Consider the following 55,561-nt stretch of genomic DNA (forward strand, 5'->3'; position numbering starts at 1 on the left):
GGTCCCGCGACCTGTTGCGCGACGGCGTTGTCGACGCGATCATTCCAGAACTGCCCGACGCCGCGGAGGAACCGATCGGCTTCTCCAAGCGCGTCGGCGAGGCCATCGCGCGCGAACTCGCCTCCCTCGCCGCCGTCCCCGCCGAGCGGCGGGCCGCCGACCGCACCGCCCGCTACCGCAACCTCGGACTGCAGCGATGAGAGCCGACACCCGGGACCACGACTCGGCGGCGCTGGCCCGATTCGAACTGTTCCTGGTCGCGGCGGTGGCCACGGTCCTGGTCACCCGCGCCTACCTCGCCGCGACGGGCTACCCGCAGATCGGGGGCGGCGCACTGCACGTCGCGCACGTGCTGTGGGGTGGACTGCTGATGGCGGTGGCCCTCGTCGCGCTCGGGATCGGCGAGGGCAGCCGGGTCCGACTGCTGTCGGCCCTCGTCGGCGGAATCGGCTTCGGCCTGTTCGTCGACGAGATCGGCAAGTTCGTCACCGCCGACGTCAACTACTTCTTCCAGCCCGCGATCGCGATGATCTATGTCGTGTTCGTGCTGTTCTATCTGATTGCCCGCGAGGCGATCACCCGGGCCGGACTGCCCGACGAGCGGCGGGTGGCGATCGGTGCGGGCGCGATCACCGATCTCGCTCTCAGGCAACTCGACGACGTCCGCCGCCGCGCCGTGATCGGGGTGCTCGACGGGGTCCGCGATCCGCGATTCGCCGATCTGGCGGCCACCCTCCGCGCGGCGCTGATCTCGGAGGCGGTCGCCGACAACAGCGCGGGTACGCGGATCGCCCGCGTGCGCGACACCATCACCCGGCGCACCGACCGGGTGCTCGGGCACCGCGTCGTGCGCCGGCTGGTGCTGGCGCTGTTCGTGATCCAGGCCGTGTTCGCCGTAGCATCGGTGGCCGCCGCACTGTTCGCCGACAACGAGACCGCGGTCGACGATCTCTCCGACACCATGGTCCAACTGTCGAGCACGGTGTCCGGAGCCCTGGCCGTGCTCGGTGTGTGGTTCCTGTGGCGCGGCCCGTACCTGCGTGCGCTGCGGCTGCTGTACGCCTCGATCGTCGTCAATCTCCTGGTGACGCAGGTCTTCCTGTTCGCCCAGGAACAGCTCGGTGCGCTCACCGGATTCGTGCTGTCCCTCGCGATGCTCGGCTGCCTCCGGCTCGCGATCCGCGCGGAGGAGGACGGGGCGGTGAAACAGCCGGCCTGAGAAGGTGTGCGTTTCCTCCCGCATTCCGGGCGGAATCCCACATCTTCCGTGTCGAACGGAACCCGCGGCCGTTCGGTGCGTCCAAACCGGGCATGACCCCGAATCGTGTGCACTCGACGATGGCCAGGCAGGACGGCGTGATCACACTGCGCCAAGCACTGCACGCCGGGATGAGCGACTCCGCCGTCAGCAGACGGGTCGCGTCGGGTGAATGGCGACGCCTGGATACCGGCATCTACCTTCGCGCCGATCGACCCCATAGCGCCGCGGTCCGACTCCGGGCGGCCGTGTACGGCGCCGGGTCGGACTCCGTCGCATGCGGCCCGAGCGCAGCCTGGTGGCACGGACTGATCGAGAGACCGCCGGCTCGGTGCGACGTGACCGTTCCTCGATGTCGCACAGTCCGCTCCCGCAAGAACGTACGGATCCGCAGGCGTGACCTGGAGTGGGTCGACATCGGGCACCTGAAATCGTTGCGCTGCACCGAATTGTCCCTAACCGTCCTCGAAGCGGCGGTCGAATTGAGGTCGGGTTCAGTGATGATGGACCGCGCGCTGCAAAGGCACACGACCCTGCCGATCCTGCAGGCCGTGCACGAGCGGAACTCCGGTCGGCGCGGCACGGTGGCCGCCGCGAAACTACTCCACTCGGCGGGCGAGGGCGGTGCGTCGGAAGCCGAGCGGATGATCCACCGACTGCTGCGGCGGGCGGGGATCACCGGATGGAAACCGCACTTGACCAGTTGCGGCTACGAGATCGACGTCGCCTTCGTCCGCCCCCGGGTCGCAATAGAGGTGGACGGCTGGGCCTGGCACCGTGACGTCGAACGGTTCAACCACGATCTCGAGAGGCAGAACGTCCTGGTGAACGCAGGCTGGCACCTATTGCGGTTCAGCTGGCACCAGCTGCACCACGACCCGGACCGGGTCCTCGGGCAGATCGTCGCCGCGCTCGGATGAAAATGCGGGATTCCTGCCGCATTCCGGGAGGAATCCCACACAACTCACCCGGAACCCGGCTAGCTGCCACCCGCCGCGACGGACGGCACGATCACCGCGGCGATGACGGCCGCGTTCACGGCCTCGACGGCCCGGTGGACGGCGACGGCGGCCCAGTCACCGTTCGCGATCTCCTTGGCGCGCTTCCGGATCGCCTTCTTTCCGGCGTCGGGGAACACCTTCGGCGCCGCGTCGACGGCGGACAGCAGCGAGACCAGCGCGGAGGTGCGTGGGTCGGGCGCGGCACCGTCGACGAGGACCGTCCACAGCCTGTCGCGAACCACCCGCTCGTGGGTGGCGTCCACGGACGGCCACGTCTTCGTCGGGAAGATGCCGAGCAGCCTGCCCTTGGACTCGTGCACCCAGCCGCGCTCGACGATCCGGCCGAGCACAGCCTCCTTCAGGCCGGTGCCGAGCTTCTCGATGGCCCGCTCCGGCTTCATCGGCTTCGATCCGCGCAGCTGCGCGACGGCGTGCGCGAGGATCGGGTCCAGCGGCGCCGTCCGATTGGTCAGTACCAGCCGCCCCTTCTTCACGTCCCCGTCCCCCGTCGCCGGTTCGACGATCCCGTCGATGGCGAGATCGAGCAGGACCGCTCCCGCGAGGACCCGGGGCAGCGTGGCCCCGTCCACGACGGGCTTGCCGGTGTCGTCGTCGAGCAGGAGCAGCAGCAGGTCCTCGGCGAGCAGCGTCATGGTTCCCACCGTACGGGCAGGAACCGGCGCAGACGCGCAACGCCCGACGGCGCCGTTCACCGACAATTCACCGCCGCCCGCCGCACCGTGTCGGCCCGACCCGCCGACCAGGCATGTGGGGGCGGGCAAATCCCCTAGGGTGTAGTGCGCATCACAGATGCTGTGCAGTGCGCATCGCAGATGCGGGCACACGGGCAAGGAGAGGACACGAGTCGATGAGTGCAGTCGAGCACGCGAACGGCGCCTACGCCGAGGCATTCCGCGAGAGCGTCGAGCAACCGGAGAGCTTCTGGCTCAAGGCTGCCGAGGCCATCGACTGGGTGACCGCTCCGACCAAGGCGCTCGACGACTCCGCGGCGCCGATGTACCGGTGGTTCCCCGACGCCCGCCTCAACACCTGCTTCAACGCGCTGGACCGGCACGTCGCCGCCGGGCGCGGCGACCAGGCCGCGCTGATCTACGACTCCGCGATGATCGGCACGACCCGCACCTACACCTACGCGGAACTGCTCGACCAGGTGTCTCGGTTCGCGGGAGTCCTCGCCGCCCAGGGCATCACCGCGGGCGACCGCGTCGTGGTCTACATGCCGATGATCCCGGAGGCCGCGATCGCGATGCTGGCGTGCGCCCGCATCGGTGCCGTGCACTCGGTGGTGTTCGGCGGGTTCGCCGCCGCCGAGCTCGCCGCCCGCATCGACGACGCCGAGCCGAAGGCCCTGATCACCGCGTCAGGCGGTCTCGAGCCGGGCCGGACGATCGAGTACCTGCCGATGGTGGAGCGGGCCCTCGGGCTGACCGGCAAGGCTCCCGCGACGATCATCGTCAAGGACCGCGAACAGATCCCCGGCAGCGCCGCCGACCACGACGGCTGGCTGGACTGGGACGCCGCGATCGCCGAGGGCGCCCCGGCCGACTGCGTCCCGGTCGCCGCCACCGACCCGCTGTACATCCTCTACACCTCGGGCACCACCGGAAAGCCCAAGGGCGTGGTCCGCGACAACGGCGGGCACGCGGTCGCGCTGGCCTGGTCGATGCGCAACATCTACGACATCGGCGCCGGTCAGGTGATGTGGACGGCCTCCGACGTCGGCTGGGTCGTCGGGCACTCCTACATCGTGTACGCACCGCTGCTGGTCGGCGCGACCACGATCGTCTACGAGGGCAAGCCGGTCGGCACCCCCGACGCGGGCGCGTTCTGGCGCGTCATCGAGCAGCACCGGGTCCGTGCGCTGTTCACCGCGCCGACCGCGATCCGCGCCATCCGCAAGGAGGACCCGGAGGCCGCCGAGCTCGCCAAGTACGACATCTCCTCGCTGACCACACTGTTCGCGGCAGGCGAGCGGCTCGACCCCGACACCTACGAGTGGGCCGGCGCCAAGCTTGGTGTCCCGGTGATCGACCACTGGTGGCAGACCGAGACCGGCTGGGCGATCTGCGCGAACCTGCGAGGGCTCGAGCCGATGCCGATCAAGGCGGGCTCGCCGACGGTGTCGGTGCCCGGCTACCGGGTGCAGATCGTCGACGGTGAGGGCACCGAGGTCGCGCCGGGCACCGAGGGCAACATCGTGATCAAGCTGCCGTTGCCGCCGGGCACGCTGGCCGGGTTGTGGCGCGACGAGGAGCGCTACGTCAAGTCGTACCTGTCGACGTTCCAGGGCTACTACCTGACCGGCGACTCCGGCTACATCGACGCCGACGGCTACGTCTTCGTCCTCGGCCGCAGCGACGACGTGATCAACGTCGCCGGACACCGGCTCTCCACCGGCGCGATGGAAGCGGTCGTCGCGCAGCACGTGGCGGTCGCCGAGTGCGCAGTGGTCGGCATCAAGGACGACCTCAAGGGTCAGCGGCCCAGCGGCTACGTGGTGCTCAAGGCAGGCGCCGACATCGACCACGAGGTGCTGCGCACCGAACTGGTGGCGATGGTCCGCGACCAGATCGGCGCGGTCGCCACGTTCCGCGACGTGACGGTTGTGCAGGCGCTGCCGAAGACCCGCTCCGGCAAGATCCTGCGCAAGACGATGCGGCAGATCGCCGACCACGAGGACTACGCGGTCCCGTCGACCATCGAGGACCCCGCCGTCCTCGACGCGCTCGCGCGGCTCCTCGGCCCGACCTCGTAGGTCGCCGGGCACGGCCACCGACCCGCACCCGGCGACCGGGACCGGGGCGGTGGCCGTGCCGCTCGGCCCGTACGCCACCGCCGGGGTCACGCGGACCGCGCGGACCCCCGCAACATGCACAATGGCGGGGTGACCGAGACCGCATCCGCCACCGTCCTGGTAGTCGACGACGACGAGGACGTGCTCTCCTCCCTTCGCCGTGGCCTGCGCCTGTCCGGGTTCACGATCCTGACGGCCGGCGACGGGGCGGAGGCGCTGTCCGTGGTCGCGGACCGCGCGCCCGACGCCGTGGTGCTGGACATGAACATGCCCGTCCTCGACGGGGCCAGCGTCGTCACGGCGCTGCGGGCGATGGGCAACGACATCCCCATCTGCGTGCTCAGTGCCCGCTCCTCGGTGGGCGACCGGGTGGCCGGACTCGAAGCGGGCGCGGACGACTACCTCGTCAAACCGTTCGTGCTCGCCGAACTCGTCGCCCGGATCAACGCGATGCTGCGCCGGCGCGCAGCACCGGTTCAGCCCGCCGGACCGACCGGGACGGCCCAGGGCAGCCTCACCGTCGGGTCGCTCGTCATGGACATGCCGGGGCGGCGCGCCGTCCTGGACGGCCACGAAATCGATCTCACCAAAAGGGAATTCGAGCTCCTGGCGGTCCTGGTCCGCAACCACGGCGTCGTCCTCACCCGCGAACGACTGCTGGAGCTGGTCTGGGGGTACGACTTCGTCGCCGACACCAACGTCGTCGACGTGTTCGTCGGATACCTGCGCCGCAAGCTGGAGGCACACGGGCACCCCCGCATCCTGCAGACCGTCCGCGGAGTCGGCTTCGTGCTCCGGGACCCCGCGTGAGGACGACGGCCGTGAGGGCGCCGCGGTGAGCCGGCGGCGGTCCTACTCACTGCGGGCCCGCGTCGCCGCCGCGGCCGCGCTCGGCGCCACCGTCATCGTCGCGCTGCTCGGCATCTTCGTCTCGATCGCGATCTCGCGGAACAACATCGCCCAACTGGACCGTCGACTCGACACCGCGTCCAGCGTGCTGATCGGCAACATCGCGACGGCCGCGTCGTTCCTGCCGTCCTTCGGCGACGGCGGCGCGTTCGCGATCACCATCCGCTCCACCGGCACCGGCGATGTCATCGCCAGTACCCCCACCCGGCTGCCCGCCGTCGACGTCGGCGCCGAGACCGTGCGGGTCGACGGCACGGACTATCGCGTGTCAACCAACGAGATTCCCGACACACCGATGCTGATGTCGCTCGCGGTGCCCGCCTCGGAGGCCCAGGACGTGACCACCGATCAGCGGAAGTGGGTCCTGATCGCCGGGGTGTTCGCGATCGCCGCGGCCCTCGGGCTCGGCTGGGTGTTCGGTGGTCGTGCGGTGCGCCCGATCGTGAAGCTGACCCAGCAGATCGGCAGTGACGCACCGCAACCCACGAAGGTCTCCGGCGTCCGCGAGGCCGAGGAACTGGCCCTCGCGATCGAGAAGATGCTCACCCGGATCGCCGAGGCGCAGGGCCAGACGGAGGCCGCCCTCGAGACCGCCCGAGACTTCGCGGCCGCGTCCGCGCACGAGCTGCGCACCCCGCTGACCGCGATGCGCACCGACATCGAGGTGCTGTCCACCCTCGAACTCGACGAGACGCAGCGCCGCGAGATCCTCGCCGACCTCGCGCGCACCCAGGGCCGGGTGGAGTCCACGCTGTCCGCGCTCGAACGCCTCGCGTCCGGCGAACTGTCCAGCGACCGGGACCACGTGCCCACCGACCTCGCCGAACTGTGCGATGCCGCCGCGCACGACGCGGAGCGTCTGCACCCGGACCTGACGGTCCGCGTCGAAGCCGACCCGTCACTGGTGATCCGCGGCCTGCCCGCCGGGATGCGCCTGGCGGTGGACAACGCGACCGCGAACGCGGTCCGGCACGGCGGCGCCACCGAGGTGGTGCTTGCGGTGCACCGGCGGTGGGACGGCACGGTCCGGCTCACCGTCGACGACAACGGCCGCGGCATCCCGGCGACCGAGCGCGAGATCGTCTTCGAACGGTTCCGCCGCGGCTCCGGCGCCGCGACGGGCGGCTCGGGGCTGGGCCTGGCCCTGGTCGCCCAGCAGGCCCAATTGCACGGCGGCCGAGCATGGTTCGAGGACAGCAAACTCGGCGGAGTGCGGCTGGTGTTCGAGTTCCCCAATCGCCCCTGAGCAGGCTGCGTGCTTCTCCTGTCGAGCCGCGCGTGGCAGGGCACAGGACGCGAAAGGCCCCGTACCGCTTGCGGTACGGGGCCTTTCGAGCGAGTGACCTAGTTGGTGCCGAGCAGGTCGATGATGAAGACCAGCGTCTTGCCACCGAGCGGGTGCCCGGAGCCGGCGGCGCCGTAGGCGAGCTCCGGCGGGACGGTCAGCTTGCGGCGACCGCCGACCTTCATGCCGGGGATGCCTTCCTGCCAGCCCGGGATCAGCCGGCCGAGCGGGAACTTCACCGAGTCGCCCCGCTGGAACGAGGAGTCGAACACGGCGTTCGTGTCGTACTCGACACCGTGGTAGTGCACGTCCACGACCCCGCCGCGCTGCGCCTCGGCGCCGTCACCGACGGTGATGTCCTCGATGACCAGCTCGGTCGGCGCCGGGCCGGTGGCCGGAGCCACCTCGGGCACCGGCGGCGGCACCACGACGTCGTGCAGGTCGATGACGAAGATCAGCGTCTTGCCGGACAGCTGGTGGCCGGAGCCGGCCGGGCCGTAGGCGAGCTCCGGCGGGATGACCAGCTTGCGGCGACCGCCGACCTTCATGCCGGGGATGCCCTCCTGCCAACCGGCGATCAGGCCGGCGAGCGGGAAGGTGATGGACTCGCCGCGCAGGAACGAGGAGTCGAACACCTCGCCACTGTCGAGCTCGACACCGTGGTAGTCGACCTCGACCTTGGCGCCGGGCGTGGCCTCGGCGCCGTCACCGACGGTGATGTCCTCGATGACCAGCTCGGTGGGCGCGGGGCCCTCCCAGGGCTCGATTTCGGGTGCGTTGCTCATCAGCGGTTCCCCAGATCGACGTAGTTGCGCTCGGTGTAGCCGGTGTAGATCTGCCGCGGGCGGCCGATCTTGGTGGCCGGATCCTCGTGCATCTCGCGCCAGTGCGCGATCCAGCCGGGCAGCCGGCCCATTGCGAACAGGACGGTGAACATGCGCGTCGGGAAGCCCATCGCGCGGTAGATCAGACCCGTGTAGAAGTCCACGTTCGGGTACAGCTTGCGCTCGATGAAGTACTCGTCGGTGAGCGCGGTCTCCTCGAGGGCCTTCGCGATGTCGAGGAGTTCGTCGTCGCCGCCGAGCTTGGACAGGATGGTGTCCGCGGCCTTCTTGACCAGCGCGGCACGCGGGTCGTAGTTGCGGTAGACGCGGTGCCCGAAGCCCATGAGCTTCACGCCGTCTTCCTTGTTCTTGACCTTGCGGACGAACTCCTTGGTGTCGCCGCCGCTGGCCTTGATCTCGTCGAGCATCTCGAGCACGGCCTGGTTGGCACCACCGTGCAGCGGGCCCCACAGCGCGTTGATGCCCGCGGACACCGAGGTGAACAGGTTCGCGTCCGACGAGCCGACCATGCGCACCGTCGACGTCGAGCAGTTCTGCTCGTGGTCGGCGTGCAGGATCAGCAGCATGTCGAGGGCCTTGGCGATCTCCGGGTCCACCGCGTACGGCTCGGCGGGGAACCCGAAGGTCATCCGCAGGAAGTTCTCCACCAGCGACAGCGAGTTGTCCGGGTACAGGAACGGCTGGCCCACGGACTTCTTGTACGCGTACGCCGCGATCGTCGGGAGCTTCGCCAGCAGGCGCGTGGTGGACAGCTCCACCTGCTCCGGATCGTCGGGGTCCAGAGAGTCCTGGTAGTACGCCGACAGCGCGTTCACCGCGGACGAGAGCACCGGCATCGGGTGCGCGTTGCGCGGGAAGCCGTCGAAGAACCGCTTGAGGTCCTCGTGCAGCAGGGTGTGCCGCTGGATACGGGTGGTGAACGCCGCCAGCTCGTCGGTGGTCGGCAGCTCGCCGTAGATGAGCAGGTAGCTGACCTCGATGAAGGTCGAGCTCTCCGCCAGCTGCTCGATCGGGTACCCGCGGTAACGCAGGATGCCCTGGTCCCCGTCGATGTAGGTGATCGCCGACTTGGTGGAGGCGGTGTTGACGAATCCGGGATCGAGGGTGGTGTACCCCGTCGCGGAAAGGAGCTTGCCCAGCTCGATGCCGTCATTGCCTTCGGTTGCCTTGGCAATGGACATCGAGTGTGCGCCACCCGGGTAGCTGAGCGTGGGCGTGGTGTCATCGACAGCGGGCACGGAGGATCCCTCTCAAACTCGAGGCTTTGCGAGTTGCAATAGTCAGTCGCTTAGAGAACCTAGTCGCAGTTACCCGTGCCCGCCCAGGGTGGGTCACCGTTTCGCCCGGGTCAGGACGTAACGAAATGCCCTGACCTGGCGATTGGGTCACGCCGCGGCGATGCCCCAGCTGCCCGACCAGCGTTCGCCCGGCGCGAGCACAACCTGGTCGATCCCGGTGTTGAACGCGTCCGGCGGGCACGTCATCGGTTCGACGGCCAACGCCCGGCCGCGGTCCGGGTAGCCCTGACCGTTCGCGGGGTCGGCGATGAACACCTGCACCCAACCGAATGCCCGGTCCGTCCACAGCATCGCTCCGGACCCGTCCGGGGCCCGCAGCTCGTGCCTGGCCCGGCCGTCGGGGTCGGGGACGATCGAGCTGAAGGGGGTGTCCAGCGAGACCCCCACGAGCGGGCGCGGCACGGTGAAGTCGTACTCGGTGTCGTACACCGACTGCGACGGTCCGCTCGGCAGCATCCGGTCGGGGTCGAGCGGAAGCCTGGTGCCCGCCGTCAGCCGCAGGGTGCACTCGTCGAGAGGGACGTCACCGGCCCGCAGGTACGCGTGCACCCCGAGGCCGAACGGTGCGGGGGTGGCGCCGACGTTGGTCGCGGTGTGCGAGACGGTGAGCCCGTCCGCGCCGAGTTCGTGTACGACGGTCAGCTGCAACGGGTACGGCCAACCCTTGTGCAGCCCGATCCGGATGCGCTGTTCGACCCGGTGCTCGGAGTGCTCGACGAGTTCCCAGTCGTCGCGGCGGACCAGGCCGTGGATCGCGTTGCCGCGGGACGGCTCGGTCAGCGCCAACTGGTGGTCGACGCCGTCGAACCAGAACTTGCCGTCGCGGATCCGGTTCGGCCACGGCGCGAGGACCAGCCCCGCGGACAGCGGTGGCCGTTCCTGCGCGGGCCAGGTCTCGGTCAGTGCCCGTCCCGCGTGGGTGAGCAGCCGCAGGCCCGCACCGCGGGCCACCACCTCCGCCTGGTAGTCGCCGAATCGGATCTCGTACACGGGCACACGCATGAGGCCAGTGTCCACGAATCGCACGACATCGCGACAACTTTCGGGCGGCCGGGTGTTTCACACGAGCTGGGCGCGCTCGACCCGGTACCGCAGGAAGGCCGGCAACAGCAGGCAGGCGACGACCACCCCGATCACGACCAGGACTCCACCGCCCGCGGCGGCGACCGCGGTCCCGAACGCGTACGCCGCCGCGCCGTGCAGCACGTCGCCGATCCGCGGACCGCCCGCGACGACGACGATGAACACGCCTTGCAGCCGGCCGCGCATGTCGTCGGGGGCGACCTGCTGGAGCATCGTCGAGCGGAACGCCGCCGAGATCATGTCGACGGCGCCGCCGAACGCGAGGAACGCCAGCGCGATCCACAGCAGCAGCGGACCGCTCTCCGGGTCCGCGAGACCGACCGCCACACCGAAACCGACCATCGCCAGGCCCCACGCCACGATGCAGGCGACGACCGCGCGGCCCTGGTACCGGACGCGGGGCAGCCAGCCGGAGAACACGCCGCCGACCACCGCACCCGCAGACATCGCCGCGAACAGCAGGCCGAGCGCCACACCCCCGGACGCCGGGTCGCCGAACGTCTCGTGCGCGATCTGCGGGAACAGGGCCCGCGGCATCCCGAACACCATCGCGATGATGTCGACGACGAACGACGCGAGCAGCACCTTCTGGGTGGACAGGTAGGAGAACCCGTCGAGGACCGACCGCAGGCCCGCCCGGGTGGTGGGACCGGTCGGTCGCAGCGCGGGCAGCCGCGACACCGCCCACAGCGTCGCCAGCAGGGCGATCGAATCGATCAGGTACAGGCTCGGCAGGCCGACGGTCGGGATCAGCACCCCCGCGAGCAGCGGGCCTGCGATCGCCCCGAACTGCACGACCGTCATGTTCAGCGAGTTCGCCGCAGGCAGCTGCTCCCCCGGTAGCAGCCGCGGAATGATCGCCGCCCGGGTCGGCTGATTCACCGCGAAGAACGCCTGCTGCAGCGAGAACAGCCCGAGCACCAGCCACACGTTGTTCATGCCCGCCGCGGCCTGGAGCCAGAACAGCACCGACGTCGCGATCAGCCCGATCGTGGTGATCGTGATCAGCCGGCGCCGGTCCATCACGTCGGCCAGCGCGCCGCCCCACAACCCGAACACGACGAGCGGGACCAGGCCGAACACCCCGGTCAGCCCCACGTACGCGGAGCTGCGAGTGATCTCGTACACCTGCTGCGGCACCGCGACGACGCTGAGCTGGGCGCCGATCACCGTGACGATGCCGGACACCCACAGGCGCCGGTAGTGCGGTTCGCGCAGCGGTGTGACGTCGGCGAGCAGCCGACGCCGGGGTCCCCCGGTCACGGTTGCAGGCGCTCCGCGGTCCAGCCAGAGCCGGTACGGGTGACGAGCACCCGGTTGTGCATGCGGTTGGCGCGGCCCTGCCAGAACTCGACCGTCCGCGGCCGGAGCAGGAAACCGCCCCAGTCCGGCAGTCGTGGTACCTCGTCCAGGTCGGCGAAACGTTCGGTGACCTCGACCAGGCGGGCGTCGAGCGCGGCGCGCGAGTCGATGGGGGTGGACTGTTCCGACGCCCACGCCCCGAGCTGGGAGCCGCGCGGGCGGGTCCGCCAGTACTCCGCGGTGACCTCGTCCGGTACCCGGCCCACCTCGCCGCGCACCGTGACCTGATGCGCGAATGCGGTCCAGGCGAACGTCGCCGACGCGTACGGGAACCGGTCCAGCTGCCGAGCCTTGTTCGAGCCGTAGTTGGTGTAGAAGACCAGCCCGTCCTCGGACAGGCCCTTGCAGAGCACCGTGCGCGACGCGGGCCTGCCGTCGGCGTCGACGGTCGCCAGCACCATCGCGTTCGGCTCGGCGATGCCCGCAGCCGTCGCCTGGTCGATCCACCGTTGCAGCAGCGGCAGCCAGCCGTCGGCGACCGTCACGACATCCAGGTTCAATTCGTGGGCAGGCGAATTCACTTCCTGCGCCTGGTACGCGACCCGCATCGCGGCGAGATCGACGGGTTCCGCGGCGGGAGGTTCGGCATCGGACGACACAGCCGAACACGTTACTCCCGGGTATGCCCTGCTCATCGGCGACGCCGAACGGGATAGAGTTCTTCGGTGACCGCGGCGACACGTGCTGCACACCATGCATGCACACCCGCAGGACGGTGATGGCTCAGTGCGGCCCGGACCGGCGGCACTCGGACGAGGAGAATCCACGAGAAATGGCATCCAGCGCGGCAGTACCCGAGGATTTCGTCGCAGGACTCGAGGGCGTCGTCGCCTTCACCAGTGACATCGCCGAACCCGACAAGGACGGTGGCGCGCTGCGCTACCGCGGCGTCGACATCGAGGACCTCGTCGGCCAGGGCGTGACCTTCGGCGACGTGTGGGCACTGCTCGTCGACGGCGAGTTCGGCCAGGGCCTGCCGCCCGCCGAGCCGTTCCCGCTGCCCATCCACACCGGCGACGTCCGCGTCGACGTGCAAGCCGGCCTGGCGATGCTCGCGCCGATCTGGGGCTTCCAGCCGCTCCTCGACATCGACGACGAGACCGCCCGGGAGAACCTGGCCCGCGCCGCCGTCATGGCACTGTCCTACGTCGCGCAGTCCGCGCGCGGCATCTACCAGCCCGCGGTGCCGCAGCAGCGCATCGACGAGGCCAAGACCGTCACCGAGCGGTTCATGGTCCGCTGGAAGGGCGACCCGGATCCGGCGCACGTCGCCGCGATCGACGCCTACTGGGTCTCGGCCGCCGAGCACGGCATGAACGCCTCCACCTTCACCGCCCGCGTCATCGCGTCCACCGGCGCCGACGTGGCGGCCTCGCTGTCCGGCGCGGTCGGCGCGATGTCCGGCCCGCTGCACGGCGGCGCCCCGGCGCGCGTGCTGCCGATGATCGAGGAGACCGAGCGCAGCGGCGACGCCCGCGCGCTGGTCAAGGGCATTCTCGACCGCAAGGAGAAGCTGATGGGCTTCGGGCACCGCGTGTACCGCGCGGAGGATCCCCGGGCCCGGGTGCTGCGCAACACCGCCAAGCGCCTGAACGCGCCGCGCTACGAGGTCGCGGCCGCGCTCGAGCAGGCCGCCCTCGCCGAGCTGCGCGAGCGGCGCCCGGACCGCGCCATCGAGACCAACGTCGAGTTCTGGGCCGCGGTCATCCTCGACTTCGCCGAGGTCCCGGCCGCGATGATGCCCGCGATGTTCACCTGTGGCCGCACCGCCGGCTGGTGCGCGCACATCCTCGAGCAGAAGCGTCTCGGCAAGCTGGTCCGCCCGGCCGCCATCTACACCGGCCCCGCGCCGCGCTCCCCCGAGTCCGTCGCCGGCTGGGACAAGATCGCCCGCTGAGCCGCAGGCCCCGCCGTCCCCGCCCACCTCGCACGTCTCGTCACTCCAACGCAGTAAGGACACATCGCTGATGAGCACCCCGATCATCCCCGCCGACCTCAAGCCCGTCGACGGCCGTTTCGGTTGCGGACCCTCCAAGGTCCGTCCCGAGCAGTTGCAGTCGCTGGTGGAGGTGGGCGCCTCCGTTTTCGGCACCAGCCACCGCCAGAAGCCGGTCAAGGACGTCGTGGCGCGTGTGCGTTCCGGCCTGCGCGATCTGTTCTCGCTGCCCGAGGGCTACGAGGTCGTGCTCGGCAACGGCGGCTCCACCGCATTCTGGGACGCCGCGGCGTTCGGCCTGATCCGTGAGCGGTCGCAGCACTTCACGTACGGCGAGTTCTCCTCGAAGTTCGCCTCCGTCGCCAAGGGCAACCCGTTCATCGGCGACCCGATCGTCGTCTCGAGCGACCCGGGCACCGCGCCGGAGATCGTCGCCGACGGCTCCGTCGACCTCATCGGCTGGGCGCACAACGAGACCTCGACGGGTGTCGCGGTCCCCGTGAGCCGTCCGGCCGGTTCGGAGAACGCGCTCATCGCGATCGACGCCACCTCGGGTGCCGGCGGCCTGCCGGTCAACGCCGCCGACGCCGACGTCTACTACTTCGCACCGCAGAAGTGCTTCGCCGCCGACGGCGGCCTGTGGATCGCGCTGATGAGCCCGGCCGCGCTCGAGCGCGTCGCCGAGATCAAGGACTCGGGCCGCTGGACCCCGGACTTCCTGTCGCTGCCGATCGCGGTCGACAACTCCACCAAGGACCAGACGTACAACACCCCGGCCCTGGCGACGCTGCTCATGTTCGAGAACCAGATCGCGTGGATGAACTCCAACGGCGGCCTGGACTGGACCACCGCGCGCACCAAGGACTCGTCGTCGCGGCTGTACGAGTGGGCCGAGGCGTCCGAGTTCGCCACCCCGTTCGTGGCGGATCCGGCGCTGCGCTCGCAGGTCGTCGGCACCATCGACTTCAAGGACGAGGTCGACGCCGCCGCAGTCGCGAAGATCCTGCGCGCCAACGGCATCGTCGACACCGAGCCGTACCGCAAGCTGGGCCGCAACCAGCTGCGCATCGGCATGTTCCCGGCGATCGACCCCGAGGACATCAGCCAGCTGACCAAGAGCATCGACTGGGTTGTCGGCCAGCTCTGAGCCCCGATCGCCCTGTGAACAGCCCCCGGCCGCACTGAACTGGTCCCCGATTGTTGGACTGGCTAATCGGAAGCCTAGGCGGTGAGGGCCTGAGCCCGGTATTGAACCGGGCTCAGGCCCTCGAGCTTTGTCGAGATACGGTCGGTGTTGTACCAGTGGATGTACTCGTGCAACGCGGCCGTGAGTGCATCGACGGTCAGGTACCGGACGTGGTGGAACAGTTCCTCTTTGAGATGGCCGAAGAAGTTCTCGATCACGGCGTTGTCGTAGCAGTTTCCCTTGCGGGACATCGACTGGGTCGCACCGGCGTCGGCGAGCAGGCTCCTCCAGGACAGGTGCTGGTACTGGAATCCCTGGTCCGAGTGCACCGTGGGTGTCCTTCCCTCGCTGAGGGTGGCAATCGCATCACGCAGGGAACTGTTGGTCAGCTGCAGGTTCGGCGACGTGCCGACCGAGTAGGCGATGATCTGTCGATCGAACAAGTCCATCACCGGCGACAAGTACAGCTTCTTGTCACCGATACGGAACTCGCTCACGTCGGTGACCCACTTCTGATTCGGTGCGTCGGCTTCGAAGTCGCGCTCCAAGAGGTTCGGAGCGATCATCCCGACTTCCCCCTGATACGAGTTGTATCTTCGCCTCCGGCGCACCCGGCAGAGCAATCCGAGCGCACGCATCAGCTTCAGCACGGTCTTCTTCGCCACCTTCCACCCGGCGTTGACCAACACACGGTGGACACGGCGATGCCCGTAACGTCGGTGGTTGTCTTCGAACACCTCGGTGATCGCGGTCTTCAGTTCCGCGTCCGGATCCGGTTCCCGCAGCCGGGCCTGGTGATAGAAGAACGTCGACCGTGCAAGCCCGGCAACGTCGAGCAACACGTCCAGGCGGTACTGTGCCTTGAGGGAGATGACAGCGCGGACCCTCACCGTCGTTCCTGCACCCTCAAGGCACGCAATTTTCCCAGGTACGCAACCTGGGCCCGCAACCGTTCGTTCTCCGCCCGCAGCCGCTCCAGCTCACTGCGCTCGGTCGGCTCGGAGTCGATGGACTTCGGTGGACGTCCCGACCGCTTCGGGCGTAACCCGTCCTCGCCCTCGTTGCGATACTTCCGCGCCCACGATTCGATCAGCTTCGGTGTCGACAGGTCGAACTCGCGGGCAAGCTCGACTTTCGTCTCGCCGGCAAGGAAACGCTGCACCACAACGAGTTTGAACTCGAACGAGAACGACCGCTTGTCCGGTTTGGCCACCAACGCTCCCATGCCTCGAACCCGCCACCGGTCATAGAGACCTTCGATGGCCGAACCGCTGACACCCAACTGAGTCGTGACCGCGCGATAGCCCCAACCGGCCTCGAACAACGCTACCGCCTCGGCCCGCTGATCCTCAGAAAGCGAACTTCGCACATGCATAGAACTGCTCCCCGTAAGTCGGAACTGAATTTCTCAGTCCAACTTCCGGGGAGCAGTTCACACGCCGGGGGCTGTTTTCGTCTCCACCCGCAGATGTGAGTGATACCGTGATTCACACACAAGTTGGCAGAGAATCGGAGAACGCCGTGAGCGCCAGAACCCCGGAATCCTTGCCCGAGACTTCGCCCGAAGAGTCCGTCGACGTCCTGATCATCGGAGCGGGACTGTCCGGCATCGGCGCCGCCCACCACCTCCAGGACGCGTTCCCCGGCCGGTCGTACACGATCCTCGAGGCCCGCGACGCGATCGGCGGCACCTGGGACCTGTTCCGCTACCCCGGCATCCGCTCCGACTCCGACATGCAGACCCTCGGCTACCGGTTTCGGCCGTGGACCGACGAGAAGTCCATCGCGGACGGCCCCGCGATCCTCGAGTACGTCCGCGCGACCGCGGCAGAGGCCGGGATCGACAAGCGAATCCGGTTCGGGCACCGCATGGTTCGCGCCGACTGGTCGTCGGACGACGGACTGTGGACGGTGACGGCCGAGCACGGCGCCGAGACGGTGACGCTGACCGCCCGCTTCCTGTACGCCTGCACCGGGTACTACCGCTACGACGAGGGATTCACCCCGAAGTTCGAGGGCACCGAGCGCTTCCGCGGCGAGATCGTCCACCCGCAGCACTGGCCCGCCGATCTCGACCACACCGGCAAGAAGGTGGTGGTGATCGGCAGCGGCGCCACCGCCGTCACCCTCGTTCCGTCGATGGCCACCGACGCCGAGCACGTCACCATGCTGCAGCGCTCCCCCACCTACATCGCGTCACTGCCTGCGCGGGACCCGATCGCCAACGCGCTGCGACGGGTGCTGGGCAACCGGCTCGCGTACCCGATAGCCCGCTGGAAGAACATCGGGTTCTCGACCGTCACCTACCAGCTCAGCCAACGCCTGCCCGGGGTGGTCAAGAAGGTGCTGCGCAGGGCGCAGGAGCGGCAGCTGCCCGCCGGCTACGACATCGACACCCACTTCACCCCGCGCTACAACCCGTGGGACCAGCGGATGTGCCTGGTGCCCGACGGCGACCTGTTCCGCGCCATCCGTCACGGCAGGGCGTCCATCGTCACCGACCGCATCGCGTCGTTCACCGAACGTGGCCTCGCGCTCGAGTCCGGCACCGAACTCGACGCCGACGTGATCGTCACCGCGACCGGGCTGAACCTGCTCATCTTCGGCGGCGCGGAGCTGTCGGTCGACGGTGAGCCGGTGTCGCTGCCGGACACACTGGCCTACAAGGGCATGATGCTCAGCGGTGTCCCTAACTTCGTGTTCACGATCGGCTACACCAACGCCTCGTGGACGCTCAAGGCCGACCTCGTCGCCGAGTACTTCTGCCGGCTGCTCACGCGGATGGACGAGCGCGGCGAGACGGTATGCGTGCCCGTCAACAACGATCCGACGCTGACCACCCGCCCGCTGCTCGACTTCGAGGCCGGGTACGTGCAGCGCTCGGTCGACCAGTTCCCGCGGTCCGGGTCCCGCCCGCCGTGGCAGCTCGGGATGAGCTACGTCCACGACCTGGTCACCCTGCGCCACCGCACCCTCGACGACGGCGTGATGCAGTTCAGTTGACAGTGCGGGATTCCGGCCGGGACCCCACCGCACCGTCGCCACCCACCTCCCCCAGGCCCCACCGAATGTGGGATTCGGTCAGTTGGACTGATCGAATCCCACATTCGGTCAGATCACCGGCCGCGAGCCTCCTGTTGTCCACAGGGCCGGACGCGCATCCACAGGTCCGCCGAACCCCCTGGTCAGGACGGATCCTCCGACAGGAGCTGCATGCACCATGGCCGGATGAAACGAGGAACGTGGGCCTCGGACGTCGAGTACCTGTCGGCGCACAGCCGCAACGGTGTCATCCGCACCGCACGCTTGCTCGCCCTCGGGGTGGCTCCTGGAACCATCACCGGGCGATGCCGGCCGGGCGGCCTCTGGCAGCGCCTCCTCCCCGGAATAATTCTCCTGCACAACGGATTTCCGACGACACTCCAACGCAATACGGCAGCGCTCATGTACGGCGGCGACGACAGTGTGCTGACGGGGCATGCCGCTCTCACCGCCCACGGCTACCGGGGGTCGGCGTCGATGAGCGACATCCTGCTGCTGATACCCGCGGAGCGATACAGGCTGTCGAACGCATTCGTCAGAATCGAACGCACGTGGCGCCTGCCTGAACCCGTAACCAAGGGAACCCTCCGGTGCGCCCCGATCACCCGAGCAGCGCTCGACGCCGCCCGCCGTTCGCGGGTCACGAACGACTGCCGGGCACTGCTGTCGGAGGTCGTCCAGCGCGGTGGAACGACGGTGGACGAATTGGCAATCGAACTCTCCGAAGGTTCCTGCCGTGGTACCGCGCTGCCGCGATCGGTGCTGCGAGAGCTGGGAGCAGGCGCACATTCCGTCGCCGAGATCGAGGCGCAGAAACTCTACGCCCGCAGCGGACTCCCGCCGATGGTTCACAATCGCCCGGTAGAAACCGCAACCTCAGAATTCATCGCCACCCCCGACGGATGGATCGACGACGTGGCGATGGCCTGGGAAATCGACTCGCTCAAACATCACTTCACACCCCGCGACCACGAGCGCACCCTCACCCGTCCCGCCCCACCCCACCCCACCTACCGAATGTGGGATTCGGTCAGTTGGACTGATCGAATCCCACATTCGGTCAACAAGGGGGGTGGTTGACCCGCGCGGTGGGGATTACGCGGTGGGGATTACTCCGAGACGATCGCGTCGGCCTCGATCTCGATGAGCAGGTCCGCGTCGATGAGCTTGCTGACCTCGAGGATGGTGGTGGCGGGGCGGATCTCGCCGAACACCTCGCCGTGCGCGAGGCCGGCCTCCTCCCAACGGCTCATGTCCGTGAGGAACATGCGGGTACGGATGACGTCCTCGGGCTTGGCACCGGCCTCGGCGAGCGCGCCGACGATGCGGCGCAGGGCCTCGCGGGTCTGCTCGGCCAGGCTGTCGCCGCCGACCGGTCCGTCCGGGCCCGAGGCGGTGGTGCCGGACACCGACACCTGCTGCCCGATGCGGACGGCACGCGAGTACCCGATCTTCGCCTCCCAGTCGGAGCCGGAGGAGATGTTGTTTCGATTCGACATTCCCCAGATTCTGTCAGGACCGCAGATCCTGGCAGGACCGCGGGTCGGGCGGCGCGAGGACGACTGCACGCCGTCAGGGCCGGGTGTGCTGTTCGGCGACGAAGCGGTGGAACGGTTCGAGGGCATCGTCCCCGAGATGGGGCCCACTCACCTCCACGCCGGCGCGAGCGGACCGAATGACGTCCGCGCAACCGAGGTCGAATCGCGGCCCACCGGTGAGGATTTCACCGAACGCGGCGGCCGAGGCCGCGTACACCACCCGGCGCACCCCGGCCCACACCATCGCCGCGGCGCACATCGGGCACGGTTCCCCGGACGCGTAGACGACTGCGCCCTCCAGCCGGTCGGCGTTGCCCTCCGCGCACGCGGTGGTGATCGCGTCGAGTTCGGCGTGTTCGGTCACGTCCCCCGAGGTGGCCACCGAGTTCGCACCCTCACTGACGACCACGCCGGCGGCGTCCACGACGACGGCACCGAACGGCCGGTTGCCGGCGTCGCCGGTCTCGACGGCCAATGCGAGTGCCCTGTGCAGGTATGCCAGGTCGTCCGAGGTCAACTCGGTCACGACACCACCTTCTCTTTCGTACCGACGTTGCGCAGCAACGCATTTGCTCCGATCCCTGCCACAATGAACGCCACGCCGAGCCAGGTCGGACCACCGTCCATCGCGAGAGTGATGATGCCGATCGGGATCAGCCAGGTGGTCAGCGGGCCGACGAACTCGGCCCACCCCGGCGCGGGTTCGCCGGGTTCGCCCGCCGTCGCGGCGGCACGGGCCGTCGCGACGTCCGGGTACCACTGGCTGAACTGCAGCGCGCAGAGCATGGCGGCGGTCTGGATCACCCAGCCGGTCCAGATGTTGTCGCTGTCGCCAAGCACCGCGTCCCCGTAGAACCCGGCGATCGCCGCGACCAGGAACGCGACAGCCCACGCGCCGGTGATCACGTAGTTCACCCGCAGGAACAGGGGCGTCGCCCAGAACTCCCGGTCGACCTCCTCGCGGGCGTACTGCACCGTGAACGGCACCCGAGCGAGCATGGAGCCCACGGCGATCAGGAACAGCGTGATGTTGGCGATCTCACCGATCCACGTCTCCATCCAGTCCTGCCCGGCCTCGTCCAGCGCGAAATGGAGTGCGACCAATCCCGCGAAGAAGACGACGTCGACGACCGCGAGCAGTTTCGTGGACCGCCCTCGCAGCCGATCCACGACGAGGAAGAGCACCGATATGGCCAGTGCGACGCCGGCGGCCACCTCCAGGCGACCCGGCCCCTCGAACACCGCGAGCACGATCCACGGCGTCAGTCCGGTCAATGGACCGTCGAGCAGCGAGGCGAACGCGTCGAAGGCACGCCGTGCGGGCGAGGCGGTTCCGGACACCTGCGGACTGCGCTCGACCATCGCTGATGACCTTCGTTGGCGTCGACGACATCGGTGTGTCGATCGTAACGCCGCGGCCGGCCGGGCACGCCGCAAAGCGCCCAACCCTCAAGGAGAACTAGAGACTATAACTCCCGACGTATGCAACGACCTCACCGGGAGTGGCGTGTCGCCACCCCCTCGGCATCACGGGTGGATTACAGTCGGCGCGGGCAATGTCGCGAAATCGACGCGATGAGGAGGTCAATGTGCGAGAGCTCTCCGTAATCGGACTCGAGCCCGGCGGATCGCACGTGGTGTGCGCCGATCCCGAGACCGGAGAACGGTTCCGGATCCCCGCCGACGACAAGCTGCGAGCCGCATCCCGCGGCGACATAGCCCGTTTCGGGCAGATCGAAATCGAGTCCGAGAGCCAGATGCGCCCTCGCGAAATCCAGGCCCGCATCCGGGCCGGTGCCACCGTCGAACAGGTCGCCGGCGAGGCGGGCGTCTCGATCAAGCGCATCGAAGGGTTCGCGCATCCGGTCCTGCTCGAGCGTGCCCGTGCCGCGCAGTTGGCGCAGGGCGGTCATCCGGTTCGGGACAACGGCCCGACCGTTCAGACCCTGGCCGAGATCGTGGCGATGGCCTTCCGCGCCCGCGGCCACAACCTCGACGACGCGAGCTGGGATGCCTGGCGCGACGAGGACGGCCACTGGGTGGCCCAGTTGCAGTGGCAGGCGGGCCGCACCCGCAATGCCGCACACTGGCGGTACCAGCCGGACACGCACGGCGGGACCATCGCCGCGCTGGACGCCGCGGCAACCGACCTGATCGATCCCGACTTCGGCCGGCCGCTGCGCGGTCTCGCGCCCCTCGCGATCGAGTCCCCCGCCCCTGCCGACGAGCCGGAGGGACCTGCCGAACCCGAGGTCGAGGCCGATTTCGATGCCGACGCGGTCGGCGACGTCGGGGACAGCGACGAAGAGGCACCGCAGCCCCGGCAGGCCCCGCAGCACCAGGGCGGCAAGGACAAGCGCGGCAAGCCGCACCTGCCGTCCTGGGACGACGTGCTGCTCGGCGTTCGGAGCAGCGGACGCGGCTAGCCGACCCCGTCGATCAGCTCGCTTCCCGGCAACTCTCGACTAGCCGGCGGCCGCGTCCGGATCCGGCTCGGGTGACGGCATGGCGAGGAGTTGGTCCAGCCAGGCGACCGCATCGATCAGCGCGCGGGCCTGCCCCGACTCCGCGGTCGCGTACACCAGCGGCGCGAGATCGGCCGACACCTTGTCGCCCTGTCCGGTGAGCACGTCGACGACACCGGTCCAGACGTGGCAGGCCGGCGCGGGCAGCCGATCGACCGGCACCATCCGACCGTCCGGCACCTCGACGGCGATGACCAGGTCACCGGCGTCGACCAGTGGATCCACTTTGTCGACGACCACTCGGGCAAGAGCGGTCACCACCCAGTCGACCACGCACCCGTAGTGGCCGTGATGGACCCCGTCGGGCATCACCAGTGACGCAACTTCGTCGAGGAATGCTTCGGTGTCGCGGTCGCCGGCGTGTGTGAGCAACCGGCCTCCGATGTCGGCCCCCCGGTGCGCTCCGCCTCCGATGGGTGTCATGGCTCTGGTGTGCCCGATGCCCGCCGGGCCACACCTGCTTCCGCAAGTTTTCCTGTCCCGGACTTCGACTCGGCGACCCCGTCGATCGGGACGCCTATCGCTCCCCCGGCGACTTATTGTAACCTTCGGTCACATTTACCGGAGGGGGACGAACGTTGCTCACGCTCGACTGGACGCGACTCACGGCCGGACTTCCGGCCCTCGACGACGTCGCCGTCGCCGCCCGCAACGCCTGGGCGCTCACGCTGGGCGATGGCGTCGCCCCGATCCGCCACACATCGTCCGAACTGCTCCGCTCCGGCCCGCACCGCGACCTGTACCGGTTCGGCCCCCAGCCCACGCCGGGAACGCGCCCGATCCTGCTCGTTCCCCCGCTGGCGGTACCCGCAACCTGCTACGACCTGCGCCCCGGACAGAGCCTGGCCGCACACCTGGCCGACGGGGGACACGCGCCGTATCTCCTCGACTACGGCACCATGACCGCCGCCGACCGCGACCTCGGCTTCGAGGCGTGGGCCGACGACATCGTGCCGGAGGCACTCCGTCACATCAGCGACCGGCACGCCGGCGCCGAGGTCGATCTCGTCGGCTGGAGTCTCGGCGGGACCATCTCACTGCTCACCGCCGCCGCCCACGCCGACCTTCCGATCCGCTCCGTGACCGTGATCGGAACCCCCGTCGACTACACCCGGATCCCCGTGATCAGTCCACTGCGGATGATCGGCCGGATCACGACGGAACGCCCGCTGACGGCGGTCACCCGCATGCTCGGGGGCCTCCCCGCACCGATCGTCCAGGCCACGTACCGGGCCACCGCACCGCACCGGGAACTGCTCAAGCCGTGGTTCGTCGCCCGCAACCTGTGCAACACCGAATCCCTCGCACGGATGGAGGCGATCGACCGGTTCATGGCCGAGATGCCCGGCTACCCGGCCCGCGTCTTCCACCAGATGTGCTCGCAGCTGATCCTCGGAAACTCATTGGCGGAAGGTCGATTCCGGTTCGGGTCCCGGACGGTGACACTGTCCGACGTGACCGTGCCGGTGCTGGGCGTGGGCGGCACCACCGATGTGATCGCGCCGGCCGCGGCGGTCGCCCCGATCACCGACCTGCTGACCGGGTCGCCGTACGTCCGGTTCGAGGCGGTGCCCGGCAGCCACCTCGGCCTCGTCGCCGGCCCCGGAGCACGGGACACCACCTGGACGATCCTCGACGAGTTCCTCGGGACGGTGCCGCACCGTCCCGGCGTGGATCCGCTCACCGCCCCACACCCCGGCGCCGACCGCGACTCGGCGGACGCACGGTGCGCCGACGAGAAATCGGGCGTGAGCGTCGTACCCTCGTAGGAAGGTGACGAAAGCGGGGTACGCGGTGGGGCCGACTGCATCAACGATCTGGTACGTCGACGCCCCCGACCCCGCCGCGGTGCTCCGGGAACTCCCCGAACCCGACGCCGAGGCCGCCCACGCCCTCGCCGGACGGATGTATCCCGAAACGGTGGCCGTGCCACTACATTCCGCTCCGCTTGCCGGCTCCGCCGCGCCCACCGGTCGCGAGATCTTCATCGGCAGCTACCCGGGACTGACCGTGGTGTGCGGACCGAATCTGGCCCTGAACAAGCCGTCACTGCTCGACGAATCATGGACGCGCCCACTGGCTTCCGAACGGACCTACCTGGTCAGTGCGGACGCCGCGACACCGTGGGGTGCGTTCGCGTACTGGGAACGCGGCGCGCTTCGTCGCTCGTTCAGCGCGACCTCGTCCTTCATCCACGAGAACGTCGGCCTGCCACTGGTCTGGGAGCGCGAGTTCTGGGCGGGTGAGCATCCGGCGCACCACCCGATCGCCACGCTCCCCGACCCCCAGTCGTTGCCCTTCGATCCCGGCGAGTTCGCGGACGCCGCGAACGCACAATGGCTCGGATTCAGCCACTGTCCGCCAACGCCCGACGCCGAACTCTCGGCAGGTGACCTCGCCGTGTGCGGATTCACCCTGTACGCGTCCGGGGAGGAACCGCTCACCTCGCCGGACGAACCCGAGATCCGGGGACTGCGCAAGTGGTGGCGTCGACTGGCCGGCTGACCGGCGCTCAGCGGGCGCCGAACACCAGCGCGAGCCAACCGGCCACGACACCCGCGACCGCGCCGTACACCACCCAGCGCCACACCGGCACCTGGCGCCACTGCCAGACCGTCGGGGCCACCCCGGCGACCACCACCACGTTCACCACGAGGGCGAGCAGTGGGTGAACCGCGATCATCGCTGCGCCGCAGGCGATCACCGCCACGGTGACGAGCACCGCCGAGAATCCGGCGACAACGAGCGCCGGACCGCTCATCCGAGCCGGACCCGCTCGTAGAACGCCATCGCCGCCGCCGTCGCCACGTTGAGCGAATCGGTGCCCGGGGCCATCGGGATCCGGGCCCGGACATCGGTCTTGCGCATCGTGTACTCCGACAGCCCGGGCCCCTCCGCGCCGAGCAGCAACGCCACCTTCTCCCCAGTCATCGCCTCCGCCAGCGTGGTCGCCGAGGGGTTCGGTGTCAGGGAGATGAGTTGAAAACCCTTGTCCCGCAGCCGCTGAAGCCCGTGCGGCCACTCCGGAACCCGGGCGAACGGCACCCGCAGCACGTGTCCCATCGACACCCGCACGGCGCGCCGGTACAGCGGATCTGCGCAGCGGTCACCGAACAGCACCGCGTCCACCCCGAGCCCGGCAGCATTTCGGAACATCGAACCGATGTTCTCGTGGTCGTTGACTCCCTCGAGCACCGCGACGGTGCGGGCACCCTCGAGCACGGCGTCGAGATCGAGGGCGGGCGGACGATGCGCGGCAGCGAGCACGCCGCGGTTGAGGTGGAACCCGACAACCTCCGCCATCACCTCTGCCGAGGTCCGGTAGAACGGCACCTCGACGCCGTCGAGGTCGGCTGACAGTTCGTCGAGTCGGCGATCGACCCCGAGCAGGCTGATCGGCTGGAACCGTGACGACAACAGGCGCTGCGCCACGAGCACGCCCTCGGCGATGACGAGGCCCTTCCCGTCGGGCAGGTCGGGTCGACGGTCCGAGGAGTTCAGATCCCGGAAGTCGTCCAGCCTGGGGTCCGCAGGATTGTCGATGTCGATAACGTCAGCCACGCGACCATCTTGCCGCACCGCGAGGGGGCACCCCGACCCACTCGACCTCCCCCTGTTTCAACCCCCACTCCCGAGCGGTGCCCACCTACTCGGAGTTGTTGACGAACCCACCGATGATGTCGATCGACTGACGAAGGACCTGCAGTTGCTCCGCATCGAGTCCCGCCAGCTGGTCGGTCATCCACTTTTCTCGCGCGCTGGTCTCGTCGGCGAGCAGCGCGTGACCGGTGTCGGTCAGGGAAACGATGATCTGCCGCCCGTCCGTGGGATGCGGGGTGCGAGCGACCATGCCTGCCTCGGCGAGAGAGGCGATGACCCGGGTCATCGACGGCGGCTGCACCCGTTCCTTCGCCGCCAGCCCCCCGGGGGTCATCGGCCCGTGCTCGTCCAGGCTGGCGAGCGCGGAGAGCTGAGTCAACGACACCGGAGAATCTGCCCGACGGCCGCGGAGGTGCCGCGACAGGCGCACGACGGCCAGGGAGAGATCACTGGCTAGTGAGCGTGTATCCAAGGTCACTCACGGAGGATACGGCACTGGGACACAACTGGTTCAGGTAATCGCGTCAGTTATAGGACCGACAGCAAAATACGCGACAAACAGGGCGGCGACAACCCACATCAGCGGATGAATCTGCTTGAACTTGCCGCTGGCGGCGTGAATCACCACCCACGTGATGAATCCGACGCCGATGCCGTTGGCGATCGAGTAGGTGAACGGCATGACGACGATCGTCAGGAACGCAGGCAATGCCACGTCGAACCGGGAGAAGTCGATGTCGCGGACCTGACCGATCATCAGCGCACCGACCACGACCAGGGCCGGCGCCGCCGCCTCGATCGGCACCATCTCGTACAGCGGGGTCAGGAACATCGCGGCCAGGAACAGCAGGCCGGTGACCACATTCGCCAGACCGGTCCGCGCGCCCTCCGCGATACCCGAGGCCGACTCCGCGAACACCGTGTTCGACGACGCCGAGGCTCCGCCGCCGACGATCGCGCCGGTGCCCTCGACGACCAGTGCCTTGCCGATGTTCGGCAGGTTGCCGTGCTCGTCGGCGAGGTCGCCCTCCTTGCCGAGCCCGGTCATCGTGCCCATCGCGTCGAAGAAGTTGGCCAGCACCAGGGTGAACACCAGCAAACTCGCGGCCAGCACCCCGATGCGGGTGAACGCGCCGAACAGGTCGACGTTCCCGACCAGGGACAGGTCCGGCATCTGGAACAGCACGTCCGGCAGCCCGGGCACGCTCAGGTTCCAGCCCTTCGGGTCCACACCCGCCGACGGGCCCACGTCGAAGATCGCCTCGAGCACGGCCGCGAGCACCGTGGTGGCCACAATGCCGATCAGCAGACCACCGCGCACCTTCCGCGCGACCAGGACTCCCATCACCAGCACACCGAAGACGAACACCACCGTCGGCCACGACCCGATCGAGCCGTTGATGCCGAGCCCAACCGGCACCGTGGTCTTGGCCTCGTCCGGGATGCGGCGCACGAACCCGGCGTCGACGAAGCCGATGAACGCGATGAACATGCCGATACCGGCGGCGATCGCGGACTTGAGTGCGTCGGGGATCGCGTTGAACACCGCGGTCCGGAACCCCGTGACGGCCAACGCGACGATGATGAGGCCGTCGATCACCACCAGACCCATGGCCTCCGGCCACGTCACCTGCGGGGCGATGGTCACCGCGAGGAGGGTGTTGATGCCGAGGCCGGCGGCAATGGCGAACGGATAATTCGCGATGATGCCGAACAGGATGCTCATCAGGCCCGCGACGAGCGCGGTCACCGCCGCGACCTGGCTGACCGGCAGGATGTTGCCGAGGACGTCCGTCTTCGCGACGGCGTCCTCCGCCGAGAAGCTGCCCAGGATGAGCGGGTTCAGCACGATGATGTAGGACATCGCGACGAACGTGACCAGGCCGCCGCGCACTTCCGTGCTCAGCGTCGATCCACGCTCGGTGATCTTGAAGTAGTTGTCCAGTATCCGCGGTGTTCCCGCCATCAGCCATTCCTCAGTAACCGGGGTGCAAGCACAATGCTCGCCCCCGGCAGACTAGGGCACGGGGTCGGTGTGACCGGCACAACGGTACCGTCGTGTCCGTGGACGAGACCCGCAAGGACCCCCTCCTACCCGATCGCCTGACCGATCCGCGCCCGGTGATCGCGATCGGCGCCGCGGCCTGGCTGGTCGTCACGGTCGTGGTCCTGACCTCGGGCGACCGGTGGGAGTCATGGCTGCCGATCTGCTGGGCCGGCCTGGCGCTCGGAGCGCTCGGCTCGGGCCTGTTCCTGCTGCAGCGTCGCGCGGCCCGGCGTGGCAGCCGGACCGCGCAACGCGGGCTCGGCTGAGTTCCCTCCGGCCGGACGCGCGCCCCGGATCAGTAGGTCGGCACCAGGAAGCGTTCGGTGATGGTGTCGGGATCCGGGTTGACGTCGGCCTCCTCGTCCCGGTGCCGGCTGCGCCACCAGATGGTCAGCGCCACCGACCCGGCGACCAGCACCAGCAGAACCGCGATCGCCAGCCAGAACCGGGGGCCCCAGTAGCCGACGAGTGACATGCGGATCGCGTTGCGGGCGTATGTGAGCGGCATCAGGGCGTGGAGCCACCGCAGGGGTGCGGCCATCTGCTCGATCGGGTAGACGGCGCCGAACGCGAAGATCTGGATCATCAGGGCCCCGAGGCCGACGAAGGTGCCACCGACCGCCCCGAACACCACCGTGAACAGCCGGGCCGTCGCGACCGCGGCCGCCCCGACCAGCACCATGACAGCGAACAGCGCCAGCGCGCTCGGCGGCTCGGCCTTCGCGACGGTCATCGACAGCACCGCCATCAGCGCGGCGGCGGCGACGGTGATCACGGCGGGTGTCCGGTAACGGCGCAGCCCCTCACGAATGATCGACTCGTGCACCCGCCCGTGCGGCTGCAGCGGCGGGCGCACCACGAACCAGGTGAGGATGCCGATCAGGAACAGCAGGACCGACATCACCGCCGGGATCGCACCCGGCCCGAATCCCACCGCCGGCGCGATGTTCTTGGCGCTGACGGTGACCGGCGACGAGATGACGCCCGCGGTGGCGACGCGCTCGTCGTCGGTGAACTGGGGCACCTGGCCGGCGCCGTCGGCGAGACCGGTCGCGAGTTCGGCGCTGCCCGCGTCGAGTTGACCGACGCCGTCCAGCAGCTGGCCGAGACCGTCGCGGAGCTGGACGCCGCCCTCGTCGAGTTGGCCGAGTCCGGTCGAGAGCTCGCGCGCACCCGCGTCGAGCTGACCCGCGCCATCGGTGAGCTGGCCGAGACCGGTGTTGAGTTCTGCGGCGCCAGCGGCGGCCGCTTCCAGTCCGCCGCGGTACTCGGCGTTTGGATCGGAGAGTTCGTGCGCAATCTGCCTGGCCCCGTCGCGCAGCTGCTGGAGCTGCCCGACGATGTCGTCGTCCGCGATCGGGAGCCCGGCGGCGACCACCGCGTCCACCAGCGGGCCGACGACGGTGTCGATGACCTCGCTGATCTGCGCCGCCCCGGCCCCGAGCTGATCGGTGCCTGCCACGAGCTGTCCGAGCCCGGCGCTGAGCTCACCCGAGCCGGCGGCGGCCTCCCCCGCACCTGCCGCCAGCTGCCCGGTGCCGTCGGCGAGTTCGAGGCTGCCCGCATGCGCCTGGCCGAGCCCGTTCGAGAGTTCGACGCTGCCCGCGGCCAGTTCGGTGGTCCCCGCGAGGGCCTCACCGGTGCCGTCGTTGAGCTGCTGCGCACCCGCGGCGGCGTCGGACAGGCCCTTGCCGACATCGGCGAGACCGAGCAGCACCTGGTCCACGGACTGTTCCCCGATGGTCTCCGAGACCGCGGAACGCACCTGCGCCATCACCGATTCGCCGACAGGGGTCGCGACCAGGCTGTTGTGATCGTTGTAGACGACCTCGAGCCGCGCCTTCTCGCCTGCGCCACTCGCAGCGCTGGCGATGTCCCGGCTGAAGTCCTCGGGGATGACGACCGAGAAGTAGTAGTGGCCGTCCTCGACGCCCTCCCGGGCCTGGTCGAGGGTCACCTCGTGCCAGTTGACGTCGCCGCCCTCGACGAGCGCGGCGGTGACGTCGGCACCCGCGGTCAGCCGGCTGCCGTCGAGGTCGGCGCCTGCATCGGTGTTGACGATGGCGACCGGCAACCGCGAGACGGTGTCACCGGGGTTCCACAACGCCCACATGTAGAAGCCGAGCAGCGCCAACGGGGCGATGACCAGCATCGCGAGGGCGATACGGGTCAGATGGATTCGTCGCGACATTGGCTTCTCTCTCCCCGGCAAACCGCTGGACACACGTCCAAGTTGGTCAGGGTAGAGAGTTCAGTCCCGTTCCGGGGCCGATTCGCCAGATCTCGTCGGCCCAGGTCGGCGGAGGGTCGGTGGACCGCGCCGGGCGACCCGCGGCACGCCCCAGATCCACAACGCCGCCCACGCGATCCCGAGCAGCCAACCGGCCAGCACGTCGGTGAGCCAGTGCGCACCCAGATACACCCGCGACAGTCCGATGGAGACGGTCCACAGCGCGAGCCCGCAGGCCAGGACCGGGCCGAGCCGACCGGTCAACCGGACCACCGTCGCCCCGACCACGCAGACCAGGATCGCCGACATCATCGCGTGCCCGGACGGGAACGAGTGGGTGACCTCCTCGACCAGACGCTCCGGGAACGGCGGACGCTGCCGGCCGAAGACCAGCTTCAGACCGCTCATCAGCAGGAACCCGCTGACCATGGCACCCCCGACCATGACCGCCTCGACCCGGCGACCGCGCACGAGCAGCGCGATCACGATGGCGGTGGTGATCACGGACGCGACGAGCGTGTCACCGAGATGGGTGATCGCGGTGACCACGTCGGTCAGCCACGGCGTGCGCCAGCGCAGCATCTGGTCGAGGACCGCCTGGTCGAACGGGTCACCACCCACCGGTCACCCCCGGCCCGAGCCTGCGTTCGTCGACGTGCGTTCGGCCCGACCCGTCCACCCACCACGGCACCTCGACGTCGACCTCCACGGCGCCGGACAGTCGCACCGTCAGCGTCTCGTGCAGCACGACGGCGCCGGACGGCAACGCGCGACCGGACGCCACGGACGCGAGCACCGCCGCCGGTTCACGCGCCCAGTCGCCGGCGCGGCCCACGCCGAGAACCTCCCCGCTCACCCGCTCCGAGGCCGGCGGCAGGTCCAGCAGCTCCGCGAGCGCATCCACCGACACCAGGTCGCCGACGACCAGCCGATCCGCCGGGATCGCGGCCGCCAGCCACGCCCGGTCGAGCACCAGCGCCTCGGCGGGGTCGGCGACCGTGCCGTCGATCGCACGCACCCGCGCGGGCGGCATCAGCGCGTCCAGGTCGAGTACCCCGGCCGCGGTGGCCTCCGCCAGCAGCCGGTGGGCCCGCACGACCACCGCGGGGCCGGGATCCCGATCCGGATCCGCCAGCCGGCCCAGCAACAGCTCCGCCATCTCGGTGCCCTCGACGCGGTCCGCCGCCAACGCACCGGACAGGGTCGCGGCGGCCGGATGGTCCAGCACGTCCAGCAGTCCCTCGAAGGTGCGGTCGTCCGGAGCGCGCAGCGATCCCAGCGCGACACCCCGCACGCGCGCGTGCCGCCGCAACCACCACGCCGTGTACCCGGACCGGTCCGCGAGCAGGGTCGCGGTCTCCGGCTGCGACGCCAGCAGCGTCAGCGCGGCGGGCCAGGTGTCGGGGTCCACCAGATCGAGGTCGCGGACCGCGATCAGCACCTCGGGGTCGTCGGGCAGCGTCGCCCACCAGTCGGATTCGTCGTCGAGGTCGTGCTCGGGTCCGGTCGGCAGCTCCGCGCGCAGGACCGTGAACCCCCATCCGACCCCGAGCGCTCGCAGCGCTTCGGCGCCGTGTGTCTCGACGAGGGCGGACGCGACGGTGCCGAACGGGGAGTCCTCGTCCAGCACGGTCGCCAGGGGTGCGCCCGGCAGCAGCAGTTCGTCCGCGGGCCGGAGGTCGCCCACCTCGTCGGGCAGCGGCAGCGCACCCAGCCAGCCGGGCAGGGCACCCTGCGCGGCGGCCGCCTCGACCAGTGGCAGCACCGCGTCCGCGAGTTCGGTTGCACCGCCACCACTCTCGCCCGGCCATTCGTCCGCCCCGGGCGGGCCGTCGGCATGATCCTCGATCCGCTCCCGCAACGCCGGATCGGTGAGCACGTCGAGCGCGCCGACTGTGCCGGCACCCAGCCGGGTCAGCAGGGGGTGCGCCGCGTCGGGATGGACCAGCCGAATCCAGTCCACGCCGCGCCCCGCGGACCCGAGGTCGTGGCCGAGCACCACCGTCCGCGGACCGGTGACGGTGCGCCCGTCGGTCAGCGGCACCGGAATCGCGGCGAGTTCCTCGACCGCGAGGGCGTCGACCACCAGTGGCGTCAGCGCCTCGTAGAGCCGTCCCCACCACGCGGGTTCGCGTTCGAGGCCGGCGAGCAGCTCCGCGAGACGGGCGAGACCGAGCCGGTGCACCCCGACCGCGGCGAGCGCGCGGACCCCGCCGGGACCCGACATCTCGGGCGCGAGCAACCCGGGCACCGTGTCGACGAGCAGTTCCGCGAGGTCGTCTCCGAGCCCGGGCAGCATCGTCGCGTCCCCGGGGCGCAGGTCGCGACCGGCGACACCGGGCAGCCACGGGTGGTCGGCGAGCTGACGCAGCACCGCCTCACGCAGCTGCTCGTCGACCGCGCCGCGGGCGAACCCGGGCAGCGGCACCAACGCCAGGCGCTGCGAGTGCGGCAGCGCCGCAACGAATTCCGCGTATCCCTCCGCGAGGTGTGCGATGGCGGCCCCCGGCAGGATGCGGCGGCGGTCGGGTTGCAGGTCGGTGTTCGCCACCACCAGCGCGGGCAGTGACAGTTCCTCGTCGGAGCGGGTCGGGGCGCGCAGCACGTCACCGTCCGACGCCCGCACCGCACCCCCGGACACCGACACCAGCCATCGCGCCGACGGTCCGGTGTACTGCCACCAGGTGCGGTCGCCGACGGAGACCTCGGTCAGACCGTCACCGAGATCCCTTTCGCTGCGCACGAACTCGCGTTCCCCGATTCGGATGGAGTGCAGTGCAGGCAGTTCCAGCAGCAGGTCCACCGCTTCGCCGGGCATCGCGTCGAGGAGCGCCTCCCCGTCGAGTCCGGAACGAAGCGTCACCACGATCTCGGTGTCGCACCCGGCGGCGGGAGCCGCGTCGATGGGCCACACCAGTCGCAACACCGGGATCCCGGACTCGGGCTCGGACAGTCCGGCCCGGACGATCTCGTCACGGGTGCGGTCCGCAGAGAACGCGATCGATCCGGTCGTCGAGCGCAGTTCGATCTCGTCACCGACCGCGAGCACCGCGGTGAACCCGACGCCGAAGCGCCCGACACCCGCACTCTTGCCGGAGACCCGCAGCGCGGACAGCGCCTGGACACCGGCCTCGTCCAGCGGCGCACCCACGTTGGCGACGTGCAACTCCCCGTCGTCCAACCGGACCTCGAGCCGCCCGGGCACCCCGGCCCGCTCGGCCGCGTCGGCGGCGTTCTGGGCCAGCTCGGTCAGCACCCGATCCCGGTAGCCGCCGCGCACGAGGTCGGCCTCGGTGGCCGCGTCCTCCCGCAACCGCGTCGGCGACGACGTCCAGGCGAGCAGCGTCGCGGCCCGCAGCGCGTCGGTGCCGAAGGGATCGGTCACTCGGTCGATGCCGTGTCCGTTCCGGTCTCGGCGGCCTCGGCGGTCTCGACCGCAGCAGGCTCGGCGTTCTCGACCTCGACTGTCGCGGCCTCGCCGGTCTCCGCGTCGGTGGGGCCGGTCCCGGCCGGCTTGGGTACCTCGACGACCTCGAGCGCGCCGTCGTCGTAGGCGTCGTAGCGCGGGGTTCCGGCGCCGGAGGGCAGCTCGGTGTCCGAGTGGGCGCCGCAGCCGTACTCGGCGTGCACCACGTGACCGTCGGCGGACAGCTCGTTGCCGCAGACCCCGAACGCGGCGCGCAGCGACCCGGCCAGCGGCAGATAGAACCCGCACAGTGCGCAGATCGACGGCGCGGCCTTCGCCATCTCCGAGTCGGGACCGAAGTCGCCGTCGTGCCACCGCTGCGCGGCCTCGAGCCGGCCTTCGAGGCTGAGCACCGTCTTGCGTCCCAGCCCGACCTCGCGGGCCAGGTCGTCGACGACCGGGTCGCCGGTTGCGACGTACCCCGGCGCGAGTCGCGGATCGTGGGCACGGGGGGCGAGCAGGTCCCCGGGCGAGAGATCGCCGGGGCGCACCCGCTGATCCCACGGGAGCCATTCGGGAGCGACGAGGGCGTCCGGGCCGGGCAGCAGCGCGGACTCGTTGACCGTCACCCGATCGGAGTCCGGCAGAGCGGACAGCACCACCGCCCACTGCCAGCCGTGGTAGCCCGGCAGGGTCGCCGCGAACCGGTGGGTCGCGGTGTTCTCGTCCTCGGCGGTGACACCGAGGTGTGCGCCGATGTGCACCTCACCGAGGTCGGTCAGCGCCTGGCGTGCGAACTCCACGGCCTTGGCCAGAAGGGGACGCACGGGGGCAAGCTCGGGGGCAGACTGCGCACTCACACCCCCATTTTGCCGTATCGAGTGGGTGGTGTGCCCGTTCGGGCTGCCATGCTTGGGTCGTGACCCGGTACCGACTGCTCAGCGTCGTCGCGGCCGCGACGGCGCTGACCCTCGGCGGCTGCGCTGCCGGATCCTCCGACGACAGCGGCTCCTCGTGGCTCGGATCGTCGAGTTCGGTGCCCCAGCTGCGCGTCGAGGTCCTGGGCACCCGACCACACGACACCGCGGCGTTCACCCAGGGGCTCGAGGTGTCGGGCGGTGAGCTGCTCGAGGGCACCGGACTGGTGGGCCGCTCCTACATTGCTGCGCGCGACCTCGACACCGATGTCGAGCGTGCCCGCGTCCCGCTCCCCGACGGGATGTTCGGCGAGGGGATCACGGTCGCAGGGGACACCGTGTGGCAGCTGACTTGGCGGAACGGGGTCGCGTTCGCACGCGACCGCGACACCCTCGCGGAGCGGTCCCGCGTCTCCTACGCCGGCGAGGGCTGGGGCCTGTGCGCGCAGCCCGACCGTCTGGTGATGAGCGACGGCAGCGCCACCCTGACGTTCCGCGACCCGACGACGTTCGCCTCCGTCGGCGCCGTCACGGTCACCCTCGACGGCGAGCCGGTGGATCGGCTCAACGAACTCGAATGCACCGCGGACGGTCTGGTCTACGCCAACGTGTGGCAGACCACCGACATCGTGCGGATCGACCCCGCCACCGGCGCGGTGGTGGCGGTGATCGACGCGTCGGGGCTGCTGACCGAGGAGCAACAGAAGGGCGTCGACGTGCTCAACGGCATCGCCGCGATCCCCGGCACCGATCGCTTCCTGATCACCGGCAAGCTCTATCCGGCGATCTTCGATGTGCGCTTCGTCTCGTGACCACGCCACGGTCAGCGGGGCCTGTGGTTGTTTGTCCGGCTCCTAGGACAGAATTGGACCTGTGACCGGACCGCGCCACCCCTCCGAACCCGACGGGCGTCGGGCAGCCGCCGACGCCGGCCGCGGTGCGGTGCATCCCGGGTACACGAACTACCCGCCCCGCCGGCCGTCCGGACGCCACGAACCGCTGCCGCCGCTGCACCCGACGGACACGAGCGCAACCCCCGGTGGCAACGACGCCGGAGAGCCCCCCACCGAGCAGATCCGGCCGTCGTCCCGGTCCGGTGGCCCGAAGCCGCCGCCGATCCCGCGCAAGCTGACGGTCACCCGGGTCGCGGCGATGCGCAGCCGGGAGCTGACCAACCGCGGGATCGCGACGTTCCGCCGGGCCGCGACCGCCGACGGCGCCGACAAGTCCGGTCTGACCCACCTGACCTACGCGGTGATGGCGAACTTCGCCACCGACGCCGCCGTCGCCGTAGCACTGGCCAACACCCTGTTCTTCTCCGCCGCCACCGGCGAGGACAAGACCAAGGTGGCGCTGTACCTGCTGATCACGATCGCGCCGTTCGCGGTGATCGCCCCGCTGATCGGCCCGGCCCTGGATCGACTGCAGCGAGGTCGCCGCATCGCGCTGGCCTCCTCGTTCGCGCTGCGCACCGTGCTCGCGGTGCTGCTGGTGTTCAACTTCGACAGTTGGGCGCTGTACCCCTGTGCACTGGGGATGATGGTGCTCAGCAAGTCCTTCTCGGTGCTCAAGAGCGCCGTCACCCCACGCGTGCTGCCCCCGGACATCGACCTGGTGCGCACCAACTCGCGGCTGACGGTGTTCGGCCTGATCGGCGGCACCATCGTCGCCGGCGGCATCGCGGGCGCGATCGCGTTCGCCTTCCACTCGACCGGCGTGCTGTGGTTCACCGCCGCGATCACTGTCCTCGGCGCCTACCTGAGCATGCGCATCCCGGCGTGGGTGGAGGTCACCGAGGGCGAGGTCCCGGCGACCCTCGCCTACCACGGCGACGACGCCGTCACCGAGGTGATCACCCGCGAGCAGAAGGAGACGATCGCCCCGGACAAGCGGCGCCAACCGCTCGGCCGCGCCACGATCACCGGACTCTGGGGCAACGGGACCATCCGCGTGCTCACCGGCTTCCTTACCCTGTACATCGCGTTCGTCGCAAAGTCCCGCACCGAACACGAACCATGGATGCAGGCCGCGATGCTCGGCCTCGTCGGCGCCGCGGCCGGCATCGGCAACTTCGCCGGCAATGCGACCGGCGCCCGGCTCAAGCTCGGCCGGCCCGCGCTCGTCGTGCTGCGGTGCACCGCGGCCGTGACGGTGGTGGCGATCCTCGTGGCCTTCACCGACAGCCTGCTCACCGCGGCCCTGGCCGCGCTCGTCGCGTCCGCGGCGAGCGCACTGGCGAAGGTCTCCCTCGACGCCTCGTTGCAGCAGGACCTGCCCGAGGAGTCCATCGCCTCCGGATTCGGCCGCTCGGAGACGGTGCTACAGCTGAGCTGGGTCATCGGTGGCGCGCTCGGCGTGCTGCTGCCCACCGAGTACTGGATCGGCTTCACCGTCGTGTCGGTGGTGCTGGTCCTCGGATTGGTCCAGACGTTCCTCACGTACCGTGGCCGCACGTTGCTGCCGGGGCTCGGCGGCAAACGCCCCGAACACGTGAACCAGGAAGCACCCGTCGGTCCCGGCTCCCGGGCCGACTGACACCGAACCCGCCACACCGGGCGGGTACGAACGAGAACAAGGAAACCGATGACCTTGCAAGCCCGGACGAAGAAGATCCTCGCAGCGGTGGTCGTGGTGGCGCTGGTGGCTGCCGGCGGGCTCGCCGCGGTCGTCACGATGCTCGTCCGCGACGCACCCGAGCAGCTGCCCACAGTGACCGCGTACGCACACGGCCGGACCGTCGACGTCGACGCCGGGATCTGCGACGCGAACATGCGCTGCGCCGACCTCGCTGTCGCCAACCTTCCGGTGCCTGCCGGCTCGTCGCTGCAGCTGTCGTTGCCGAAGGACATCGCCGAGGGCGACTGGCGACTGAACGTCCAGTTCGGCGATCCCCGCACGGGCGAGGTGTTCGAGGGATACCGCGACTACACCGCGGGCGAGAAGTACTCGGTGACGATCCCCACGCGTGAGAACGAGCAGCTGCTCGGCGTGATCATCCAGCAGCCGTCGTCGCGCGACTTCGCCCCGGTGTGGGCGATCCAGACCCTGCCGGACCTGCCCGAACCGGCAGCCGTCCAGTAAGAGGCCCGAACAGCAGCGGAGCCCCCGGTCCAGGTGACCGGGGGCTCCGCGCGTTCAGTCGGACGAACTCAGCTGTCGAGTTCCCGGGCGACGGCGCGGACCACCTCGGAGATGCGCTGCGCGGTCTTGCGGTCCGGGTACCGGCCCTTGCGCAGATCCGGCTGCACCTTCGCCTCGAGCAGGGTGATCATGTCCTCGACCATGCCGTGCAGCTCGTCGGGGGTGTGCTTGCGAGCGGCGTCGTCGCGGCGACCGGTCTGGCGCAGGTTCGGCGCCGGGTCGAGCACCTTCAGGCTCAGCGCCTGGGGACCGCGACGGCCGGCGGCCATGCCGAACTCCACCCGCTGGCCGGCCTTGAGGCCCTCGACCCCCTCGGGCAACGCCGACGACCGGACGTAGACGTCCTCTCCCTCGTCCTGGGAGAGGAAGCCGAAGCCCTTTTCAACGTCGTACCACTTCACCTTGCCGGTAGGCACCGCGTCACCTGCTCATCCACGTAAAACGACCATATAAACGAACGCGCCCCACCGTGTGTGGGACGCGATGGTCGGCAGTCTACCTCCGCGCGCCCCTCCCGGGCACATGGGTTTGACGGGGATAACGTGGGGGTGTGGCACCACAGACCCCCGGCACCGAATCCACCAACGGCACCCCCGCCTCCGGCGGCGGCATCCTGTTCCGCGCCGCCATCGCGCTGTTCTTCCTTGGCCTGGTCGCGATCATCGCGATCTTCGTCGTCGCGGCGACCGGCCACACCCCCGGCCTCGCGCTGTACCTGCTGGCGCTGCTCTGTCCGCTCGGCTTCCTGTTCGGAATCATCTCCGCACTGATGGCAGGCCGGCGTGTACGTGGAGAGGACAAGACATGAGGATCCTCCTGAACATCATCTGGCTGGTCTTCGGCGGGCTGTGGCTCGCGCTCGGCTACTTCGTCGCCGGCGTCCTGTGCTGCATCCTGATCATCACGATTCCGTTCGGCATCGCCTCGTTCCGGATCGGCGTCTACGCGCTGTGGCCGTTCGGCAAGACCGTCGTCGAGAAACCGACCTCCGGCGTCGGGTCCCTGATCGGGAACGTGATCTGGCTGGTTCTCTGCGGCATCTGGCTCGCGATCGGTCACGTCCTGAGCGCCGTCGCGATGGCGATCACCATCATCGGCATCCCGCTCGCCGTCGCGAACCTGAAGATGGTCCCGATCTCACTGATGCCACTCGGCAAGGACATCGTGGACGTCGGCTCCGTCCGCTCGTATCAACCCGGTAGCCCCGCATGAGCCGACCGCCCCGCACCGACCCGGATGCGGGGCGGTCGCTCCCCACACATCCCCTGTTCCTCGGCACCCTCGCGGTGCTCGCCGCCGCCGCCCTCGCCGCCCACGACCGGGTCGTCCCGCTCGGCCACCCACTGTGGGGCTTCTTCCGCAATGGCCTGGACCTGCTCGTCTACCGCAGCGGTGGTGCCACCGTCCTGACCGGCGCCGGCCTCTACGACCACGCACTGCACGGCGGAATGTGGTGGACGTATCCCCCGTTCTCCGCGGTGCTGTTCGCCCCGCTGGGTCTGTTCACGCCGGAGATGACGACCCTGCTCGGCCACCTGACGAACTTCACCGCGCTGTACCTGGTCGTGCTGCTGTGCTGGCGTCTGCTCGGCTACCGCACCGACCGCACGCTGTATGTCACCACCGGATTGCTGACGGTGATCCTCAGCTGGCTCGAGCCGGTACGGACCACGATCTGGCTCGGCCAGGTGAACCTGCTGCTCATGCTGCTGATCCTGTGGGATCTCGGTCGCGCCGAGGGCAGCAGGTTGCGGGGATTCGGGGTGGGCGTCGCGGCGGGCATCAAGTTGACCCCGGCGCTGTTCGTCATCCATCTGCTGCTCACCCGGCAGTGGCGGGCGGCCGCGACGGCGGTCGCGGGTTTCGCGGCCACCGTCGCCCTCGGCTTCGCGGTGATCTTCTCCGACTCCAGGGCGTACTGGACCGGCGTGATCTGGCATTCGACCCGGATCGGCGAGACGGCGTGGCCGGCGAACCAATCCGCGTCGGGTGTCCTGGCACGGTGGCTGAACCTCGACGAGCCGCCGCGGCTGCTGTGGCTGGGCGTCGCGATCGCGCTCGCCGCGCTCGGGCTGGCCTCGGCGCGACTCGCGCACCGACGCGGGCAGACCCTCCTCGCCACCACACTGTGCGGTCTCACCTCGTGCGCCGTCTCCCCGTTCTCGTGGGGCCACCACTGGGTGTGGTTCGTGCCGTTGCTGATCCTGGCGCTGGATCGGGCGCTGCGGGCCGGACGGGCGACGCCTTGGCTGCTTCCTGTCGCGCTGGCGGTGCCGCTGCTGTGCTGGGCGCACCGGTTCCCGGACGACGTGTACGCGATCGGGCTGTTCATGATCCCGGCGCCTGCGGCCCTCGTCCCGCTCTTCGCGGCGGTGTATCCGTTGCTGTTCGTGGTGATTGCGGCGGCGACGTTGATCGCGCCGCGGGGTCGCGGCCGCTCGAAGCCCCAGGACACCCCCGAGAAGTCTTGTGATCTGCCTCACATAACGGTTGAGTCACGGACCGGTCTCGACCACGCAGCGGCCAGCTGACCTGCGAAAACGCCCGCCTCTCCTGGCGAAACGCCGAGAAACACGCCGATTTCGTAGGAGGTGACTCACCGCGATCGGCCACGTACGGTCGTCAGCGGTCGGTGTTCCGGCCAGTCCGGACCGCCGCGCCAAACCTTGTCCCGCGGAACGGATTCCCCAGAGGAAACCAGGGACAAGGACGGGGGACCCACGTCCCCAGTGGACACCGGGAGGCGAGCAACCGGCCTTCCTTGGGGTGAAGCCGTTTTTCGCGCCGATCACGGAGCGATCACGGCCGGGCGACCTCTCAGCCCGAACCCGACAGCTGACCTCGCAGGCGCGTGCGGAGAGGAAAACCTCCATGAGCGCTGGACGCCATCGCAAGCCCACGAACACGCGCAAGACCGCCGCCAAGGTCGTCGTCACCACCGCGGTGTTCGGCGCGGCGGGTGCGGCCTTCGCGGCCCCCGCAGGTGCCGCCCCGGACTCCGACTGGGACCGCCTGGCCCAGTGCGAGGCCGGCGGCAACTGGTCCATCAACACCGGCAACGGCTACCAGGGCGGCCTGCAGTTCTCCCCCAGCACCTGGACCGCCCACGGCGGCGGCCAGTACGCGGCCACCGCCAACCAGGCCACCCGCGAGCAGCAGATCGCGGTCGCCGAGAAGGTCCTCGCCTCGCAGGGCTGGGGCGCCTGGCCGTCCTGCTCCTCCAGCCTCGGCCTCACCAGCGCCCCGACCCAGCGCAGCGCACCGGCCGCCCCGGCCGAGACCCCCGCGCCGGCGCCGGCCCCGGCCGTCACCAGCATCCCGACCACCGACGGCACCGTCGACGTGTTCGATTCGCTCGACAGCACCATCCAGGCCGTCAAGGCCCGCGGCATCGCCGTCGACCCGCAGATCGAGAACCTGTACGAGCAGGCCAAGCTCAACCCGCAGGTCATCGACTTCCTCAAGTCCGTCGCTCCGCGCTGAGCCACCCAGAACGTGAGAAGGGCCCCGCACCGTTTCGGTGCGGGGCCCTTCTGCCGTTCGGTCCGGTCAGCGGTTGATGACGGTGACGGGATGGGTGTAGGGCAGCTCGGACAGCGGCCGCGGGAACTCGGTCTCCTCACCGAACGGGGACAACCCTCCGGAACGAGTCGACGAGAGCTCGGTGACCGCGTGGTCACCTTCCTTGACGTGCTCCGGCCAGCCTGGATCAACGTAACGCTTGCTCGAATTGTTAGCCACGAGGCCATTTTGACACCGAGTCGGCATCCGGTACAGCCCAGGTCACTAATCTGACAATCGATGACCGAAACCGATCCCGCCGCCGTGACCGACAGCCTGGCGACCTGGCTCAGCACGCGGAGCGACCGCGAGCTGGCGGAATTGCTGCGACTGCGCCCGGACCTGGCGGTCCCCCCGCCTGCGAACCTGTCGGTGCTGGCGTCCCGCGCCGAGCAGCGGGCGTCGGTGTTGCGGGTGGCGGACGACCTCAGCGTGCTCGAACTCACGTTGATCGGCTTGCTCGCCCGGGACGGCGCCGCCGAGTCCGGGGTGCGGCGCGACCAGCTCGCCGACGCGGTCGCGGGCCGGGCACCGGCCCGGGCCGTGGATCGGGCGCTGACGGTGCTGCGCGACCGGGCGCTGGTGTGGGGCACCAAGGTGCTGCGGGTGACACCGGCGGCGCGCGATGCGGTCACCTGGCGGATCGACCCGGCCACCACCACGCTGACCGCGGATCAGATCGCCGCGGCGGTGGCGGGGCTCACCGAGGACGAACGACGGTTGCTCGACACCCTCGCCACCAGCTCACCGATCGGCCGGACCCGCGACGCGGCCCCCGGCACCTCGCCGGATCGGCCGGTGCAGCGGCTCCTGGCATCGGGCCTGCTGACCTGGCTCGACGAGCAGACGGTCGAACTGCCCCAGCAGGTGGGCCAGGTGCTGCGCGGCGAGACCGTCACCGACCCGTCCGTGCTGGCCCCGCCCGCGGTGCGCGGGACCAAGCACAAGGTCGCCGAGGTGAACGCGGCCGCCGCCGGCGAGGCGCTGGAACTGATCCGGCACTGTGAGGAACTGCTCGGCGCGCTCGGTGACCATCCCGCACCGACCCTCAAGGCCGGGGGTCTCGGGGTGCGCGAGGCGCGGCGGCTGGCCAAGGTCGTCGGGATCGACGAGGTCAGGGTGAGCCTGCTCGTCGAACTGCTGTCCGCCGCCGGACTGATCGCCGCAGGTGTCCCCGACCCGCTGCCCGCGGCCGACACCGGCGACGAGTACTGGGCGCCCACCACGGCCGCGGACGCGTGGCTCGAGGGCACCCCGGGGCATCGATGGCATCTGCTCGCGCAGGTGTGGCTGGACCTGCCGCGCCGACCGTGGACGGTGGGGCTGCGCGACCCACACGACAAGCCGATCGCCGCCCTCTCCGACGAGGTGCGGGCGTCCGGCGCCCCGCGGGATCGCCGGTTCGTGCTCGACGTCGTCGCCGAACTCGGCACCGGGGTGGGTGCGAGCGCCGCGGCGGTGGCGGCGGTCGTGGCGTGGCGCCGGCCCCGCTGGGCCGGCCGGCTCGGGGTGTCCGCGATCGAGCACACCCTGCGGGAGGCGACCGCGGTCGGGCTGATCGGCCGCGGGGCCCTGTCGTCACCGGGCCGCAGCCTGCTGCACGGCGGCCCTCCGGAGTCGGTGCTCGCCGAAATGGTCGCGGCGCTGCCGAAACCTATCGACCACGTGCTGGTTCAGGCGGACCTGACGGTGATCGCGCCGGGGCCGCTGGTGCCGGATCTGCTCGCGCAGATCACGCTGGTCGCCGACGTCGAGTCGGCGGGCGCGGCGACGGTGTACCGGGTCGGGGAGGCCAGTGTGCGGCGCGCCCTCGACGCCGGGCGGACCGCCGCCGAACTGCACGCCCTGTTCGCGTCGCATTCGCGAACCCCGGTCCCGCAGGCCCTGACGTACCTGATCGACGACGTGGCGCGCAGGCACGGCCGACTGCGGGCCGGTATCGCGCAGGCATTCGTCCGTTGCGACGACCCGGCGATGCTCGCGGAGGTGCTGTCCTCCCCGGTCGCCGAGGCGCTGGCGTTGCGGGCGCTGGCGCCGACCGTTGCGGTCTCGCAGGCGTCGCTCGGCGAGGTGCTCGAACAGTTGCGGGCGGCCGGTTTCGCCCCGGCCGGGGAGGACTCCTCGGGCGCGATCGTGGATCTGCGTCCGCCGGGGGCCCGGGTGCCCAGGCGCCGCGCGCGCGGCGTCCGGCGGATGCCCGCCCCGCCGACCGACGAGCAGCTCGACCTCCTGGTCCGGCAGCTGCGGGCCGGTCAGCGCGCGGCCTCGACCCCGCGCGGTGAGGCGGTCCGCTCGGACGGCACCCGCGCCGGCAGTGCCGCGACGATGGCGCTGCTGCAGCTCGCGGTGAAGGTGGGGCGCAGCGTCCGGATCGGGTACGTCGACGCGCAGGGCATCGCCTCGGAACGCATCGTCGACCCGGTCAGCGTCGGTGGTGGCCAACTCGACGCCTTCGACCCCGCCGACGGCGCGATCCGCCGGTTCACGCTGCACCGGGTGACGTCGGTCTCGCTGGTCGACTGACCCGAAAAAAGTTCGAATAAGACCGCCTGCCTGCACGGCTGGCTTTCTTCGGAAAATGAAGTATGGTCGGGCCCAGTGATTGCCACTTCGAATTCAGGAGCGACAATGGCAGACAAGAAACCCGGCAAAAATCTCAAGAAACCGGCACAGTCGTTGAAGGAAAGGCGCGCGGAAAAGCGGGACCGGGCGGCGGAGTCCGGCGAGTTGATCCGGAAACGCAAGCGCCACTGACGGACCGAATTTCCGTGCACTGCGACACCGCCGCACCGGCGGCCTCCCGAGTTCTCGACACCCTCTACCGACAGTTGCGCGGGTCCGCCGACGGTGCGGCACCCCCGAGCCCCAGGTCCCGCGGACGGCTCGCGGCGCTGACCTCCGCGCGAATCTTCGTCCTCGACGAGTGCGCACAGGATTGGATTTTCCCGACCCACGCCGCATCGAACACAACAGAAGGCCCCCTCGTGAAAAAGACACTCTTGGCCCTTGATCGAATCAAGGACCGACTGGAAAACGAACTCGATGCCACGTCGGGGCACACCGAACGCGAGGCCGGATACCGTGCCGGAATTTCCGAGGCGCTGGTCCAGGTGATGGATATTCGACAGGATCTCGGGCGCTAGAAAAAGGAAGCGGTCGGCCGAAGCTTTCGAGAAATTCGGCCCTGCGGAAACACTTCCGTGGTGTTGCGCACGAACCCGGCGCGATTCGCACCTGTTTCCGGCACACCCCGCGGATTCCCGGCGGTCCCGACGTCGGTCACGTCGCCTCCTGCGCGAAGCGTGGACAATGGAGTGGTTGTCATCGCTAGGAGGCGTACGTGACCGACGGACCGCTCATCGTCCAGTCCGACAAGACCCTGCTGCTCGAGGTCGACCACCCGATGGCCGATCAGGCCCGGCAGGCGATCGCGCCGTTCGCCGAACTCGAGCGCGCGCCCGAGCACGTGCACACCTATCGCGTCACGCCGCTCGCGCTGTGGAACGCCCGTGCCGCCGGGCACGACGCCGAGCAGGTGGTCGACGCCCTCGTCACCTATTCGAGGTTCGCGGTGCCTCAGCCGCTGCTCGTCGACGTCGTCGACACGATGGCCCGCTACGGACGGCTGCAGCTGGTGAAGAACCCGGCGCACGGACTGGTGCTGGTCAGCCTGGACCGGGCGGTGCTCACCGAGGTGCGCAGGCACAAGAAGATCGGCCCGATGCTCGGCGCGCAGGTGGACGAGGACACCGTCGTCGTCCACCCGTCCGAGCGGGGGCACCTCAAGCAGATGCTGCTCAAGATCGGCTGGCCGGCCGAGGACCTCGCCGGTTACGTGGACGGCGAGGCGCACCCGATCGAGCTGGACTACGAGGGCCGGTTCCCCGGTTCCGCGGACGGCGGCTGGCACCTGCGCGACTACCAGGAGATGGCGGCGGACTCGTTCTGGGCGGGCGGCTCCGGTGTGGTGGTGCTGCCGTGTGGTGCGGGCAAGACGATGGTCGGCGCGGCCGCGATGGCGAAGGCGAAGGCGACGACCCTGATCCTGGTCACCAACACCGTCGCGGGCAGGCAGTGGAAGCGGGAACTGATCGCGCGGACCTCGCTGACCGAGGACGAGATCGGCGAGTACTCGGGTGAGAAGAAGGAGATCCGCCCGGTCACGATCGCGACCTACCAGGTGATCACCCGGAAGACGAAGGGCGAGTACAAGCACCTCGAACTGTTCGACTCCCGCGACTGGGGCCTGGTGATCTACGACGAGGTGCACCTGCTGCCCGCGCCGGTCTTCCGGATGACGGCGGACCTGCAGTCGCGGCGACGCCTCGGCCTCACCGCGACGCTGGTCCGCGAGGATGGCCGCGAGGGCGACGTGTTCTCGCTGATCGGTCCGAAGCGCTACGACGCCCCGTGGAAGGACATCGAGTCGCAGGGCTGGATCGCCCCCGCCGACTGCATCGAGGTGCGGGTCACGCTCACCGACGCCGAGCGGATGGCGTACGCGACCGCCGAACCGGAGGAGCGCTACAAGCTGTGCTCGACCGCGCACACCAAGAACGCGGTGGTCAAGTCGATCCTGGACCGGCACACCGACTCGCCGGCCCTGGTGATCGGTGCCTACATCGACCAGCTCGACGAGCTCGGTGAGGCGCTGGACGCACCGGTGATCAAGGGGTCGACGAAGACCCGGGAGCGTGAGGCGCTGTTCGACGCGTTCCGGGCGGGCGAGATCAAGACCCTCGTCGTCAGCAAGGTCGCGAACTTCTCCATCGACCTGCCGGAGGCGTCGGTCGCCGTCCAGGTGTCGGGCACGTTCGGGTCACGGCAGGAGGAGGCGCAGCGGCTGGGCCGGCTGTTGCGGCCCAAGCACGACGGTGGGCAGGCGCATTTCTACTCGGTCGTCGCCCGCGACACGCTCGACGCCGAGTACGCGGCGCACCGGCAGCGGTTCCTGGCGGAGCAGGGGTACGCGTACCGGATCACCGACGCGGACGACCTCCTCGGACCGGCGATCGGGTAGGAATAGGACTGTGCGTCGCTTCGAGTTCCCGGTAGACACCGCCCACGCCAAGTCGGTCAACGAGACGGTCGGTGACGTTCGCCGTCTGCGCTGGTCCGCGATCATCACCGCCCTGCTGTTCGCCGCGCTCGCCGCCTGGTTCGTCGTGCTCGCGCACCCGTGGTCGTACATCCTCGCCGCGGTCGCGGTCGTGGTCGCGGTGGCCTCGCTGTGGATGGCGTTCTGGGCGCCCCGCAAGGTCGGGTCGGTCGAGGACCTGTACGCGAACGGGGAACTGGTCCCGGCGATCGTCGCGGTGTCCCGTCCGCGCGGCGCGACGCTGCTGGCGCTGGTGAACACCGCCAAGCCGAGCGCCGACACGCCGCACTACGCGCTGGTCACCCGCACGATCCGCACCCTGCCCGGACATTCGCTGACCAATGTCGGCGAACGCGTCCCGTCGATCTCGGTGCTCTCGGACCGCACCACGAACTCCCATGCCGACACCTGGCAGATGGTCAGCCCGATGCCGATCGCGTGGGGCACCCGCGACCCGAAGGTCCTCCGCCGGGCGATCGAGCAGATCCCGAACGCCGAGTGGAAGCTGCTGACCAAGTCGATCCCGCTGGTCGACGACGTGGCGAAGGCACAGAACCAGCAGATCCCGGTCTCCGCCAACGACATCCGCTAGACGAGCGGGGGCCAGCCCTCGTCGGGTGTGCGCCGGTCCGTGGCCAGCAGTCCCGCGACCCACATGTCCCGGCGGACGCCGCGCTGCAGTCCCCCGCGGCGGGCGATGCCCTCGAACCGGAATCCCACCCGCCGCGCGACCGCGGCGGACGCCGCGTTCCCGACGAACGCCCGCCACTCGATCCGTTCGAGGGCCAGCGTGTCCGAACGGAAGGCGAAGTCGCACACCAGGTTCAGCGCCGCGGTCATCAGCCCTCGACCACGCTCGGCGGGGTCGAGCCAGAACCCGATCTCGGCGGCCGATTCGTCACGGGCGCCGAGACCGATCATCCCGACGGCCGGACCGTCGGGGCCGTGTCGCACCGCCCAGGTGGGACTGCGGTCGGCCCAGCCCGCCGGAACCACCCTCGTCACGAACGCCTCCGCGTCCGCCCGCCGATACGGCACCGGCATCGTCGTCCACCGTCCGATCGCCTCGTCCTGGCAGCAGCTGGTGATCGACGCGACGTCCGCCTCGGTCGGCGGCGTCAGTGACAGTCCGGGCCCGGACAGGCCCACCACGAACATCGCGTTCACGCCTCCAGTGCGGGAATCACCTCGCGTTCGAACAGTTCGATGCCGGAGGTGTCGTGGGCGGCCTCGGCGAAGTAGCAGATCGCGTAGTCGAGGCCACGCTCACGCAGTGCGGTGAGGTTCTCGACGATCTGCTCCGGGGTACCCACGCCGGGCATGCCGCGGTACGCCGACAGTGCCGCCTCGGCGACCTCCTCCCCCGAGAACTGCGCGATCTGTGCCTTGATCTGCGCCAGCCGCTGCTCCACCTCGGCCTCGGTGGCGCCGATCGCGATGTTGTAGTTCGCCGAGCGGACGATCGCACCGAAGTCGGTGCCGACCGCGGCGCAGTGCTCGCGCAACACCTCGGACTTGTGGGTGAACCCGTCGAGGGTGCCGTCGAAGTTCGTGTACTGCGCGTACTTCGCGGCGATCTTCAGCGTGACCTTCTCGCCACCACCGGCGATCCACAGCGGAATACCGCCGTCCTGCAGCGGTTTCGGAGCCACGATCGCGCCGTCGACCTGGTAGTGCTTCCCGTCCAGCGTGGCGCGGCCGGTGGTCCACGCCTGCCGCAGGATCTGCACGCCCTCGTCGAGCCGGCCGAGCCGCTCCCCCGCCGCCGGGAACCCGTAACCGTAGGCGCGCCACTCGTGTTCGTACCAGCCGGCGCCGATACCCATTTCGATCCGGCCGCCGGAGATCAGATCGGCGGTCGCGGCGACCTTCGCCAGGTATGCCGGATTCCGGTAGCTCATGGCGGTGCACATCTGGCCCAGCCGGACCGACGACGTCACCGCGCCGAGCGCCGACATCAGCGACCACGCCTCGTGAGTGGCCTCGTCCGTCGGCGTCGGCACGGTGTGGAAGTGGTCGTACACCCACACCGACTCCCACGGTCCGGCCTCGGCGCGCAGCGCCACCGACTTCATCGCGCTCCACTGGTCGGCGGGGTCGATGCCCACCAGGTCCAGTCGCCAGCCCTGCGGCACAAACATTCCGAATCGCATATCCGCGAGCCTACGAGGGATGACGCACCTCCGCCCGATGGGGCAGTATCGGATCATGCCCACCGCCACACCGACCGTGGAGTTCGAGGAGCATCGCCGGCACCTGTTGTCCGCGGCCTATCGGCTGACCGGCAGCGTCAGCGACGCCGAGGACGCGGTGCAGGAGACGTGGCTTCGCCTGGCCGACGCCGACACCGACTCGATCCGGGATCTGCGGGCCTGGCTGACGACGGTGGTCGGCCGGATCTGCCTCGACCATCTGCGCAGCGCCGCGGTGCGCCGGGAAACGTATGTGGGACAGTGGCTTCCGGAGCCGATCGTGACGCCGGTCGGGTCGGGTGCGGCCGTCGACCCGTTGGAGGCCGTAGTCCGCGACGAGGACTCCAGGCTGGCCGCGCTGGTCGTCCTCGACACCCTGGGCCCGGACCAGCGCGTCGCTTTCGTGCTGCACGACGGATTCGGGGTCCCGTTCGACGAGATCGCGGGGCTGCTCGGGAACTCCGTCGCGGGCTGCAGGCAGCTCGCGTCGCGGGCCCGGCGCACGGTGGCGGCCGCCGACGTGCCACCGCCCGACCCCGATCACGACGCCGCGGTGGGACGGTTGCTGGCCGCGATGGCCACCGGCGACCTGCGTGCCGTGATCGACGCGCTCCACCCGGACGCCGTGGTGATCGGCGATGCCGGCGGCACCACGAGCACCGCCCTGAACGTGCTGCACGGCGCCGACCGGTTCGCGCGGTTCTTCCTCGGCCTGGCCGCCAAGTACGGCGACCGGGTGTTCGAGAGCCTGGAACCGGCGATGGTCAACGGGCGTCTCGGGTTCTACTCGCGGGGGATGCCGGGCGGCGCCACCCACCGCGGCTTTCCGGCGCGGGCGGGAGGGTTCACCGTCCGCGACGGAAAGGTCTGTGCCGCCTACGACTTCGCGAATCCCGCCAAGCTGGGCGGGGTCAGGATGGCGAATCCGACGACGTGACGGCCGCCGGCTGGTCGGCCCACGGCACCCGGCACGAGTCCGTGCTGAACCCCTGATCGACGATCCCGAGCGCGGAGTTCATTCGCGACCGCTGGTTCTCCAGTGCGATCTGGAAGGTCAGCTCGACGACGCCGGCCTTCCCGAAGCGGCGTTCGAGGTCGGCGACCTGCTCGTCGGTCGTGGTGGTGGGGGTCGCGGTCATCGCGTCGGCGTACGCGATCGCCGCGCGCTCGTCCTCGCTGTACAGCGGCGAGGTCGCGTAGTCGTCGATGTGCTGCAGCCGATCGACGTCGAGATCCTCGAGGCGCATGAGCATCGCGCCGAAGTCGACGCACCACGAGCACCCGACGGTCCACGCGACGCGGTACACGGCGAGATCGCGGACCGCGGCGGGCAGCACCGTCGAGGCCTTCTCCGCGGCCAGTTCCTGCACGGCGGACGCCATCAGCAGCTTCCGGTGATGCGCGACGACGGTGAACGGTTCCGGTACGACACCGAACCGGCGGGTGGCGAACCGGTACGCGATCCGGGCCAGCACTCCGGCATCCTTCGGGGCGAGGGGGGCGATGCGGGTCATGTCTTCTCCTGTTCGCGGCGGGCGCCCGAGAGGGGCCTTCAACTTGTGGACGAGACAGGACCAGTAAACGTGACAGCGGTCGTCGAAGCAGCCCGATACACGGCCGATAAGCTGTGACAATGCCCGCACCACGTGTTCAGACGGTGACCCGACTGCAGCCGTTCGCCTCGACGATCTTCGCCGAGATGACGGCGCTCGCGGTCCGGAACGGGGCGATCAACCTCGGGCAGGGCTTCCCCGACACCGACGGACCCGCCGCGATGCTCGACGTCGCGCGCACCGCCATCTCCGATGGGCTGAACCAGTACCCGCCCGGACCGGGCATGCCGGTGCTGCGCGAGGCGATCGCCGCGGATCGGGCCGACCGGTACGGCCAGCGTTTCGACCCGGACACCGAGGTGCTGGTCACGGTCGGTGCGACGGAGGCGATCAGTGCGACCCTGCTCGGCCTGGTCGAACCGGGCCAGGAGGTGGTGCTGATCGAGCCGTACTACGACTCGTACGCCGCCGCGGTGGCGCTGGCAGGCGGGGTGCGCAGGACCGTGCCCCTCGTCGCGGACGGCGACGGCTTCGCCCTGGACCTGGACGCGCTGCGGGCCGCGGTCGGTCCGGACACCCGGATGATCGTGGTGAACACCCCGCACAATCCGACCGGCACCGTGCTGTCCGACGCCGAGCTGTCCGCGATCGCGGAGGTCGCCGTCCGGCACGACGTGCTGGTGCTCAGCGACGAGGTGTACGAGCACCTGCTGTTCGACGGCCGCAGCCACACGCCGATCGGCATGCTGCCGGGCATGGCGGAGCGGACGGTGACGGTGTCGAGCGCGGCGAAGACGTTCGCGGTCACCGGCTGGAAGACCGGGTGGGCGTGCGGGCCGGCGGAGCTGGTCGACGCGGTGCGCACGGCGAAGCAGTTCATGTCGTTCGTCGCGGGCGGGCCGTTCCAGCCTGCGGTCGCGCACGCCCTGCGGCACGAGATGCCCTGGGTCACCGAGCAGCGGAAGACGTTGCAGCGCAAGCGGGACATGCTGTCCACCGCCCTCGCCGAGGCCGGTTTCGGTGTCCGCTCCAGTGCCGGAACCTATTTCGTGTGCGCGGACATCTCCCCGCTGAGCGACGTCGACGGCGAGTCGTTCTGCCGCGCGCTGCCCGAACGCATCGGCGTCGCCGCGGTACCGGTCAGCGTGTTCGCCGACCACAAGGAGCCGTGGAATCATCTGGTGCGCTTCGCATTCTGCAAACGCGACGACGTGCTGACCGAAGCGGTCGAGCGGCTGCACCGGCTGGCGGGGCGGTGGTGATCCGGCGATGACCGGTCGCACCGTTCCCGCCGACTTCGTGCGCCGCGCCGCCGTGCTGGCGGCCGGCGCCGGGTTCGACATGGCCGCGCCGCTGTCGGCGGCCGGGATCGCCCCGACGGTCCTCGGCGAGGGCGCCGAGCGCATCACCCCCGCCCAGTTGACGCGGTTCACGCAGGCGGCGTGGCACCTGACCGACGACGAACTGTTCGGGCTCGGCGCCGCGCCGGTCCCGCGAGGCACGTTCCGGGTGATCTGCCTGACCCTGATCCACCGGCCCGACCTCGGCAGCGCGCTCGAACGACTCGTCGACGTGATCCGGGTGATGCCGGGGCTGTCGCCGCTCCGCCTGGAGACCGGTCCGGAGACCACCGTGCTGCACGCAGAGATGCCGCACCGGGATCCGGCGGTGCCGCGGGAGATCGCCGACGCGGCCGACCAGTTGCTCACCGACTTCGTCCTGATGCTGTTGCACCGGTTCGCGGCGTGGCTGGTGGGTCGCCGCGTGAAGCTCGTCGCGGTGCGTCTCCCCCTTCCCGAACCGGACCGGGTGCTCGCTCGCGCGTACGACGCCATCTTCGGCGTCCGGGTCAGCTTCGGCGCCGACCACGCCGCGATCGAACTGGACAACGCGGTGTTGCGGGCGCCGATCATCCAGACCGAGGAGGCCCTCGAGGAGTACCTGCGCGAGTCCCCGAATCTGCTGTTCTCCGAACGGGACTACGACAGCAGCGCGGCGGCGCAGGTCCGGAAGGCGCTCGAGCGCGGCGTGGCGGGGCGTACCGCGTCCGCCGACGACATCGCGGACATGCTCTCGATCAGCGCCGCGCACCTGCGTCGGCTGCTCCGGCACGAAGGCACCTCGCTGAATCAGCTGCGCGAGGAGGTGCTCCGCGACACCGCGATCTCGGGCCTGGCCCGCGGCGAGTCCGTCGACGAGCTGTCCGCTCGGCTCGGGTTCTCCGAGCCGAGCGCGTTCCGCCGCGCCTTCAAGCGCTGGACCGGTAGCACCCCCGGCGCCTACCGCTGAGCGTCGGGCCCGGTCAGCTGACGCAAAACTCGTTGCCCTCGGGATCGGCCATGGTGATCCACCGGAACGGCCCCTGCTCACCGTGGTGCAGAACCGTCGCCCCTCGGGCGACGAGCGCGTCCGCGACCGACTGTTTGTCGTCGCCGACCCGCACGTCCAGATGCAGCCGGTTCTTGACCGACTTCGCCTCCGGCACGAGCTGGAACAGCACCCGAGGCCGGTCGGGGTGCTCGGGGTCGCGGATCGCGGCGCCGACCTTCCAGACCAGCACCCCGTCGTAGACCTCGGTGTCCTCCTCGGCCGCGTGCCCGGCCGCGACGACACCCCGGATGAAGTCCTCGTCGCTCGGCTCGACCTGCCAGCCGAGGGTTTGCGCCCACCACTTCGCCTGGTCGTGCGGGCGCCTGCAATCCACTGTGACCTGGAATTCGTAGCTCATGTCGGGACGGTACCGCCAGGCACCGACAGTGCGCGTTCCTCCGCTTCGACACCGGTCAGCTGCGCACGACGTCCCCGTTCAGGTGCGCCACCACCAACGCGTTGAACTCGTCGGGGTGGTCCACCATCGGCGAGTGCCCGGCGCCGGCCATCTCGACCGCGCGGGCGTCCGGGATCCCGGCCACCAGCACCTCGGCGTGCGCCGGGGTCCGGGCACAGTCCTCGCTGCCGCGAACCACGAGGGTCGGGGCGGTGATCGCGCCGAGCCTCGGTGTGAGGTCGAGTTGCCGTGCGGCGGCGAGGGTGGCGGCGAGATAGGCGGGGTCTGCCTGCGCGACCATGTCCAGGAAGGTGTTCCAGGTGTCGGGGTCCGGGCGCCGGCTGACGAGCATCCCGACGGTGGTGTCGATCGCGGCCCGGCTCGCTTCGGCGCCGGCGTGGGCGACCGCGATCCAGTCGTCGACCGCGGACGCGAACCCGGGCAGGCACCCCACCGTGCCGGCGCCGGTTCCCACCAGCACGAGGGTGCGCACCCGTTCGGGGGCCGACGATGCCAGCACCTGGGCGACGATGCCGCCCACCGAATTGCCCACGAGGTCGATCTGGTCGAGCCCCTCGGAGTCCATCATCGCCAGTACCACCTCTGCCAGCCCCTCGGGGCCGACGACGGTGTCCCAGTGCCCCGCGGCCGGAGAGTAGAAGTCGACCGCGAAGCACGGCCTGTCCTCCAGTGCCCGAATGGTCGGCGTCCAGAACTGCCAGCAGCCGAACCATGGGTGCAGCAACACGACGGGTCGTCCCGGCGCGTCCGGATTGGCGACGTGGTAAGACAGCGTGGCACCCCGCGCCACGACCTCACGGCGCTGCATCGGCACCGCGCCGACCTCCCCCGCATCGGCGACGGTCATCCCGAGATCCTTTCCGTGACAATGTCATTTACTGCATCCTCGGTCGAGGCGGAACCATCGGGCAGTTTGAGGAGCACGCCGGCGATGACCGAGGCGACGCCGGTGCAGGCCATGTAGACGGCGATCGGAACCCAGCTCCCGGTGTTCTCGAGCAGCATCGCGGACAACGGAGGAGCGATCGCGCTACCCGCGATGAGTCCGACGGTGAATCCGATCGACATCCCGGTGAACCGGACGGAGGGCGGGAAGACCTGCGAGAAGTACACCGGCACCACTGCATAATTGGCCGAGTAGCCAACGAAGATGAGCGCGAATCCCAGCAGCATCAGCCAGTAGTTGCGGGTGTCGAGCAACGCGAACCACACGAACGGCAGGACGACGAGTGAGGCCGCGCCTGCAAGGAACATTCTCCGGATTCCGACGCGATCGGCGAGGCGACCGAAGAGCGGCAGGCAGATCAGGATCACGACGGTCGCCGGCAGCAGCACCTCCAGCATCGCGCTCTTGTCCATCCCGAGCCCGTCCTTGCCGTAGCTCAGTGAGAAGACGGTGGTCATGGTGAACACGCTGCCCGCCGCGATGATGCCCATCGCCACGAGGACGACCGTGGAGAGGTGACCACGCAGGACGCTGACGACCGGACGTTGCTCGACGTCACCGCTCTCCTTCGCCGTCGCGAAGTCGGGCGTCTCGTCGAGAGTGGTCCGGGCGACGAGCCCGACCATGACCAGAACACCACTGAGCAGGAAGGGAATTCGCCAGCCCCACGACTCCATGTGGTCGGTCGGCATCTGGAAGACGAGCAGGAAGATCAGGTTGGCGAGCAGCAGTCCCATCGTGGCGCCGGTGTTGACGACCGCGCCGAGGAGTCCCTGTTTTCCGCGTTCGGAGTGTTCGACCGTCATCAGGACGGCGCCGCTGTACTCGCCGCCGACCGAAAAGCCTTGGGCCAGACGGGCGAGGACCAACAGGATGGGTGCCGCCATCCCGATCTGGTCGTGCGTCGGCAGCAGGCCGATCATGAACGTCGCCCCACCCATCAGCACGAGCGTCATGATCAGCGCGGCTTTCCGGCCGATCCGGTCACCGAAGTGCCCGAACACCATCGCGCCCACCGGGCGTGCAATGTAGGCGACGGCAAACGTGGAGAGCGAGAGCAGCGTGCCGACAGCGGGATTGGTCGACGGGAAGAAGAGCGGGGCGAATACGAGCGAGGAAGCCAGTCCGTAACAGGCGAAATCGTAGTACTCGATCGTGGTGCCGATCCACCCTGCGAACACGGCTTTTCGGCTTTGCGACTTGGTGTGCGAACTTTCGGTCATCGTCGTCCTTAAGGGGCGCCGGCCGCATCGGCCGACCGTGTCGAAGTGGGACGTCACGTGCGAGCTGGCAGAAGGCTGCCGTGGAGCGAAAGGGGCGCCCGGTGAGAGCGCGCCGGACAGGTGGCGCGCGGGAAATCGCAACGGTGAGAAAGCCTGCGCGCACAGTGACAAAGGTCGCCGGTCGATCGCACCGACTTCTCCGTACTATGTACGGTCCATTGCACGGTGTCAACAGTGGAGAAGGCTTCGAGCCACTGCTTTACACAGCGTTAATCGACCACGAACTCCAGGCAACGCCGGGCCGCGAAGACCGAAGCCGCAGGCGCGCGCAGGTCGGCGGTCGCCCCGGAAACGACGGCCGGGTCAGCGCGGGGCGACGCGCTCGATCTCGCGGATCGTGCTGTCGATGAACGCCTCGAGTCCGGCATCGAACTGGGCGTCGGACGCCAGATCGACGACCTCGCCGGCATACTCGACCACCAGCGGGAACTCCTCGATCGGGAGCCCGGCGTAGTAATGACGGCGTTGACGACGCTGCTCGTCCGCATCCTCTGCGGTCGACTGCCCCCACTGCCGCGGCGCCTGGTAGCTCGCGAATCCGATCGCGTACGTGATGAGGAATCCGTAGCAGCGCACCGCAATCGACCCCGGAACACCGGCGTCGACGAGCCGCTTCAGCACCGCTTCCATCGCGCCGCGCAGCGCCGTCTGACTGTCGGTCACACGAGTCGCGAACAGGCGGACCACCGCGGGCTGGTCGCGCATGGTGGACAGGA

The 55,561-nt window shown here is 69.8% G+C and carries 58 protein-coding genes, 1 pseudogene and 1 riboswitch (2 of these 60 cut by a window edge); of the genes and pseudogenes, 29 read left to right on the forward strand and 30 right to left on the reverse strand.

Annotated features, from left to right (window positions below; all coding sequences use genetic code 11):
* The 3 genes from ACWEPG_RS08220 to ACWEPG_RS08230 form a co-directional block, all read left to right on the forward strand.
* Window positions 1-200: the 3' end of a carboxyl transferase domain-containing protein gene (locus tag ACWEPG_RS08220; RefSeq protein ID WP_450115244.1), read on the forward strand. Its footprint begins 1,294 nt before the window's first position; only the last 200 of its 1,494 coding nucleotides appear in the window; its start codon lies off the left edge, out of view; the stop codon is at window positions 198-200.
* Window positions 197-1,219 carry a hypothetical protein gene (locus ACWEPG_RS08225; protein WP_450115243.1) on the forward strand — a complete coding sequence of 341 codons (1,023 nt, stop codon included), beginning with the start codon at window positions 197-199 and terminating at the stop codon, window positions 1,217-1,219. The genes ACWEPG_RS08220 and ACWEPG_RS08225 overlap by 4 nt, the downstream gene beginning before the upstream one ends.
* A 92-nt stretch (window positions 1,220-1,311) precedes the next feature.
* Window positions 1,312-2,178, forward strand: a complete 867-nt coding sequence (locus ACWEPG_RS08230; RefSeq protein WP_452594213.1) for a DUF559 domain-containing protein — start codon at window positions 1,312-1,314, stop codon at window positions 2,176-2,178.
* A gap of 59 nt (window positions 2,179-2,237) precedes the next feature.
* Here the strand turns inward: ACWEPG_RS08230 and ACWEPG_RS08235 are convergent, their stop codons facing one another.
* Complete coding sequence (locus tag ACWEPG_RS08235; RefSeq protein ID WP_450115242.1) at window positions 2,238-2,912, reverse strand: GOLPH3/VPS74 family protein; 675 nt, start codon at window positions 2,910-2,912, stop codon at window positions 2,238-2,240.
* A gap of 215 nt (window positions 2,913-3,127) precedes the next feature.
* Here ACWEPG_RS08235 and ACWEPG_RS08240 point away from each other — a divergent pair, with 215 nt between their 5' ends.
* The 3 genes from ACWEPG_RS08240 (at window position 3,128) to ACWEPG_RS08250 (ending at window position 7,229) form a co-directional block, all read left to right on the forward strand.
* The gene (locus ACWEPG_RS08240; RefSeq protein ID WP_450115241.1) at window positions 3,128-5,035 is read left to right on the forward strand and encodes a propionyl-CoA synthetase; all 1,908 of its coding nucleotides are present in this window, start codon (window positions 3,128-3,130) and stop codon (window positions 5,033-5,035) included.
* A gap of 114 nt (window positions 5,036-5,149) precedes the next feature.
* A complete protein-coding gene (locus ACWEPG_RS08245) occupies window positions 5,150-5,884 on the forward strand; it encodes a response regulator transcription factor (protein WP_450115240.1) in 735 nt (244 codons plus the stop codon).
* Between the two features lie 25 nt (window positions 5,885-5,909).
* Window positions 5,910-7,229 (forward strand): sensor histidine kinase, encoded by a 1,320-nt coding sequence (locus ACWEPG_RS08250; protein ID WP_450115239.1) that lies wholly within the window; start codon window positions 5,910-5,912, stop codon window positions 7,227-7,229.
* 98 nt (window positions 7,230-7,327) lie between these two features.
* On the opposite strand, the gene ACWEPG_RS08255 is transcribed toward ACWEPG_RS08250, so the two are convergent.
* The 6 genes and pseudogenes from ACWEPG_RS08255 to pdxH all read right to left on the reverse strand — a co-directional run bounded on the left by ACWEPG_RS08255 (window position 7,328) and on the right by pdxH (window position 12,455).
* Window positions 7,328-7,681 carry an FKBP-type peptidyl-prolyl cis-trans isomerase gene (locus tag ACWEPG_RS08255; RefSeq protein ID WP_450115256.1) on the reverse strand — a complete coding sequence of 118 codons (354 nt, stop codon included), beginning with the start codon at window positions 7,679-7,681 and terminating at the stop codon, window positions 7,328-7,330.
* An 18-nt stretch (window positions 7,682-7,699) separates the two neighbouring features.
* Window positions 7,700-8,053, reverse strand: a pseudogene (locus ACWEPG_RS08260) (FKBP-type peptidyl-prolyl cis-trans isomerase); the annotation flags it as partial.
* Window positions 8,053-9,351, reverse strand: a complete 1,299-nt coding sequence (locus tag ACWEPG_RS08265) for a citrate synthase (protein ID WP_450115238.1) — start codon at window positions 9,349-9,351, stop codon at window positions 8,053-8,055. The pseudogene ACWEPG_RS08260 and the gene ACWEPG_RS08265, both read right to left, overlap by 1 nt.
* Window positions 9,352-9,498: 147 nt before the next feature.
* Window positions 9,499-10,413: an aldose 1-epimerase family protein gene (locus ACWEPG_RS08270; RefSeq protein ID WP_450115237.1), complete on the reverse strand. Its 915-nt coding sequence runs from the start codon at window positions 10,411-10,413 to the stop codon at window positions 9,499-9,501.
* Window positions 10,414-10,470: 57 nt separating this feature from the next.
* Complete coding sequence (locus tag ACWEPG_RS08275; protein WP_452594214.1) at window positions 10,471-11,757, reverse strand: MFS transporter; 1,287 nt, start codon at window positions 11,755-11,757, stop codon at window positions 10,471-10,473.
* The gene (gene pdxH / locus ACWEPG_RS08280) at window positions 11,754-12,455 is read right to left on the reverse strand and encodes a pyridoxamine 5'-phosphate oxidase (protein ID WP_452594215.1); all 702 of its coding nucleotides are present in this window, start codon (window positions 12,453-12,455) and stop codon (window positions 11,754-11,756) included. Before pdxH ends, ACWEPG_RS08275 begins: the two co-directional genes overlap by 4 nt.
* A gap of 173 nt (window positions 12,456-12,628) precedes the next feature.
* On the opposite strand from pdxH, the gene ACWEPG_RS08285 reads away from it, so the two are divergent.
* Window positions 12,629-13,753 (forward strand): citrate synthase 2, encoded by a 1,125-nt coding sequence (locus ACWEPG_RS08285; RefSeq protein ID WP_450115234.1) that lies wholly within the window; start codon window positions 12,629-12,631, stop codon window positions 13,751-13,753.
* Between the two features lie 70 nt (window positions 13,754-13,823).
* A complete protein-coding gene (gene serC / locus ACWEPG_RS08290) occupies window positions 13,824-14,939 on the forward strand; it encodes a phosphoserine transaminase (protein WP_450115233.1) in 1,116 nt (371 codons plus the stop codon).
* Between the two features lie 74 nt (window positions 14,940-15,013).
* Here serC and ACWEPG_RS08295 read toward each other — a convergent pair whose 3' ends face one another.
* Window positions 15,014-15,868, reverse strand: a complete 855-nt coding sequence (locus ACWEPG_RS08295; RefSeq protein WP_450113114.1) for an IS3 family transposase — start codon at window positions 15,866-15,868, stop codon at window positions 15,014-15,016.
* The gene (locus tag ACWEPG_RS08300) at window positions 15,865-16,353 is read right to left on the reverse strand and encodes a helix-turn-helix domain-containing protein (protein ID WP_450113113.1); all 489 of its coding nucleotides are present in this window, start codon (window positions 16,351-16,353) and stop codon (window positions 15,865-15,867) included. The genes ACWEPG_RS08295 and ACWEPG_RS08300 overlap by 4 nt, the downstream gene beginning before the upstream one ends.
* Window positions 16,354-16,499: 146 nt before the next feature.
* Here ACWEPG_RS08300 and ACWEPG_RS08305 point away from each other — a divergent pair, with 146 nt between their 5' ends.
* Window positions 16,500-17,981: a flavin-containing monooxygenase gene (locus ACWEPG_RS08305; RefSeq protein WP_450115232.1), complete on the forward strand. Its 1,482-nt coding sequence runs from the start codon at window positions 16,500-16,502 to the stop codon at window positions 17,979-17,981.
* Between the two features lie 225 nt (window positions 17,982-18,206).
* Entirely contained in the window at window positions 18,207-19,100 is an 894-nt protein-coding gene (locus tag ACWEPG_RS08310; RefSeq protein ID WP_450115231.1) for a hypothetical protein, read from the forward strand.
* Between the two features lie 29 nt (window positions 19,101-19,129).
* Here the strand turns inward: ACWEPG_RS08310 and ACWEPG_RS08315 are convergent, their stop codons facing one another.
* The 3 genes from ACWEPG_RS08315 to ACWEPG_RS08325 form a co-directional block, all read right to left on the reverse strand.
* Window positions 19,130-19,519, reverse strand: coding sequence for a RidA family protein (locus tag ACWEPG_RS08315; protein WP_450115230.1), 390 nt, complete (start codon window positions 19,517-19,519; stop codon window positions 19,130-19,132).
* A 73-nt stretch (window positions 19,520-19,592) separates the two neighbouring features.
* The gene (locus tag ACWEPG_RS08320) at window positions 19,593-20,084 is read right to left on the reverse strand and encodes a nucleoside deaminase (protein ID WP_452594216.1); all 492 of its coding nucleotides are present in this window, start codon (window positions 20,082-20,084) and stop codon (window positions 19,593-19,595) included.
* Window positions 20,081-20,920 carry a hypothetical protein gene (locus ACWEPG_RS08325; protein WP_452594217.1) on the reverse strand — a complete coding sequence of 280 codons (840 nt, stop codon included), beginning with the start codon at window positions 20,918-20,920 and terminating at the stop codon, window positions 20,081-20,083. The genes ACWEPG_RS08320 and ACWEPG_RS08325 overlap by 4 nt, the downstream gene beginning before the upstream one ends.
* 227 nt (window positions 20,921-21,147) lie before the next feature.
* Between ACWEPG_RS08325 and sepH the strand changes: the two genes are divergently transcribed.
* Window positions 21,148-21,984: a septation protein SepH gene (gene sepH / locus ACWEPG_RS08330; RefSeq protein WP_452594218.1), complete on the forward strand. Its 837-nt coding sequence runs from the start codon at window positions 21,148-21,150 to the stop codon at window positions 21,982-21,984.
* Between the two features lie 39 nt (window positions 21,985-22,023).
* Here the strand turns inward: sepH and ACWEPG_RS08335 are convergent, their stop codons facing one another.
* Window positions 22,024-22,506 (reverse strand): hypothetical protein, encoded by a 483-nt coding sequence (locus tag ACWEPG_RS08335; RefSeq protein ID WP_450132980.1) that lies wholly within the window; start codon window positions 22,504-22,506, stop codon window positions 22,024-22,026.
* Window positions 22,507-22,751: 245 nt separating this feature from the next.
* Here ACWEPG_RS08335 and ACWEPG_RS08340 point away from each other — a divergent pair, with 245 nt between their 5' ends.
* Window positions 22,752-23,852: an alpha/beta hydrolase gene (locus tag ACWEPG_RS08340; RefSeq protein WP_452594259.1), complete on the forward strand. Its 1,101-nt coding sequence runs from the start codon at window positions 22,752-22,754 to the stop codon at window positions 23,850-23,852.
* 4 nt (window positions 23,853-23,856) lie between these two features.
* The gene (locus ACWEPG_RS08345) at window positions 23,857-24,588 is read left to right on the forward strand and encodes a DUF6928 family protein (RefSeq protein ID WP_452594219.1); all 732 of its coding nucleotides are present in this window, start codon (window positions 23,857-23,859) and stop codon (window positions 24,586-24,588) included.
* Between the two features lie 7 nt (window positions 24,589-24,595).
* Here the strand turns inward: ACWEPG_RS08345 and ACWEPG_RS08350 are convergent, their stop codons facing one another.
* The 4 genes from ACWEPG_RS08350 to ACWEPG_RS08365 all read right to left on the reverse strand — a co-directional run bounded on the left by ACWEPG_RS08350 (window position 24,596) and on the right by ACWEPG_RS08365 (window position 27,649).
* Window positions 24,596-24,844: a DUF2537 domain-containing protein gene (locus tag ACWEPG_RS08350; RefSeq protein WP_450132983.1), complete on the reverse strand. Its 249-nt coding sequence runs from the start codon at window positions 24,842-24,844 to the stop codon at window positions 24,596-24,598.
* On the reverse strand, window positions 24,841-25,644 hold the full coding sequence (locus ACWEPG_RS08355) for a TrmH family RNA methyltransferase (protein WP_450115223.1): 804 nt from the start codon (window positions 25,642-25,644) through the stop codon (window positions 24,841-24,843). The genes ACWEPG_RS08350 and ACWEPG_RS08355 overlap by 4 nt, the downstream gene beginning before the upstream one ends.
* Before the next feature lie 85 nt (window positions 25,645-25,729).
* Window positions 25,730-26,161 (reverse strand): MarR family winged helix-turn-helix transcriptional regulator, encoded by a 432-nt coding sequence (locus ACWEPG_RS08360; RefSeq protein ID WP_450115222.1) that lies wholly within the window; start codon window positions 26,159-26,161, stop codon window positions 25,730-25,732.
* Window positions 26,162-26,194: 33 nt separating this feature from the next.
* Window positions 26,195-27,649 carry an NCS2 family permease gene (locus ACWEPG_RS08365; RefSeq protein ID WP_450115221.1) on the reverse strand — a complete coding sequence of 485 codons (1,455 nt, stop codon included), beginning with the start codon at window positions 27,647-27,649 and terminating at the stop codon, window positions 26,195-26,197.
* A gap of 98 nt (window positions 27,650-27,747) precedes the next feature.
* Here ACWEPG_RS08365 and ACWEPG_RS08370 point away from each other — a divergent pair, with 98 nt between their 5' ends.
* On the forward strand, window positions 27,748-27,996 hold the full coding sequence (locus tag ACWEPG_RS08370) for a DUF2530 domain-containing protein (RefSeq protein WP_450115220.1): 249 nt from the start codon (window positions 27,748-27,750) through the stop codon (window positions 27,994-27,996).
* 29 nt (window positions 27,997-28,025) lie between these two features.
* On the opposite strand, the gene ACWEPG_RS08375 is transcribed toward ACWEPG_RS08370, so the two are convergent.
* From ACWEPG_RS08375 to ACWEPG_RS08390, 4 genes are read right to left on the reverse strand one after another with little or no spacing between them, the layout of a single operon-like run.
* Window positions 28,026-29,921 carry a YhgE/Pip family protein gene (locus tag ACWEPG_RS08375; protein ID WP_452594220.1) on the reverse strand — a complete coding sequence of 632 codons (1,896 nt, stop codon included), beginning with the start codon at window positions 29,919-29,921 and terminating at the stop codon, window positions 28,026-28,028.
* 60 nt (window positions 29,922-29,981) lie between these two features.
* Window positions 29,982-30,542 carry a phosphatase PAP2 family protein gene (locus ACWEPG_RS08380; protein ID WP_452594260.1) on the reverse strand — a complete coding sequence of 187 codons (561 nt, stop codon included), beginning with the start codon at window positions 30,540-30,542 and terminating at the stop codon, window positions 29,982-29,984.
* Between the two features lie 28 nt (window positions 30,543-30,570).
* Entirely contained in the window at window positions 30,571-33,345 is a 2,775-nt protein-coding gene (locus ACWEPG_RS08385; RefSeq protein ID WP_452594221.1) for a sacsin N-terminal ATP-binding-like domain-containing protein, read from the reverse strand.
* The gene (locus ACWEPG_RS08390) at window positions 33,342-34,226 is read right to left on the reverse strand and encodes a DUF3027 domain-containing protein (protein WP_452594222.1); all 885 of its coding nucleotides are present in this window, start codon (window positions 34,224-34,226) and stop codon (window positions 33,342-33,344) included. The genes ACWEPG_RS08385 and ACWEPG_RS08390 overlap by 4 nt, the downstream gene beginning before the upstream one ends.
* A gap of 59 nt (window positions 34,227-34,285) precedes the next feature.
* Here ACWEPG_RS08390 and ACWEPG_RS08395 point away from each other — a divergent pair, with 59 nt between their 5' ends.
* The 3 genes from ACWEPG_RS08395 to ACWEPG_RS08405 all read left to right on the forward strand — a co-directional run bounded on the left by ACWEPG_RS08395 (window position 34,286) and on the right by ACWEPG_RS08405 (window position 37,364).
* Complete coding sequence (locus tag ACWEPG_RS08395; protein ID WP_452594223.1) at window positions 34,286-35,095, forward strand: glutaminyl-peptide cyclotransferase; 810 nt, start codon at window positions 34,286-34,288, stop codon at window positions 35,093-35,095.
* A 61-nt stretch (window positions 35,096-35,156) separates the two neighbouring features.
* Complete coding sequence (locus tag ACWEPG_RS08400; protein WP_452594224.1) at window positions 35,157-36,818, forward strand: MFS transporter; 1,662 nt, start codon at window positions 35,157-35,159, stop codon at window positions 36,816-36,818.
* A 48-nt stretch (window positions 36,819-36,866) separates the two neighbouring features.
* The gene (locus ACWEPG_RS08405) at window positions 36,867-37,364 is read left to right on the forward strand and encodes a DUF2771 family protein (protein ID WP_450115214.1); all 498 of its coding nucleotides are present in this window, start codon (window positions 36,867-36,869) and stop codon (window positions 37,362-37,364) included.
* 68 nt (window positions 37,365-37,432) lie between these two features.
* Here ACWEPG_RS08405 and ACWEPG_RS08410 read toward each other — a convergent pair whose 3' ends face one another.
* A complete protein-coding gene (locus tag ACWEPG_RS08410; RefSeq protein ID WP_450115213.1) occupies window positions 37,433-37,840 on the reverse strand; it encodes a cold-shock protein in 408 nt (135 codons plus the stop codon).
* Between the two features lie 134 nt (window positions 37,841-37,974).
* On the opposite strand from ACWEPG_RS08410, the gene ACWEPG_RS08415 reads away from it, so the two are divergent.
* The 4 genes from ACWEPG_RS08415 to ACWEPG_RS08430 all read left to right on the forward strand — a co-directional run bounded on the left by ACWEPG_RS08415 (window position 37,975) and on the right by ACWEPG_RS08430 (window position 40,907).
* Complete coding sequence (locus ACWEPG_RS08415) at window positions 37,975-38,232, forward strand: hypothetical protein (RefSeq protein WP_450115212.1); 258 nt, start codon at window positions 37,975-37,977, stop codon at window positions 38,230-38,232.
* Window positions 38,229-38,636 (forward strand): YccF domain-containing protein, encoded by a 408-nt coding sequence (locus ACWEPG_RS08420; protein ID WP_452594225.1) that lies wholly within the window; start codon window positions 38,229-38,231, stop codon window positions 38,634-38,636. The genes ACWEPG_RS08415 and ACWEPG_RS08420 overlap by 4 nt, the downstream gene beginning before the upstream one ends.
* Window positions 38,633-39,955 carry a glycosyltransferase 87 family protein gene (locus tag ACWEPG_RS08425; RefSeq protein ID WP_452594226.1) on the forward strand — a complete coding sequence of 441 codons (1,323 nt, stop codon included), beginning with the start codon at window positions 38,633-38,635 and terminating at the stop codon, window positions 39,953-39,955. Before ACWEPG_RS08420 ends, ACWEPG_RS08425 begins: the two co-directional genes overlap by 4 nt.
* Window positions 39,956-40,086: 131 nt before the next feature.
* Window positions 40,087-40,290, forward strand: a riboswitch (cyclic di-AMP (ydaO/yuaA leader).
* Between the two features lie 5 nt (window positions 40,291-40,295).
* Window positions 40,296-40,907, forward strand: coding sequence for a transglycosylase family protein (locus ACWEPG_RS08430; RefSeq protein ID WP_452594227.1), 612 nt, complete (start codon window positions 40,296-40,298; stop codon window positions 40,905-40,907).
* 66 nt (window positions 40,908-40,973) lie between these two features.
* Here ACWEPG_RS08430 and ACWEPG_RS08435 read toward each other — a convergent pair whose 3' ends face one another.
* The gene (locus tag ACWEPG_RS08435) at window positions 40,974-41,165 is read right to left on the reverse strand and encodes a hypothetical protein (RefSeq protein WP_450115208.1); all 192 of its coding nucleotides are present in this window, start codon (window positions 41,163-41,165) and stop codon (window positions 40,974-40,976) included.
* Between the two features lie 60 nt (window positions 41,166-41,225).
* On the opposite strand from ACWEPG_RS08435, the gene ACWEPG_RS08440 reads away from it, so the two are divergent.
* The 5 genes from ACWEPG_RS08440 (at window position 41,226) to ACWEPG_RS08460 (ending at window position 46,675) form a co-directional block, all read left to right on the forward strand.
* Complete coding sequence (locus tag ACWEPG_RS08440) at window positions 41,226-43,508, forward strand: helicase-associated domain-containing protein (protein WP_452594228.1); 2,283 nt, start codon at window positions 41,226-41,228, stop codon at window positions 43,506-43,508.
* Between the two features lie 105 nt (window positions 43,509-43,613).
* Entirely contained in the window at window positions 43,614-43,739 is a 126-nt protein-coding gene (locus ACWEPG_RS08445) for a hypothetical protein (RefSeq protein WP_450115206.1), read from the forward strand.
* A 230-nt stretch (window positions 43,740-43,969) separates the two neighbouring features.
* Window positions 43,970-44,128, forward strand: a complete 159-nt coding sequence (locus ACWEPG_RS08450; RefSeq protein WP_452594229.1) for a hypothetical protein — start codon at window positions 43,970-43,972, stop codon at window positions 44,126-44,128.
* Window positions 44,129-44,325: 197 nt separating this feature from the next.
* Window positions 44,326-46,005, forward strand: a complete 1,680-nt coding sequence (locus ACWEPG_RS08455; RefSeq protein ID WP_450115204.1) for a DNA repair helicase XPB — start codon at window positions 44,326-44,328, stop codon at window positions 46,003-46,005.
* A gap of 10 nt (window positions 46,006-46,015) precedes the next feature.
* Window positions 46,016-46,675, forward strand: coding sequence for a DUF3239 domain-containing protein (locus tag ACWEPG_RS08460; protein WP_452594230.1), 660 nt, complete (start codon window positions 46,016-46,018; stop codon window positions 46,673-46,675).
* On the opposite strand, the gene ACWEPG_RS08465 is transcribed toward ACWEPG_RS08460, so the two are convergent.
* Window positions 46,672-47,241 carry a GNAT family N-acetyltransferase gene (locus tag ACWEPG_RS08465; protein WP_452594261.1) on the reverse strand — a complete coding sequence of 190 codons (570 nt, stop codon included), beginning with the start codon at window positions 47,239-47,241 and terminating at the stop codon, window positions 46,672-46,674. The two genes, ACWEPG_RS08460 and ACWEPG_RS08465, sit on opposite strands and share 4 nt — an antisense overlap.
* A gap of 5 nt (window positions 47,242-47,246) precedes the next feature.
* Window positions 47,247-48,236, reverse strand: a complete 990-nt coding sequence (locus ACWEPG_RS08470; protein WP_452594231.1) for an LLM class F420-dependent oxidoreductase — start codon at window positions 48,234-48,236, stop codon at window positions 47,247-47,249.
* A 55-nt stretch (window positions 48,237-48,291) separates the two neighbouring features.
* Between ACWEPG_RS08470 and ACWEPG_RS08475 the strand changes: the two genes are divergently transcribed.
* Window positions 48,292-49,212 carry a sigma-70 family RNA polymerase sigma factor gene (locus tag ACWEPG_RS08475; protein ID WP_452594232.1) on the forward strand — a complete coding sequence of 307 codons (921 nt, stop codon included), beginning with the start codon at window positions 48,292-48,294 and terminating at the stop codon, window positions 49,210-49,212.
* On the opposite strand, the gene ACWEPG_RS08480 is transcribed toward ACWEPG_RS08475, so the two are convergent.
* On the reverse strand, window positions 49,187-49,789 hold the full coding sequence (locus tag ACWEPG_RS08480) for a carboxymuconolactone decarboxylase family protein (protein WP_450115195.1): 603 nt from the start codon (window positions 49,787-49,789) through the stop codon (window positions 49,187-49,189). The two genes, ACWEPG_RS08475 and ACWEPG_RS08480, sit on opposite strands and share 26 nt — an antisense overlap.
* Window positions 49,790-49,908: 119 nt before the next feature.
* On the opposite strand from ACWEPG_RS08480, the gene ACWEPG_RS08485 reads away from it, so the two are divergent.
* Both ACWEPG_RS08485 and ACWEPG_RS08490 read left to right on the forward strand, forming a co-directional pair.
* Window positions 49,909-51,090 carry a pyridoxal phosphate-dependent aminotransferase gene (locus ACWEPG_RS08485; protein WP_452594233.1) on the forward strand — a complete coding sequence of 394 codons (1,182 nt, stop codon included), beginning with the start codon at window positions 49,909-49,911 and terminating at the stop codon, window positions 51,088-51,090.
* A gap of 7 nt (window positions 51,091-51,097) precedes the next feature.
* On the forward strand, window positions 51,098-52,117 hold the full coding sequence (locus ACWEPG_RS08490) for an AraC family transcriptional regulator (RefSeq protein ID WP_452594234.1): 1,020 nt from the start codon (window positions 51,098-51,100) through the stop codon (window positions 52,115-52,117).
* A 13-nt stretch (window positions 52,118-52,130) separates the two neighbouring features.
* Here the strand turns inward: ACWEPG_RS08490 and ACWEPG_RS08495 are convergent, their stop codons facing one another.
* The 4 genes from ACWEPG_RS08495 to ACWEPG_RS08510 form a co-directional block, all read right to left on the reverse strand.
* Window positions 52,131-52,556: a VOC family protein gene (locus tag ACWEPG_RS08495; RefSeq protein ID WP_452594235.1), complete on the reverse strand. Its 426-nt coding sequence runs from the start codon at window positions 52,554-52,556 to the stop codon at window positions 52,131-52,133.
* Window positions 52,557-52,611: 55 nt separating this feature from the next.
* Window positions 52,612-53,463, reverse strand: a complete 852-nt coding sequence (locus tag ACWEPG_RS08500) for an alpha/beta fold hydrolase (RefSeq protein WP_452594236.1) — start codon at window positions 53,461-53,463, stop codon at window positions 52,612-52,614.
* Complete coding sequence (locus tag ACWEPG_RS08505) at window positions 53,460-54,785, reverse strand: MFS transporter (protein WP_450115190.1); 1,326 nt, start codon at window positions 54,783-54,785, stop codon at window positions 53,460-53,462. The genes ACWEPG_RS08500 and ACWEPG_RS08505 overlap by 4 nt, the downstream gene beginning before the upstream one ends.
* Before the next feature lie 363 nt (window positions 54,786-55,148).
* Window positions 55,149-55,561, reverse strand: partial view of a TetR/AcrR family transcriptional regulator gene (locus tag ACWEPG_RS08510; RefSeq protein ID WP_452594237.1) — the 3' portion only. It continues 277 nt past the right edge of the window; 413 of the gene's 690 nt are visible here — the last part of the coding sequence; its start codon lies beyond the right edge, outside the window — the gene reads right to left on this strand; the stop codon is at window positions 55,149-55,151.

Source organism: Rhodococcus sp. NPDC004095 (assembly GCF_053604015.1).

Excerpts from the sequence above, each read along its gene's own strand:
- ACWEPG_RS08310 (WP_450115231.1), top strand. The coding sequence starts at position 18,207 with ATGAAACGAGGAACGTGGGCCTCGGACGTCGAGTACCTGTCGGCGCAC.
- ACWEPG_RS08350 (WP_450132983.1), bottom strand. The coding sequence starts at position 24,844 with ATGAGCGGTCCGGCGCTCGTTGTCGCCGGATTCTCGGCGGTGCTCGTC.
- ACWEPG_RS08485 (WP_452594233.1), top strand. The coding sequence starts at position 49,909 with ATGCCCGCACCACGTGTTCAGACGGTGACCCGACTGCAGCCGTTCGCC.
- ACWEPG_RS08495 (WP_452594235.1), bottom strand. The coding sequence starts at position 52,556 with ATGAGCTACGAATTCCAGGTCACAGTGGATTGCAGGCGCCCGCACGAC.
- ACWEPG_RS08500 (WP_452594236.1), bottom strand. The coding sequence starts at position 53,463 with ATGACCGTCGCCGATGCGGGGGAGGTCGGCGCGGTGCCGATGCAGCGC.
- ACWEPG_RS08440 (WP_452594228.1), top strand. The coding sequence starts at position 41,226 with ATGACCGAAACCGATCCCGCCGCCGTGACCGACAGCCTGGCGACCTGG.
- ACWEPG_RS08365 (WP_450115221.1), bottom strand. The coding sequence starts at position 27,649 with ATGGCGGGAACACCGCGGATACTGGACAACTACTTCAAGATCACCGAG.
- ACWEPG_RS08405 (WP_450115214.1), top strand. The coding sequence starts at position 36,867 with ATGACCTTGCAAGCCCGGACGAAGAAGATCCTCGCAGCGGTGGTCGTG.
- ACWEPG_RS08470 (WP_452594231.1), bottom strand. The coding sequence starts at position 48,236 with ATGCGATTCGGAATGTTTGTGCCGCAGGGCTGGCGACTGGACCTGGTG.
- ACWEPG_RS08445 (WP_450115206.1), top strand. The coding sequence starts at position 43,614 with ATGGCAGACAAGAAACCCGGCAAAAATCTCAAGAAACCGGCACAGTCG.
- ACWEPG_RS08490 (WP_452594234.1), top strand. The coding sequence starts at position 51,098 with ATGACCGGTCGCACCGTTCCCGCCGACTTCGTGCGCCGCGCCGCCGTG.
- ACWEPG_RS08225 (WP_450115243.1), top strand. The coding sequence starts at position 197 with ATGAGAGCCGACACCCGGGACCACGACTCGGCGGCGCTGGCCCGATTC.
- ACWEPG_RS08270 (WP_450115237.1), bottom strand. The coding sequence starts at position 10,413 with ATGCGTGTGCCCGTGTACGAGATCCGATTCGGCGACTACCAGGCGGAG.
- ACWEPG_RS08235 (WP_450115242.1), bottom strand. The coding sequence starts at position 2,912 with ATGACGCTGCTCGCCGAGGACCTGCTGCTGCTCCTGCTCGACGACGAC.
- ACWEPG_RS08245 (WP_450115240.1), top strand. The coding sequence starts at position 5,150 with ATGCACAATGGCGGGGTGACCGAGACCGCATCCGCCACCGTCCTGGTA.
- ACWEPG_RS08335 (WP_450132980.1), bottom strand. The coding sequence starts at position 22,506 with ATGACACCCATCGGAGGCGGAGCGCACCGGGGGGCCGACATCGGAGGC.
- ACWEPG_RS08240 (WP_450115241.1), top strand. The coding sequence starts at position 3,128 with ATGAGTGCAGTCGAGCACGCGAACGGCGCCTACGCCGAGGCATTCCGC.
- ACWEPG_RS08285 (WP_450115234.1), top strand. The coding sequence starts at position 12,629 with ATGGCATCCAGCGCGGCAGTACCCGAGGATTTCGTCGCAGGACTCGAG.
- ACWEPG_RS08420 (WP_452594225.1), top strand. The coding sequence starts at position 38,229 with ATGAGGATCCTCCTGAACATCATCTGGCTGGTCTTCGGCGGGCTGTGG.
- ACWEPG_RS08480 (WP_450115195.1), bottom strand. The coding sequence starts at position 49,789 with ATGACCCGCATCGCCCCCCTCGCCCCGAAGGATGCCGGAGTGCTGGCC.
- ACWEPG_RS08430 (WP_452594227.1), top strand. The coding sequence starts at position 40,296 with ATGAGCGCTGGACGCCATCGCAAGCCCACGAACACGCGCAAGACCGCC.
- ACWEPG_RS08380 (WP_452594260.1), bottom strand. The coding sequence starts at position 30,542 with ATGCTGCGCTGGCGCACGCCGTGGCTGACCGACGTGGTCACCGCGATC.
- ACWEPG_RS08230 (WP_452594213.1), top strand. The coding sequence starts at position 1,312 with ATGACCCCGAATCGTGTGCACTCGACGATGGCCAGGCAGGACGGCGTG.
- ACWEPG_RS08475 (WP_452594232.1), top strand. The coding sequence starts at position 48,292 with ATGCCCACCGCCACACCGACCGTGGAGTTCGAGGAGCATCGCCGGCAC.
- ACWEPG_RS08505 (WP_450115190.1), bottom strand. The coding sequence starts at position 54,785 with ATGACCGAAAGTTCGCACACCAAGTCGCAAAGCCGAAAAGCCGTGTTC.
- ACWEPG_RS08425 (WP_452594226.1), top strand. The coding sequence starts at position 38,633 with ATGAGCCGACCGCCCCGCACCGACCCGGATGCGGGGCGGTCGCTCCCC.
- ACWEPG_RS08315 (WP_450115230.1), bottom strand. The coding sequence starts at position 19,519 with ATGTCGAATCGAAACAACATCTCCTCCGGCTCCGACTGGGAGGCGAAG.
- ACWEPG_RS08465 (WP_452594261.1), bottom strand. The coding sequence starts at position 47,241 with ATGTTCGTGGTGGGCCTGTCCGGGCCCGGACTGTCACTGACGCCGCCG.
- serC (WP_450115233.1), top strand. The coding sequence starts at position 13,824 with ATGAGCACCCCGATCATCCCCGCCGACCTCAAGCCCGTCGACGGCCGT.
- ACWEPG_RS08300 (WP_450113113.1), bottom strand. The coding sequence starts at position 16,353 with ATGCATGTGCGAAGTTCGCTTTCTGAGGATCAGCGGGCCGAGGCGGTA.
- ACWEPG_RS08375 (WP_452594220.1), bottom strand. The coding sequence starts at position 29,921 with ATGTCGCGACGAATCCATCTGACCCGTATCGCCCTCGCGATGCTGGTC.
- ACWEPG_RS08325 (WP_452594217.1), bottom strand. The coding sequence starts at position 20,920 with ATGGTCGAGCGCAGTCCGCAGGTGTCCGGAACCGCCTCGCCCGCACGG.